At 46.1% G+C, this 57,671-nt stretch carries 47 protein-coding genes (2 of these 47 only partly in view); 21 read left to right on the top strand and 26 right to left on the bottom strand.

The annotated features are described in order from the left end of the window. The 6 genes in view from VL525_RS05185 to VL525_RS05160 are tightly spaced (at most 19 nt apart) and all read left to right on the top strand, a layout consistent with a single transcriptional unit that may run on beyond the window. Positions 1 to 1,414, top strand: the 3' portion of a protein-coding gene (locus VL525_RS05185; RefSeq protein ID WP_325384073.1) for a hypothetical protein. It extends 236 nt beyond the left edge of the window; 1,414 of the gene's 1,650 nt are visible here — the last part of the coding sequence; its start codon lies off the left edge, out of view; it ends in the stop codon at positions 1,412 to 1,414. Next, positions 1,404 to 2,366, top strand: a complete 963-nt coding sequence (locus tag VL525_RS05180; RefSeq protein ID WP_325384071.1) for a glycosyltransferase — start codon at positions 1,404 to 1,406, stop codon at positions 2,364 to 2,366. The genes VL525_RS05185 and VL525_RS05180 overlap by 11 nt, the downstream gene beginning before the upstream one ends. Continuing rightward, positions 2,366 to 3,454 (top strand): glycosyltransferase family 4 protein, encoded by a 1,089-nt coding sequence (locus VL525_RS05175; protein WP_325384069.1) that lies wholly within the window; start codon positions 2,366 to 2,368, stop codon positions 3,452 to 3,454. Before VL525_RS05180 ends, VL525_RS05175 begins: the two co-directional genes overlap by 1 nt. After that, on the top strand, positions 3,451 to 4,587 hold the full coding sequence (locus tag VL525_RS05170) for a DUF1972 domain-containing protein (RefSeq protein ID WP_325384067.1): 1,137 nt from the start codon (positions 3,451 to 3,453) through the stop codon (positions 4,585 to 4,587). The genes VL525_RS05175 and VL525_RS05170 overlap by 4 nt, the downstream gene beginning before the upstream one ends. Continuing rightward, positions 4,559 to 5,875: an O-antigen ligase family protein gene (locus tag VL525_RS05165; RefSeq protein WP_325384066.1), complete on the top strand. Its 1,317-nt coding sequence runs from the start codon at positions 4,559 to 4,561 to the stop codon at positions 5,873 to 5,875. Before VL525_RS05170 ends, VL525_RS05165 begins: the two co-directional genes overlap by 29 nt. 19 nt (positions 5,876 to 5,894) lie before the next feature. Beyond that, positions 5,895 to 6,812 carry a nucleotidyltransferase domain-containing protein gene (locus VL525_RS05160; protein WP_325384064.1) on the top strand — a complete coding sequence of 306 codons (918 nt, stop codon included), beginning with the start codon at positions 5,895 to 5,897 and terminating at the stop codon, positions 6,810 to 6,812. Between the two features lie 51 nt (positions 6,813 to 6,863). Here VL525_RS05160 and VL525_RS05155 read toward each other — a convergent pair whose 3' ends face one another. From VL525_RS05155 to VL525_RS05135, 5 genes are all read right to left on the bottom strand, one after another. Next, positions 6,864 to 7,685, bottom strand: coding sequence for a class I SAM-dependent methyltransferase (locus tag VL525_RS05155; protein ID WP_325384062.1), 822 nt, complete (start codon positions 7,683 to 7,685; stop codon positions 6,864 to 6,866). Further along, the gene (locus VL525_RS05150) at positions 7,682 to 9,211 is read right to left on the bottom strand and encodes a B12-binding domain-containing radical SAM protein (protein ID WP_325384059.1); all 1,530 of its coding nucleotides are present in this window, start codon (positions 9,209 to 9,211) and stop codon (positions 7,682 to 7,684) included. Before VL525_RS05150 ends, VL525_RS05155 begins: the two co-directional genes overlap by 4 nt. Positions 9,212 to 9,286: 75 nt before the next feature. Further along, positions 9,287 to 10,339, bottom strand: a complete 1,053-nt coding sequence (locus VL525_RS05145) for a radical SAM protein (RefSeq protein WP_325384057.1) — start codon at positions 10,337 to 10,339, stop codon at positions 9,287 to 9,289. Between the two features lie 2 nt (positions 10,340 to 10,341). Further along, positions 10,342 to 11,064 (bottom strand): class I SAM-dependent methyltransferase, encoded by a 723-nt coding sequence (locus VL525_RS05140; RefSeq protein ID WP_325384055.1) that lies wholly within the window; start codon positions 11,062 to 11,064, stop codon positions 10,342 to 10,344. 26 nt (positions 11,065 to 11,090) lie between these two features. Further along, positions 11,091 to 12,593, bottom strand: a complete 1,503-nt coding sequence (locus VL525_RS05135) for a B12-binding domain-containing radical SAM protein (RefSeq protein ID WP_325384053.1) — start codon at positions 12,591 to 12,593, stop codon at positions 11,091 to 11,093. 210 nt (positions 12,594 to 12,803) lie between these two features. On the opposite strand from VL525_RS05135, the gene VL525_RS05130 reads away from it, so the two are divergent. The 4 genes from VL525_RS05130 to VL525_RS05115 all read left to right on the top strand — a co-directional run bounded on the left by VL525_RS05130 (position 12,804) and on the right by VL525_RS05115 (position 17,182). Then, positions 12,804 to 13,556 carry a class I SAM-dependent methyltransferase gene (locus VL525_RS05130; protein WP_325384051.1) on the top strand — a complete coding sequence of 251 codons (753 nt, stop codon included), beginning with the start codon at positions 12,804 to 12,806 and terminating at the stop codon, positions 13,554 to 13,556. 7 nt (positions 13,557 to 13,563) lie between these two features. After that, positions 13,564 to 14,691, top strand: a complete 1,128-nt coding sequence (locus tag VL525_RS05125; RefSeq protein ID WP_325384049.1) for an amidohydrolase family protein — start codon at positions 13,564 to 13,566, stop codon at positions 14,689 to 14,691. A gap of 421 nt (positions 14,692 to 15,112) precedes the next feature. Continuing rightward, on the top strand, positions 15,113 to 16,063 hold the full coding sequence (locus VL525_RS05120; protein ID WP_325384047.1) for a GNAT family N-acetyltransferase: 951 nt from the start codon (positions 15,113 to 15,115) through the stop codon (positions 16,061 to 16,063). A 21-nt stretch (positions 16,064 to 16,084) separates the two neighbouring features. Then, entirely contained in the window at positions 16,085 to 17,182 is a 1,098-nt protein-coding gene (locus tag VL525_RS05115) for a glycosyltransferase family 4 protein (protein ID WP_325384045.1), read from the top strand. Here VL525_RS05115 and VL525_RS05110 read toward each other — a convergent pair. From VL525_RS05110 to fucP, 13 genes are all read right to left on the bottom strand, one after another. Beyond that, positions 17,161 to 18,231, bottom strand: a complete 1,071-nt coding sequence (locus VL525_RS05110) for a glycosyltransferase (RefSeq protein ID WP_325384043.1) — start codon at positions 18,229 to 18,231, stop codon at positions 17,161 to 17,163. The genes VL525_RS05115 and VL525_RS05110 overlap by 22 nt on opposite strands. Continuing rightward, the gene (locus tag VL525_RS05105; protein WP_325384041.1) at positions 18,224 to 19,882 is read right to left on the bottom strand and encodes an ABC transporter ATP-binding protein; all 1,659 of its coding nucleotides are present in this window, start codon (positions 19,880 to 19,882) and stop codon (positions 18,224 to 18,226) included. The genes VL525_RS05110 and VL525_RS05105 overlap by 8 nt, the downstream gene beginning before the upstream one ends. A 158-nt stretch (positions 19,883 to 20,040) precedes the next feature. Next, positions 20,041 to 20,805 (bottom strand): SDR family oxidoreductase, encoded by a 765-nt coding sequence (locus VL525_RS05100; RefSeq protein WP_325384039.1) that lies wholly within the window; start codon positions 20,803 to 20,805, stop codon positions 20,041 to 20,043. Positions 20,806 to 20,940: 135 nt separating this feature from the next. After that, a complete protein-coding gene (locus VL525_RS05095; RefSeq protein ID WP_325384037.1) occupies positions 20,941 to 22,656 on the bottom strand; it encodes an IlvD/Edd family dehydratase in 1,716 nt (571 codons plus the stop codon). 364 nt (positions 22,657 to 23,020) lie between these two features. After that, on the bottom strand, positions 23,021 to 23,803 hold the full coding sequence (locus VL525_RS05090) for an SDR family oxidoreductase (protein WP_325384035.1): 783 nt from the start codon (positions 23,801 to 23,803) through the stop codon (positions 23,021 to 23,023). Positions 23,804 to 24,127: 324 nt separating this feature from the next. Beyond that, complete coding sequence (locus VL525_RS05085; RefSeq protein WP_325384033.1) at positions 24,128 to 24,961, bottom strand: amidohydrolase family protein; 834 nt, start codon at positions 24,959 to 24,961, stop codon at positions 24,128 to 24,130. Then, positions 24,948 to 25,799 carry a fumarylacetoacetate hydrolase family protein gene (locus VL525_RS05080; protein ID WP_325384031.1) on the bottom strand — a complete coding sequence of 284 codons (852 nt, stop codon included), beginning with the start codon at positions 25,797 to 25,799 and terminating at the stop codon, positions 24,948 to 24,950. Before VL525_RS05080 ends, VL525_RS05085 begins: the two co-directional genes overlap by 14 nt. 126 nt (positions 25,800 to 25,925) lie before the next feature. Then, a complete protein-coding gene (locus tag VL525_RS05075) occupies positions 25,926 to 27,245 on the bottom strand; it encodes an alpha-L-fucosidase (RefSeq protein WP_325384029.1) in 1,320 nt (439 codons plus the stop codon). A gap of 3 nt (positions 27,246 to 27,248) precedes the next feature. Further along, positions 27,249 to 28,004 carry an SDR family oxidoreductase gene (locus VL525_RS05070; RefSeq protein ID WP_325384027.1) on the bottom strand — a complete coding sequence of 252 codons (756 nt, stop codon included), beginning with the start codon at positions 28,002 to 28,004 and terminating at the stop codon, positions 27,249 to 27,251. 83 nt (positions 28,005 to 28,087) lie between these two features. After that, entirely contained in the window at positions 28,088 to 29,737 is a 1,650-nt protein-coding gene (locus tag VL525_RS05065) for an altronate dehydratase family protein (RefSeq protein ID WP_325384025.1), read from the bottom strand. 127 nt (positions 29,738 to 29,864) lie between these two features. Further along, positions 29,865 to 30,206 carry an L-rhamnose mutarotase gene (locus tag VL525_RS05060; protein ID WP_325384023.1) on the bottom strand — a complete coding sequence of 114 codons (342 nt, stop codon included), beginning with the start codon at positions 30,204 to 30,206 and terminating at the stop codon, positions 29,865 to 29,867. 3 nt (positions 30,207 to 30,209) lie between these two features. Continuing rightward, positions 30,210 to 31,565: an alpha-L-fucosidase gene (locus tag VL525_RS05055; RefSeq protein ID WP_325384021.1), complete on the bottom strand. Its 1,356-nt coding sequence runs from the start codon at positions 31,563 to 31,565 to the stop codon at positions 30,210 to 30,212. 10 nt (positions 31,566 to 31,575) lie between these two features. Further along, positions 31,576 to 32,823: an L-fucose:H+ symporter permease gene (gene fucP / locus VL525_RS05050; RefSeq protein ID WP_325384019.1), complete on the bottom strand. Its 1,248-nt coding sequence runs from the start codon at positions 32,821 to 32,823 to the stop codon at positions 31,576 to 31,578. A gap of 191 nt (positions 32,824 to 33,014) precedes the next feature. Here fucP and VL525_RS05045 point away from each other — a divergent pair, with 191 nt between their 5' ends. After that, positions 33,015 to 33,884 carry an AraC family transcriptional regulator gene (locus VL525_RS05045; RefSeq protein WP_325384017.1) on the top strand — a complete coding sequence of 290 codons (870 nt, stop codon included), beginning with the start codon at positions 33,015 to 33,017 and terminating at the stop codon, positions 33,882 to 33,884. 499 nt (positions 33,885 to 34,383) lie between these two features. On the opposite strand, the gene VL525_RS05040 is transcribed toward VL525_RS05045, so the two are convergent. After that, complete coding sequence (locus tag VL525_RS05040) at positions 34,384 to 35,271, bottom strand: AraC family transcriptional regulator (RefSeq protein WP_325384015.1); 888 nt, start codon at positions 35,269 to 35,271, stop codon at positions 34,384 to 34,386. A gap of 541 nt (positions 35,272 to 35,812) precedes the next feature. Here VL525_RS05040 and VL525_RS05035 point away from each other — a divergent pair. Both VL525_RS05035 and VL525_RS05030 read left to right on the top strand, forming a co-directional pair. Next, a complete protein-coding gene (locus tag VL525_RS05035; protein WP_325384013.1) occupies positions 35,813 to 38,212 on the top strand; it encodes a glycoside hydrolase family 127 protein in 2,400 nt (799 codons plus the stop codon). A gap of 217 nt (positions 38,213 to 38,429) precedes the next feature. After that, entirely contained in the window at positions 38,430 to 38,621 is a 192-nt protein-coding gene (locus tag VL525_RS05030) for a YtxH domain-containing protein (RefSeq protein ID WP_325384011.1), read from the top strand. Between the two features lie 112 nt (positions 38,622 to 38,733). Here VL525_RS05030 and nhaA read toward each other — a convergent pair whose 3' ends face one another. From nhaA to VL525_RS05010, 4 genes are all read right to left on the bottom strand, one after another. Next, a complete protein-coding gene (gene nhaA, locus VL525_RS05025) occupies positions 38,734 to 39,969 on the bottom strand; it encodes a Na+/H+ antiporter NhaA (RefSeq protein WP_325384009.1) in 1,236 nt (411 codons plus the stop codon). Positions 39,970 to 40,054: 85 nt separating this feature from the next. Further along, on the bottom strand, positions 40,055 to 41,584 hold the full coding sequence (locus VL525_RS05020; protein WP_325384005.1) for an ammonium transporter: 1,530 nt from the start codon (positions 41,582 to 41,584) through the stop codon (positions 40,055 to 40,057). Positions 41,585 to 42,317: 733 nt separating this feature from the next. Next, a complete protein-coding gene (locus tag VL525_RS05015; RefSeq protein ID WP_325384003.1) occupies positions 42,318 to 42,887 on the bottom strand; it encodes a YceI family protein in 570 nt (189 codons plus the stop codon). A gap of 52 nt (positions 42,888 to 42,939) precedes the next feature. Continuing rightward, complete coding sequence (locus VL525_RS05010; protein WP_325384001.1) at positions 42,940 to 45,774, bottom strand: outer membrane beta-barrel protein; 2,835 nt, start codon at positions 45,772 to 45,774, stop codon at positions 42,940 to 42,942. Positions 45,775 to 45,788: 14 nt separating this feature from the next. On the opposite strand from VL525_RS05010, the gene VL525_RS05005 reads away from it, so the two are divergent. The 8 genes from VL525_RS05005 (at position 45,789) to VL525_RS04970 (ending at position 54,018) form a co-directional block, all read left to right on the top strand. Next, positions 45,789 to 45,959, top strand: coding sequence for a hypothetical protein (locus tag VL525_RS05005; protein WP_325383999.1), 171 nt, complete (start codon positions 45,789 to 45,791; stop codon positions 45,957 to 45,959). Between the two features lie 95 nt (positions 45,960 to 46,054). Further along, positions 46,055 to 47,158 carry a sensor histidine kinase gene (locus VL525_RS05000; RefSeq protein WP_325383997.1) on the top strand — a complete coding sequence of 368 codons (1,104 nt, stop codon included), beginning with the start codon at positions 46,055 to 46,057 and terminating at the stop codon, positions 47,156 to 47,158. Beyond that, on the top strand, positions 47,155 to 47,898 hold the full coding sequence (locus tag VL525_RS04995; RefSeq protein WP_325383995.1) for a LytTR family DNA-binding domain-containing protein: 744 nt from the start codon (positions 47,155 to 47,157) through the stop codon (positions 47,896 to 47,898). Before VL525_RS05000 ends, VL525_RS04995 begins: the two co-directional genes overlap by 4 nt. Positions 47,899 to 48,098: 200 nt before the next feature. Then, the gene (locus VL525_RS04990; RefSeq protein ID WP_325383993.1) at positions 48,099 to 48,299 is read left to right on the top strand and encodes a hypothetical protein; all 201 of its coding nucleotides are present in this window, start codon (positions 48,099 to 48,101) and stop codon (positions 48,297 to 48,299) included. Between the two features lie 581 nt (positions 48,300 to 48,880). Further along, positions 48,881 to 49,792, top strand: a complete 912-nt coding sequence (locus VL525_RS04985; protein ID WP_325383991.1) for a sugar phosphate isomerase/epimerase — start codon at positions 48,881 to 48,883, stop codon at positions 49,790 to 49,792. A 166-nt stretch (positions 49,793 to 49,958) separates the two neighbouring features. Continuing rightward, positions 49,959 to 50,645, top strand: a complete 687-nt coding sequence (locus VL525_RS04980) for an ABC transporter ATP-binding protein (protein WP_325383989.1) — start codon at positions 49,959 to 49,961, stop codon at positions 50,643 to 50,645. Between the two features lie 5 nt (positions 50,646 to 50,650). After that, entirely contained in the window at positions 50,651 to 53,206 is a 2,556-nt protein-coding gene (locus VL525_RS04975; RefSeq protein WP_325383987.1) for an ABC transporter permease, read from the top strand. A 71-nt stretch (positions 53,207 to 53,277) separates the two neighbouring features. Further along, entirely contained in the window at positions 53,278 to 54,018 is a 741-nt protein-coding gene (locus VL525_RS04970) for an arylesterase (protein ID WP_325383985.1), read from the top strand. A 288-nt stretch (positions 54,019 to 54,306) separates the two neighbouring features. Here VL525_RS04970 and VL525_RS04965 read toward each other — a convergent pair whose 3' ends face one another. The 3 genes from VL525_RS04965 to VL525_RS04955 all read right to left on the bottom strand — a co-directional run. Continuing rightward, on the bottom strand, positions 54,307 to 54,828 hold the full coding sequence (locus VL525_RS04965) for an REP-associated tyrosine transposase (protein ID WP_325383983.1): 522 nt from the start codon (positions 54,826 to 54,828) through the stop codon (positions 54,307 to 54,309). A 527-nt stretch (positions 54,829 to 55,355) separates the two neighbouring features. Beyond that, positions 55,356 to 55,838, bottom strand: coding sequence for a hypothetical protein (locus tag VL525_RS04960; RefSeq protein WP_325383981.1), 483 nt, complete (start codon positions 55,836 to 55,838; stop codon positions 55,356 to 55,358). Between the two features lie 32 nt (positions 55,839 to 55,870). Beyond that, positions 55,871 to 57,671, bottom strand: partial view of a penicillin acylase family protein gene (locus VL525_RS04955; RefSeq protein WP_325383979.1) — the 3' portion only. The gene runs 377 nt beyond the window's last position; 1,801 of the gene's 2,178 nt are visible here — the last part of the coding sequence; the start codon falls outside the window, past its right edge — the gene reads right to left on this strand; its stop codon occupies positions 55,871 to 55,873.

Raw genomic sequence — 57,671 nt, 5'->3', positions numbered from 1 at the left:
CGGAAACCACAGCCTTAATTACAGCCTGGTTTTAGTTACCGGCATCGGCTTTTGGCTGCTGTGCATCCTGGCTATGCACCAGGTAAAGCTTTCGGTAGATAACCACGATACAGAAACCATCCACCGCACCCTTATCTTATTTTTTATCCTGAATGCGTTGTTATCGTTTATCAACATCGCGGCTATCGTATATGAAACAGGCTATCTCAATCCCTACACCTACCAGGGCCAACACCAGAAATATTTCATTGGCACCGGCGATTACATCAGGGGGCTCACATTTGATACCTCGACCACAAACGCGGTTTTAAGTGCTTTTGGCGTTATTTACTTTCTAAGCAAAAAAAACACCGCCATGCTACTATTATGCATGGCTGTTTTGTTGCTTACCGGCAGCAACTTTATCAATATTTTGCTTTCGGCCGTCCTGCTGGCGATACTGATTATCAAAAGCAGTAGAGACCAAAAAAGCCTGGTATCAATATGTTTTATGTTCCTCGTATTATTCGCGGTCAAAATATCACCGCAAAGTTATGTCTATGTGCACGAAACCATTAAGAACAACTTTTTTCCACAACCAATAGTAAAAAAATCACCGGTAAAGCCACTACCCTATATTACCCTTAGACCAGATAGTACTCTAACACCTGAAGAAAGAAGGGAAAAAACAGCTCGTGGTTACCTTGACAGCGTATTCCTTGCGGTTTACCCCAACCCCATGCCCCAACCACCCAGATACCCGATAAGGACATCAGGCGGGCGGATAATTGTGCCGGGCGTGAATATTCTTTTGAGCCCTTACCAGCATGCGGCCGAAACAACAGCCTATCAAAGACAATTGCTTGGATATATTGACCGGCATAAGGCTGTATTGCCACTTTCGGGAGATGGAGGCGAGGCTCCCCGAAAGATGGGTAAGATGATCGCCTCCAACCAGACCATTAATTTTTTGAAGGCTCACCCGATCAAATTGATCGCCGGCAATGGTGTAGGAAATTTCTCATCTAAACTCGCTTTCAGGGCGAGTGGCATCGGGCTGGCCGGTGGTTATCCTCATCAGTATACTTACGTCAATACTGATTTTCTTACTAACCATCTTGATCTGTATCTAAGTTTCTTCAGCAAAAAATCAGATTACCAGTCACTAACCAATTATCCCGGGTCGGTATACGATCAGTTATTAGCCGAATATGGCCTTCTTGGGGTATTGTGTTTTTCAGTATGTTACTTGTGGTACTTTGCCCAACACTATAAAAAACTCACGTACGGCATCCCCATGTTCATCATGCTGCTTGCTGTATTGACCACAGATTACTGGTTCGAACAATTGTCGGTGATCCTGTTGTTCGAATTGCTGATGCTGCTAAATATCAAGGAAAGTTACACTAAATTAAACCCCAGTCATGCAAACTGAACGCCCCGAAATAACGGTGCTGATGCCTGCATACAACGCGGCTAAATACTTGCGCGAGGCGGTAGATTCGATGTTGCAACAAACCTTCACCAATTTCGAACTGCTTATTATAAACGATGGTTCGACGGATGACACTGCAGAAATAGCACTATCGTTTACTGACCCACGGGTCGCCTTTGTAAACTGCGAACATAAAGGTGTTGCTGATTCCCTCAATACCGGTTTGAAGCTGGCTAATGCACCATTAATTGCCCGGTTTGATGCTGATGATATTTGCGACCCAACAAGATTGGAAACCCAATTCAACTTTCTGTATGATCATCCCGAATATGTGTTGGTAGGCAGCGATGCTGATTACATTTTGGAGCATGGCGAATTCCTGTTCTGCTTTAAATGTATTGCACACTCCGATGACGAAGTGCGGGATAACCTGTATGTATACTGCCCGTTCATCCATTCAGCTGTCATGTATCGCAGGGAAGCCGTGATCAGGGCAGGTGGTTATAATATTCACGCTCACAATTTTGAGGATTACTTACTTTGGACCAACCTGGCCAAGGTGGGAAAGATGCAAAATTTGCGTGAACCGCTTATCAAAGTGCGACTTAATGCGTCGTCCGCAACGATTGACGAGAAGTGGCGCGGCGAGCGTTTCAGGCAGTTAAAGCGACAGGCCACTACACGTGGTTCTATCACCGAGGAAGAAGGGAATGAACTGCTTGAGATCATCAAACGACAGGATGTACGAAAAATAAAGGAAGGCGCTTACCACGCCCTTTGCGGTAAGAAATTCCTGGCCAATAACTATCAGCCAAAAAAAGCGCGTGTGCATGTTAGACAAGCCATCAGCATAAGGCCGTTACGTTTCGACAATTACCTGCTTTATGCTGCAAGCTATTTGCCCGAGTCGTTTATTGCCTGGCTGCACAAATTAAGCCCAAATCGTTTGTGATGAAAAGATTGGATATCAAGGTGGCCTTTATTACGCGGTCGACACTCTATCGTGTTCCCGGCGGTGATACTGTGCAGGTAAAAGAAACTGCACGGCACCTTCAAAATATGGGTATCTCAGCGGAAATAAAACTGGCAGATGAAGATATTGACTATGACAGGTACAACCTGCTGCATTTTTTTAATCTAACCAGGCCCGCAGATATTTTGCGCCACAGCAAAAAAGGGCAAAAACCGTTTGTGATATCTACCATACTATGTAATTACAGCGAGTATGATAAGCAATACCGTAAAGGCATAAGCGTGCTATTTAACCTGATGCCGGGCGACGGTATCGAATATGTTAAAGCGATAGCACGCTGGCTTAAAGGGAATGATTACCTGCCAGGGCCTGAATATTTATGGCGCGGGCAACGGAACAGCATTATCCGGGTATTAAAAAATTCGGCGATGATATTGCCAAATTCAGTATCAGAATACGAACGTATAACGCAAACTTACCCTTGCAAGGTTAAATACGCCATCGTACCAAATGGTATAGACAATACCCTGTTCCGAAGGGATAGTTCTGTACAAAAAGACGGCAAAATGGTGCTGTGCGTGGCCCGGATAGAAGGCATAAAAAATCAGCTGAATTTGATCAGGGCGCTTAATAATACGCATTTCAAACTTGTGCTTATTGGCTCACACGCACCAAATCAAAAAGCCTACTACGACGAATGCCGACGCATAGCCGCCGCCAATATCACCTTTGTTGATCATATACCCCAGGCGGGATTAGTGACATACTATCAAAAGGCTAAAGTGCACATACTGCCAAGCTGGTTCGAAACTACGGGCCTCAGTTCGTTGGAAGCAGCTGCAATGGGCTGCAATGTTGTGATAACCGGCAAAGGTGATGCAAAGGAATACTTCGGCAATAACGCATGGTATTGCGATCCTGCCGATCCGCAAAATATACGCTCGGCAGTAGAACAGGCAAGCCTTAGCGATTATAATGACACCCTGCACGAAGCGATACTAAAAAAGTACACCTGGCAACAGGCTGCCCTGGAAACTTATAAAGCTTATCAAAATATTAACTTATGAAGAACTTAAAAATTGCCATTTTAGGAACGCGCGGTATCCCGAATCATTACGGGGGGTTTGAGCATATATCTGAATATGTATCGGCGGGCCTGGTAAAACGCGGGCATTCGGTAACAGTTTATAATTCGCATAATCACCCTTATAATGCCAACACATGGAACGGTGTCAATATTCGCCATTGCTACGACCCGGAATACGTGATAGGGACGGCCGGCCAATTTATTTATGACCTGAATTGCCTGATAGACGCCCGCAGGCAAAAGTTTGATGTCGTGCTCCTTATGGGCTATACAAGTTGTTCGGTATGGGGTAAGCTATACCCGCCAAATAGCACTATCATTACCAATATGGACGGGCTCGAATGGAAACGTTCCAAGTATTCAAAACCTGTACAGCGTTTCCTTAAATACGCCGAAAAACTGGCGGTAAAACACAGCCAGTTTTATATTTCCGATTCGAGGGTGATCAAAGAGTACCTGGAAAACAAGTACCGCATTCACAGTGAATATATTCCCTACGGCGCGGATGTCTATTCAGAAAAGGAGCGCGAGCAGGTAAGCAAAAATGATGCATTAAGAGAGGACTACTTTTTGCTGATGGCACGAATGGAACCCGAAAATAATATAGAGACGATACTGGAGGGTTTTAACAACAGCAATTCGCGGCGAAAATTTATGGTTTTGGGCGACACAAGCAACCGTTTTGGACAATTCATCAGCCATCGTTTTAAAAATGATGAGCGCATTAGTTTCAAAGGAGCCATATTCGATAATGGAAAAGTGCGGGCCTTACAAAATAATTCCTACCTGTATTTCCACGGACATAGTGTGGGTGGAACCAATCCATCCTTGCTGGAGGCTATGGCGAGCGAGGCGTTGATAGCCGCGCATAACAATCCTTTCAATAAGTCGGTGCTGAACGCCGATGCATTTTATTTTTCAAATGCTCATGAAGTACGTGAAATAGTGGAAACCGTGCAGCGCACAGGAAACGAGCAATTAATGGTGCGGAACAACCTTAACAAAATAGCCTTCCAGTTTAACTGGGGAAAGATCGTAGATGAATATGAGTCGTTTATTGTGGAATGTTACGAACGGAAGAACCATGAAGGAATTGTTGCTACCCGGGGGTAGCCTGGCAAACAAGATCAGTTATTATCACCTGGCGCTTTTGCTGGTCAGCCTGCCTTTTGATCGCTTTTACAGTCATTTGATCCTCGGCAGCTTTGCAATACACACCTTTATACATTTTAACAGGGTGACATTAAAACCGGCATTTACATGGCGAACACTCGTTTTGCAGTCGGTATTTTTTGTTACGGCTATCAGCACTATTTATACAGCGGATAAAAATTCAGCTTTCAGGGAATGGGAGCTTGACATAACTATTTTTATAATACCTATCCTCTTTTGCATCAATCCAATCGACCTGAAAAAATATGGACGGCGCTTACTGCTCATTTTTTCACTGGGTATTGCCGCCACTATTATTTACCTGTATATAAATGCCGTAATAACATTAAAATTTTACCATTTACCCGTATCGACGATATTTTCGGCTGCATTCACTAACCATAACTTTTCGGAGCCGATAAATATACATGCCACGTATTTGTCGCTGCAGGTGGCGCTGGCGCTGGTATTTATGCTTTCATTGTTTATTAAGGAAAGGAGTCGTGCATATAAAATTTTTTACAGCATCATCTCCATGATATTACTTGTCGGGATCATCCAGTTGGGGTCAAAATCTATATTTATAGCCCTTTTTCTTATTATAAATATCGCTTTCCCATTGTTTATTTTAACAGGAACCGCCAGGAAACGATTTATCTTAACGTCTGCTGCTGTAACGGTATTAATTGCCGGGGTGATATACAATTCAGCCACCTTCAGGGAGCGTTACCTGACAGAGTTTCAGGCAGACTTCTCGGCCTCAAAAAATGATTTGAGTGTGGAGTCCCGTGTTTTAAGATGGGGAGCCGCCGTCGACCTGATCAAACAGGCGCCGGTCACGGGGCATGGCGCGGGTTCGGAAATACCCTTGCTGAAGGAAAAATATTTTGAGCAGAAGTATTATACGTCGTTCCTGTACGGGCTAAATGCCCACGATCAGTATCTAAGCCTGCTTATCAAGTCAGGGATATGGGGGCTGCTGGCCTATCTTACAACGTTATTCTATGGCTTCAGGCTGTCCGTCAGAAAAAAGGATATCATGTTGTTCAGCTTGATGCTGCTGGTCGCCGTTGTATCCGTTTCCGAAAACTTGCTCGACATGGATAAAGGGGTAATATTTTACAGCTTGTTCTTTCCATTCCTTGTATTCAGGTGTACACAGCAGGAAGATTCGGTTTTAGCTGTAAAAAAGCATCGAAATCCGGATAAGGTGGCAACCAATCAAGTGCTTGTCACGTCATCATTATAGTAATCCAATTGATACTGTCTTGTCAGATCTCAGGAGAAATATATTAGCCACGCTCGCTTACTTCGACCTGTTCAGTTACCCGCTGACGATGGATGAGATCTATTTGTTTTTGCCTGTAAAATGCGCCGTTGAAGATTTTGAATACGCATGCCGCGGCCTTGTGATTGACAGGCACGTGCACAAATTCGACAAGTTTTATACGTTGCGTAACGATTATTTTTTGATCGAACGCCGCGAAAAAGGCAATTTTAAGGCTGCTAAATTAATTGCAACCGCAAAAAAAGTAGGTGATTTGCTCATACGATTCCCTTATGTGCGGGGTATCGCTATATCGGGCTCGCTTTCCAAAAACTTCGCTGATAATGATTCGGACATCGACCTGTTCATTATCACGGCTAAAAACAGGTTATGGATAGCGCGTACCATGATGCATTTGTTTAAGAAACTGACTTTCCTGGTAAAAAGGGAGCATTATTTCTGCATGAATTATTACATAGATGAGCAGGATCTTCTTATCCACGAAAAAAACATATATACCGCTACGGAGGTTGCCACATTGATCCCACTGAACGGTGACACAATGTTTGAGCAATTTTTTAACGCGAACACCTGGACAAGAGAATATCTGCCAAATAAACACCTTCGCATCGCAAGTGCAAAACCGGTGAAGGATTCCCTGCTTAAAAAAATTGCCGAATTTATTTTTAACAATCCCGCAGGCGATGTTTTGGATAATTTGCTGCTGCGGATCACTGCAAATCGCTGGCGCAAAAAAATGCTGTTAAAGAAAAAGAACAACCGGGGAATCATACTTGCGATGGATGCCGGCAAACATTACACTAAGCCGGATCCGGCCAATTTTCAAATGAAGCTGTTAGCGCATTACCGGAACAAAGTGTCGCAGGTACTGGAGCGGTGTGAGCGTATCGTCGTCTAATAGAAAAAGTAGTACTTTGTCATTAAACATAGACTGTAACTGCGCCAGCAACTATTTCTTCCTTAACGAAATAATGTAATAATCCCCCACCACTCGCCAGGGCCACTTAGTTTTCAGCTTGTTTTCCCATTTTTTAAGGAACCGGAAGGCTTTAGGGTATTTTTCGGCAAAACCTTCGATATACGATGGGGGAACTATGGTGCATAGCCCTTCCAGTCCAACCAGGTCGAATTCCTTTTTCAATTTCCGGGTAATGTAAGAGGGGTTGTAATACCAGCATTTAAAAAATGTTCCCTCTACTCTCGCCTTTCGCCCCCGCCGGCTGAAGAATCGCCGGAAAGCTGTACGAAACTTGCCCTTGAATATAAGCGAGGTCTCCCACAGGCAAAATTTGGGAAGGACAACAAACGTTATTATACCACCAGGATGAAGTAATTGAGGCAAAGACGCCAGCACCCTATCAAGTTCTCCGGTGCAATTAAGGCCGGCAAAATTGGAAAATATGAGGTCGAACGGGCCTTTATTTTTCAGGTCGGCCAAATTAGTGTATGAGCAAAGCTCGAAACTGACCTTTTTGTTCATTTTATGTTTACCAATCTTTTGCACCAGCTGGTAAAGCATACCTGCCGAGATATCTGTTGCATGTACTTTGTACCCCTTGCCCGCAAAAAAAACAGCGTCCTCCCCGGTACCGCAATTTAGCTCGAGGATAGAACCACCGGGGTTAATACGTTTTAATACGTGCCGGCGAACACGCTCTCTTTTGTAAGCGATGATAGTATCGTCGCCATAAATTTCGTCGAACACGGCGGACTGGCCGCCAAATGCTTCGGCGGCTTTTTGTTCGTTAATATAGTCTACCGCCGAACTCATGCAAGCGCTTTCTCAAGCCGGTTTAGTTTGAATTTCTCTATCAGCGTAGCCGGCATGTGATAAAATACCGACAGCGCTTTTCTAAGTCTTTTCATATTAAAACTTAACGGATCTTTCAGCAACTGTACTGCGCTGTTGCGGGCCAGGTGCTGATGGTAATTCTGGTGCACGTAGCGGTGAAGCTGCTTATAAAAGGTGGGCGGAAAAGTATTGCTAAACATCAAAGCCATCTCGTCCGAATCGGTCCAGTTAGTTTTGGTTTTAAGCTGTTCTTTTACCCTTTCGTAAAACACCGTACCCGGCAAAGGATATGATACCGATATACCGATCTCAAAAGGCAGGAGCGCATTGATCATATCGATGGTTTTGCTGATATCTTCTTTCATCTCGCCCGGATAGCCAAACTGGATAAAAAATGACGGTTTGATACCGGCATCTTTCATCAGCCGGGTAGCGGTAAATATCTGCTGAACGGTAATGCCCTTGTCCATGGCATCCAGTATTTTTTGCGAACCGCTTTCCGCGCCTATCCATGCATTTTCACACCCTGACGCCGCCAGGGCATGCACCAATTCTTCCTCCAGCAGCAGATCGGCACGCGATTGGATCTTGAACCTGATATTGATCTTTTCTTTTTCCATCAGCCTGGCAAACTCCAATACCCAGCCGGGTTTAAGGCCGAAAATATCGTCGCAAAACCAAATGTGGTCCATATCAAACCTGTTTTTCAGCATTTTTATCTCTTCCACTACATTCTGCGGGCTGCGCGAATTATAACGGTTGCCGTAAATGGGCTTTGCGCACCAGTTACATTTGAAAGGGCAGCCGCGTGTGGTACTCATGTTCAATGAAAAATAACCCGCGTGCTTCAGCCAGCTTTGCCGATATTGCTGCATGTTCACTAAGTCCCAGGCGGGAAATGGCAGGGCATCCAGGTCTTTCAATACAGGGCGTTGAGGGGTTTTAACAACACAACCTTTATACATATAAGCCAGGCCCATCACTTGCGATAAATCGGGTATTTCACTTTTCAATGCTTCTGCAAGCTCTAATAAGGTGTGTTCCCCTTCGCCGAGGATGACAAAATCCGCTCCTTCACTCAAATAATTCTCATAACGATCGGTAGAATCAGAGCTGCAAACAATGACCTTGCAGCCACGTGACCTGGCCACTTTGCACATACCAAATGCGGCCACGCGCATATTGGTGAGGCACATTTTGGTGAGGTAGTTAAAGCCATCGTCATACACTACGAAAAAACCGGGTTGATGCTCATCAAGCGCAGCTATCACTTCTTCCGGGCCATTAGCAAACATCACATCGAAAAGGGACACGTTATAGCCGTTCTGACGCATTAAGGCCGCAGCATAAAGCGTGCCTAAGGGCGGATAAGGTTGCCCCAGCGACCATTGTTTTGGATCGAAACGCAGGAAATAGGAATGTGAAAACAGGATGCTGTTTTGCGGCTTCATTATAGGCACTACGCCAGTGGTTGATAATGGGTTGCCTAAGTTTTGGGTGTGCAAAAAATAATTAAAAAAATGGCAACGGAGCTGCACCGCGCCGGGCGGCGGCCCTTCCAAACAGAAAGGTAAAATGAATTAAACAATAGGGTTCATTCGGGGCGGAAGGTTTAGCGAGCAAACACACTTTACACATATTTCGTTCTTATCCATATCCAGCGTTTTGCGGAAATTTACCGCGTTTTCGCTGTTAAGAATGTGGGTAAGTGAATTTTGCCTGATGTTCCCGATGGGATCATGAAAGAAACAGGGGCGTACCGCGCCGTCGGCCTCGATAACCGCCGACACCCAGGGGGCGTTGCAGTGTTTATAAGGAAAAGCGTTCAGCCCGTAAAAAGCAGCGTAGTACGCATATATCTGCTGTATCTTCTCCGGCGATTCAGCAATAAAACGGGTGTAGAAATCCGTACTGTTTTCTTTCAGCATTTTACTGATCACGCTTTGCAGTTCGGGCAACTCCTTTTCTGATAGCAATATTTCGTGCTGTCGCGGCTCTTCCCAGGCCATCTGCCGGTTAAAGGCGTGGCTGCTTACGTCGGCAGGTAAAAAGCTGACCTGGTCCAGGCCCATGGCTTTTGCTTCATGAATAACAGAAAGCCAGTTCCAAAAGTTGAGACGATGGATCACCGTCCGTGCTGTGATCCTGTAATTGGGGTTTAATTTATGGATATACTGTACACCATCTTTCAGCTTTTGAAAAGCGCCCGGGATATTTCTGATCGCATCATGCAGTTGTTGATCGCCATCGAGTGATACGATGATATCGTTCACCCATTTAAGCAGTTGATCCCCATGGTGCTTTATCGTCAGGCCGGTGGTAAGCAGGGACACTTTGATGCCCACTTTATTCAGTATTTCGCATAAACGAAAAAAGTTTTGGTTAAGCAGCGCCTCACCACCTGACATTACTACTTGCTTTGTACCTAACTCAACCAGCGACAAAAGTAAACCTGCCACGTCCTCCTCGGTAAGCTGCTGCAGGTTTTTGTTATCCTTCCATATATCGCACATTACGCATCGGCAATTGCAGGCGCTATGCGGCATCAGGATAACGATGGGCAGCGCGGTGACGCGGTGTGTGCGCAGGGTTTTATAGCGATGATAGGTATGACGAAGGGAAAATGCCGCCATTTTTATTGATTAATAGTGATCCAATGAAACGGTCCGCGTTTATCCAGCAGGCGCATTATGCTGTTCGGGTTCAGCAAAATATGGTGCTGCATACCCGAAAGCTCCTCGATAGAGTGATGAAAATATTGCCCGGCCATTTCAGGAAACCCAAGTGAGTTATAATAATTGCGGCTTCGGGCATTTGCCCTTTCCACTTCTTCAGGCTTGTAAAAATGAGTATCCATTATGTGTACTTCGCCGTCCGGGTTCAACATGGAAAGCGCCTGGTCCATAATGGATTTGACAGAAGGAAAATATTGAATTGACGCGGCGAACACGATCACGTCGAACTTAAAATCAGCAAAGGTATCATCGTTAAAAACGTCGTAAACAAATTCAAGGTTATCTTTTACAAACACCCTGCTGGCCTGGCTAATCTCGGCCTGGTTGATATCCAGCCCGATAACATCAGCACCGGCAATTTCAGCCAGTTTGGCTGATAACCAGCCATTGCCGCAACCCACTTCCAATATCCGCAGCGACCGCCCTTTTTTCCGCAGGTAACTTATCAGCCGCCGGGATGAGCGCTTGCGTATATCCCATTCAGCGGCATGTACATGCAACGGGGCGATATCCGGCAGCGTGCGTAACTGCTCATCAGTATATACCCTTTTTTCAAGTTTCCTTACAGCAAGGTAAAGGTCCTCGAAATCGGTTTTAACTATCGGCTGCGTTTTAGTTAACATTTATCGGCTTTACAAATACGCTTTTTTTAAAAACCCTGTATCTCCGGCTGGCGGTATTTCCACATCCGTTGCAACAATTTTATCTCGTAGGGGTATTTATACATATTTACCTTGTAACGCACGCCGGCCACCAGTTTAATGGCCCTGCGTTTAAGATCATTAAGGCGTATATCGGTTACGGTTGGATATACGCCGTTCAGAACCGTTTCGAAGTTCCTGATCTTATCTATCATTTCCGGGGTGAGCCATGGTGTCAAAGGGTTTTTGCGCATGTCGAAATTCTCCCAGGCCGGGCTTATCCAATCTTCCAAAGCCTGCGGGTATTTGAATCCCTGTTGCTGCACCTGTTTGAAAAGCGCCGATCCTTCAGTCGGCACCGGGCTATAGGTGTACAGCACAATTTCGGTGCGCGGGTTTACCGCCTTAACCTTTTTTATAAAATCTATCTCAAAATCAATCTGTTCCTCAACCTGTTTAGCGGTTGGCGCGGGTGTGCCCAGTACAAAGGAATATTCGGGAATAATGTCGAATTTCTTTAACCGTTCCGCAAAGCGAATGATCTGGTCGCCGGTTTGGGTACCGCCTTTATCCAATTGTTCCAGGATCAGGTTGTTCCCGCTTTCGGCACCGAAGAAGATGATCTTGCAACCGCCTTCGCGAACGGCGGCAAGCGACACATCGCTGAACTTATCCATCGTGTCGATACGCGCCATTCCCCACCACGACATCTTTTCGGGTTTGATCAGTTTCGAAAATTCAACGGTACGCTTTTCGGAAACAAAGAAATTATTATCGTGAAACTCGATAGCATCAGCCCCCCATTTATCTTTGATGTATTTAACGTCGTTATATACATTCTTTGCCGATTTGGCTTTCCAGCGCGCTTCATATATCGGCACTACAGCACAAAACGAACAGGTAAACGGGCAGCCTATGCTGGAATGATAAGCCATGGTGCGTTCGCCCAAATAGGTGCGCCCCAGGTACCATTTATCTATCGCGTAAAAATTGTTCAGTTTATCGTAAGGTAATGGCGGCAGGGGGTCCTGTTCAAACAGGTCTTCCTTTGGGTTTTTGATGATATCGCCATTGGCATAATAGATCACATTTTTGATAAACTCGTATGGTGTACCTTTTTCCAGGGCATCTATAAGGGCCGGGAAGGCATGATCGCCGGGACCATTGATCACAAAATCGACATACCGTGATTCGAGGACGGCCTTTGGCTGGGTGGAAGGAAAATATCCTCCCCAGATCATAACTGTCCCCGGAAATTTTTCCTTTATAGCTTTAGCAAACGGAATGCCCTGTTTTAGCTGCGGCCCAGGCATAATGGTAAAGCCGATATATTTGAATTCGCCGGTTTCAAGGTAACTTTCCAATTTGGCTAAGGGATCAGCCTCGCAATTACCATCCACAATGGCCCATTCATATCTCCCCTCCACAGATGCAGCGATACTTAATATGGAATTTGGTATCCGGTGTTTGGCAACCGCGCTTTTTGGATTAAATAACAGGATCTTATTCATATAGGACCAATATTCTAAATAACGATGGGCCGAAACCCATCGTTACTAAACAGCTAATAAAACAGGAACAACCAAGCGATTAATTATGCTCCACGTCATAAATAGTTACGTTTTTGAAAATTGCCGGGTTGCCTGCTGAGCGAAATAAAAATCAAGCATGGCAACCCTTGCTAAAAAGCACCCGTAACCCAAATAATAAGCTAATAGCACTTGATCCCCGCAATTAAAAACTATATCAGCCGGCGCATTTTAAAGCCTGATGTTCCGGAGAAAGAATCGGCAGACGCATACGATCTGTGGTCGGCAAATTACGACAGGCAGCCCGGCAACCTGATGCTTGACCTTGACGAGGTGCTTTTCAGCAAACTCTTAAAATCGATTGAACTGGAAAATAAGAATGTCGCAGATATTGGTTGCGGTACGGGGAGGCATTGGAACAAAATATTAGCCAAAAACCCGGCCCTGCTTACCGGGTTCGACGTGTCGGACGGCATGCTGGCCAGGCTAAAGGAAAAATACCCGGCAGCGTACGCGTACAAGATCACGGACGACCTCTTCATGGAGGCGCGCAATGCCCCGTTTGATGTTATTCTATCCACTCTTACCGTAGCACACATCGGGAACCTGGAGCGGGCCCTGAACCGTTGGTGCGAGATACTGAAAGCCGATGCGGAGATCGTTATTACCGATTTTCATCCCAAGATGCTCGCTTTTGGTGGCAAAAGAACATTCAGATATAAAAATAAGAGCCTGGCTGTACGTAACTATGTATACCCGGTAGAAACCATTAAGGATGTTTTACAGGGCAATGGATTTAATATAGTGAAGGAGGAAGAATTCAAAATTGATGAAACAACCCGGAGCTATTACGCCGAACAAAATGCGTTGCCTGTTTATGAGCAATTTAAAGGGTTCCCGGTGATCTATGGCGTTCACTTGAAACGGGGTAATGATCCTGAATAATTTAAAAATGGCAATTACAGGCGCCCCGGTGAATATCCGGGTAGCAGACGGCCGGATCGCAAATATTTGGGCCTCGCCGCTGGGGCATGTACCGGGAGAGTTCAACCTGGAATTTAAAAATGCGATCGTTTTTCCGGGATTGATCAACTCGCACGACCACCTGGATTTTAACCTTTTCCCAGCGCTTGGCGACCGAACCTATAGAAACTATACGGAATGGGGAAGGTACATCCATAAAACCTATAAGGACAAGATAGAACGGGTGATGAAAGTACCAATTGGCTTGCGCGAACAGTGGGGTATTTATAAAAACTTGCTGAACGGTGTTACAACCGTGGTAAACCATGGTAAAAAAATCAAAAAACATGCAGGGCCCATTTCAGTGTTTGAGAATTGCCAGTGCATACATTCCGTACAATTTGAAAAAAAATGGTGGCTATCGCTGAACAACCCGCTTAAAATGAATCTACCGGTAGCTATTCATACCGGCGAAGGTATTGATGAGGCGTCTGCAAAAGAGATCGACAAGCTAATCGGGCGCAATGTTTTAAAAAGGGACATTATTGGCATACACGGCGTTGCGATGAACGAGGAACAGGCACAATCGTTAAAGGCCCTGGTTTGGTGTCCCGAGTCAAATTATTTTTTACTTGGTAAAACAGCACCCGTGGCACAGTTGAAAGAGAATGTACCTATCATGTTCGGTACGGATTCGACCTTAACGGGTAACTGGAACCTGTGGGAGCATATCCGCAAGGCAAAGGCCACCAAACAATTAACAGATATTGAATTATTTGAAACCCTTACCACTAACGCGGCAAATACCTGGAAACTGCAGACCGGGAAAATTGCGGAAGGAAGGGACGCCGATATCGTTGTAGCAAGGGAAAGAAAAGGCGCATCAGCAACCGAAGCATTTTTTATGCTGAACCCGGAAGATATATTAATGGTTGTACACAAAGGACATATCGTCCTTTTTGATGAGGACCTCTATACCCAATTGAAAAGTATAGACCTGGATAATTATGGGCGCGTTTACATTAAAACGGCATGTAAGTATGTTTCGGGCAATTTACCACAACTGATGCACAGGATAAGTGAATTTTACCGCGGGGTAAGCTTCCCGGTTATCTAAGAAAATGTCGCTTGCTATCAAAAACAGCTGGATGAAAAGCGGGACAATAACTTTGGGAATAGTGACAAGTATGTATTATCTTTATTATAGGAAACGTCAGGTGATGTTAAAGCTGAGATGATGATGAACTTGTATCCGCTGGCCCCCTTCAGAGAGAACAAGCCCACTTACACCGGTTGCCGGGCAAAACAATTCCGGGAAAAGGTAGTTTATAAAACGATACATTGCCTCGCATTTCCCCGTCCCGTTTATACTCGCGAAACGGCCGGCGAGGTTAAGAAAAATGGTTATTCAGTGTTGCCAGCTCCCGGGCAGTTATCGTCAAAAGATCACAAAAGCATTGTAATAAAAACATATTTGACGATAGTTCTATTGCCGCTGCTCATCAGCCGGGTGCACGCTATTCTAACCGCCGCATGACATGAGCGATAATAACAAGGCACGGGAATATACGATCGAAAGGCTGAACAAAAATAACCTGTCCGACCTTGACCTGCTACACAGGGCCGTTTACCGGAAAAACCATGCACCCGGGTACTATGAAAAAAAATATGATACTGCCTACACCGGTGTTCAGCATATTGGGTATATCGCTTATGATATGCAGCATGCTCCAATCTCTTTTTACGGCGTTGTCCCTTGTTTTATCCGGTACGGTAACGAGCTGCATTTGGCTGCCCAATCGGCTGATACGATAACGCACCCAAGGTATAGTTTCAAAAACCTGTTTGTTCAATTGGCCAATTTGACCTTCGACCTGTGCCGCGACGAAGGTATAGTGCTTGTGTTTGGGTTCCCAAGCCAGAACTCGCTCCATGCTTTCCTGGTGAAACTTAAGCTGCAAATGACCGAAATGATGGATTGCTATATCATTCCGGTAAGTTTTATACCAGTAGAAAGGCTGGCAAAGAAAATCCCGTTTACACGCAGGTTTTACAAGCGTCATGAAGCCCGTGTGCTGAAACCTTACCTGGCGGCAGTCAACGGTGTCGAAAACTCTGTCATCAAAAATGGATTCGCCGGGGTAAACCGCAATGCCCATTATTTAAAATACAAAGCCTACCATCCAACACACGTAATTAAAATAGGAAATGCTTTGCTGTGGATAAAAATACGCAACGGGCTTATTGTAGGCGATATTAGCTGTGATGCCATAGAGTTTGACAGCATGATGGACGAGTTGCATAAGCTCGCCTTCCGGCTCGGCGTACAACGCATTCTGTTTCATACAAGCCATCAAACACAGCTTGCTTCGCTATTCGCAGAACGCTATGAAGCTATCCCGTCCTACTATGTCTTATTTAAAGATATGGGTTCGCACATACCGCTCGAAAAAATAAAGTTCACCTTTGCCGACATTGATATTTTCTAACCAAACGAGCTACATTCGCACATGAAATTTGTCTTTGCCAGCTACATTTCTACCAGGGGATTTACAGATCCGGGGGCATGGATAGAACGCATCGGGATTTATACCGGCATGCTGGAGGCCCTGGCTAAAAAAAACGATGTGACAAGCATCGAACAAATAGCGTACGAAGGCAAATACGAAAAGGCCGGGGTTAATTATATTTTTAAACAGTACTCCCGTGCCGGTTTGCTGTTCCCTATCAGGCTTAACAAGTTTATCCTGGCTCAAAATCCGGAAGTAGTTGTAATACAAAGCTTTCAATTCCCGCTACAGGTTATACAACTGCGACTGCTGGCAGGAAAAAAGATAAAGATCATCGTTCAGAACCATGCCGAAAGACCGATGAAAGGGCTTAAAAAATATGCGCAGCGCTTAGCGGACCGTTGCATCGACGCTTACCTGTTTGCCTCGCATGAATTAGGTGCCGAATGGGTGGTTAATGGTAATATTTCTTCGGCAACAAAAATATACGAGGTAATGGAAGTATCGTCTGTATTTTTGCCAACGAATAAGGATTTGGCAAGAAAGCGTACCGGGGCAAGCGGCGAGCCTATTTTCCTGTGGGTTGGCAGGCTGAATGCTAATAAAGACCCTATTACCGTGGTAAAAGCCTTTTTACGTTTTGCGAAAGTTAAATCTTCGGCTCGTTTATACATGCTTTATCACACCGAAGAGTTATTGGAGCAGTTGAAGGACTTGTTGGATACATCGCCGCAAAAGGACAATGTAGTTTTAGTGGGCCGACTGCCTCACTGTGAGCTGCAAGACTGGTTTAACAGTGCTGATGTGATCCTGTCCGGGTCGCATTATGAAGGCAGCGGAACTGCGGTGTGCGAAGCTATGTCGTGCGGTTGCATGCCTGTAGTTACGGATATTGCTTCTTTCAGAATGATCACCAACCGTGGCAAATGCGGTTTGTTGTATGAACCCGGAAACGAAGAAGCTTTGTTATCCGTGTTGAAGAAAACGACCGAAATAGATTTAGATGAAAAGCAAAAACTTTCCCTCGATCATTTTAAAACCACTTTGTCCTTCGGGGCTATCGCTTCTAAAATTCATCAAATAGCGGCCTCGTTATAACCAAACAAGTCCATTATAGCTTTACTGCTATCATCTGCAAGATAAGGTATTACCGGAGTATGGTCGATACCAGGATCATCCAGAAGACCCTTTACAATCTTTAGCATATCGTCCTGCATGTGAGCAAAATGCCAGTTCCTGATCTCCGCATCCATGGGTTTCACAAAACTTACCACTTGCGCGCCGGCGTATAACGCCTCAAGGCAAACTACGCCAAAGCCTTCATAGGCCGATGTATGTACAAATATTTTTGCACGCCCCATCATGTCCAGTACATCCTTATGTTCCAATTCGCCCATGAGGGTTACGTTACTTTCCAGGCCGAGGTTTCTCACCATCGTTCTTAACGATTCCATTTCCGGACCATCGCCGCAAATGATCGCCTTAATACCTGGACGTGTTTCGCGCAAAACGCCCACGATATTTACCAGCAGGAAATATTGCTTCAAAGGAATAAGCGACCCCGCGCCTAAAACATCTATATCCCGCTCAGTCGCAGGCAAATTAAACATTGCCGGGTCGATACCAACCGGTATAACGTGAGCTGGCTTAATATCGTAATTCCTGTTAAATTCAGCCGCGATGAAATCGGATAGCGCGATGAGCGATCCGGCCCGGGGTTTAATGCGATCGAAATATTTGTTCCACAACTTGGCGTCCTGCCCAAGTACCCAGCTAAAATGTTTCACTTTGTGCCACCTGGCAAAACGGGACGCTACCAGCGTACATTCGCCCATCCAGAAGCTAAGTAAGCCGACAAGGCGGTGCTTACGTTTTAATTTCCTCAATTTTAGCCAAACACGTATCCAAACAAGCAGGCGAAATACACCTCCCCTGTTTTTCCCGCCAAAGGAGAATACCGTTACGCCCCACCACCGGTAACGCGACGAAGCGAAGGGATACTGAAAGGCAAGCACGACTATGTTTAACGCGGGAAAGTTCTTTTTCAGGTTTCGGACGAAAACCTGTTGCGCAGGAATACAAGTACTATCTGCCTCATTTTCGGGGAAACCCGGGCTGAGGATCACCAGGGTATCCTGCTTAGTCATCAATAGTAATCAATTTGTTACAAAACAATAAACTCGCCTGATTGTGTGTGATAAATAAAATTATTTTTCCCTGATTAGCAAGGCTTTGCAGTTTTCCTAAAATTAAGTTCTCCGATTGTTGATCCATTTCACCGAATGGTTCATCCAAAATCAGGAAGTCGAATCCGTGATATAAGGCCCGTGCCAGCATGATGCGCTGCCTTTGCCCCCCGCTTAAGTTCTTACCATTTTCGGTGATGAGAAAATGTATCCCTTCAGGATAACAGCTCAACATACTGTCTAACCCGCAAAAGGCGATCACTTCATCCAGCTTCAATTCATCATAATTGTCAGCAAGCGTGATGTTTTTTGCGAGTGTATCGTGAATTAAAAACGGTTGTTGTTTAATATATGCAAAACGGCTCCTGTATCCTTTCCGTTCTTCCGCGCTTACGATCCTGTTGTTGACGCTGACAGTTCCCTCTTCCTGTTCAAGAAAACCAAGCAAAATGCTGAGCAGGGTGGTTTTACCCCGCCCCGACCCGGCGGAAATACCGGCAAAGTCGCCGGGCAGCAATTGGCCGCTAACGCCGGTTAATACAGGTTGGTGGTTATATTTAAATTGGATCTTTTCAAAACCGACGGAGCTAATGTTTTCCGCCGGGGGGCTGATCCGGTCTTTTTCGGTTTCGCCATGCAAAGCCAGGTCATTTAATATAAACCCGTAAGTTTTCATTTGGCCGGCACTGTTCAATATTTTCACTACACCGGGTATGATCTTATAAGCCGCTGCCATAAATATGCCCACGGTTAGCAAATCGATAGCAGCACTGCTCCCCAACCACCTGTTAATAACGATCAAAATAAACAAGCCGAAAATGGCAAATATCTCGATCAGCCGCGAAGGAAGGCCCTGCAATGTTTGTTGTAAGCGCATGTCGTTGTTCAATTGCGCCTGCCGCGTGTAATAGCGATCGGCAAAAAAATCATCCTTGTTATAAATATTGCTTTCGATATACCCGGCAAGCGCCTCTTTCAGATTTTTTAGGGTGTCGGCGCTTCTTCTTTTGATATTTTGCCGCAAACGTTTCAGGCGTTGTTTAAGTACCAGGCCAATAATAGCTACAGCGGGTATTAGAAGCAGTAACAGAAGAAAGAAAAGTACGGCGTTGTAACAAAGAATTGCCACGACACTAAAAAGTATAAGCACGCTTTGCGATATCACCTGCTGCAGGTTAGTGAGCATGTAGGTACTGAACTCGATAGGCTGGTGGCTTATCTTGTAGATATTAAGCGAGGAATCTATATTGATATAATTCAAATAATCGTCGCGAAGATACCTGTAGATGTTCCTTTTGGATAATCTTGAAGCTACAGCATAAATAAATTTGAACTGGTGGGTGGATATCCAATAAGCAAATATATTTTTTATACCGAATAGTACAAAAAATAAACTAATTAGTAGAATAGAATTTTGATCGGCTATTTGTTTTGGGAGGAATGAAAAGCGGGGCAGGCCGGCATTTTTAATATAGAAATTGATAACCAATACGCTAAAGGCAAGAAAAGCAATATCGAGTGCGCTGACGATAATATCCAAAAAGGCGAGCAGAAATAAACGAGCCCGCTCTTTTTGATCAAGTATGTTTAATACACCTGATAAAAATCGCACCGGTTATAAATAATTAGAGTAAACGCCGCAAACAGTTACAGCAAATACGAGGGGAAGGTGCGGGAGGGTTGCCTAAGACACGATTTTGGGATTTTATAGATTGTGCAGGATGGATGCCCGCGTAATCCTATCTATCTTTTCAATCCTATAATCGTGTCTTAATAGGGCGAGGGGCTTGTAGCCGCCCAGCCGCCGTCTACTATGATGGTTTGACCGGTAATATGACGTGAACGCGGGGAGACAAGGAACAGCACCGCATTGGCTACATCTTCTACCGTTCCGGGCCGGCCCATGGGGGTAATGCGCGACCAGGTTTTTTCGTAATCCTGGTCCTCCAGGGTGCGCTCCGTAGCAGTAGCGCCGGGGGCCACGGCGTTGACGGTAATATTTAATGGGGATAATTCGAGCACCAAACTTTTTGCAAGCATTTCGAGCGCGGCTTTGGTCATGCCGTAAGCGGCAAGGTTTTTATGCGCCTGGTGACCGGTTACGGATGACATTAGCAAAATACTCCCGGCGCCGCCCTGCTTTTTTATCTGGATAGCTGCTTTTTGCGCCAGGAAAAAGCTGCCGAACAGGTTAAGATCGATAACGCTTTTGAGGTTTTCGGGTTTAAAATCGAGGAATTCACCGTAGGATGTAATGCCTGCATTGGCTATTACGATAGTAACGAAGCCAAATTTCCGCACCGCTTCATCTACCATTTGCTGGATAAAATCAACATCGGAAGCATCGCCGGGAAAAGGATGGCATTTGCCGCCCATCGCGCTGATAACCGCCGCTGCGCGGGTTGCCATAGCTGCATCGATATCATTCAATAATACTGCGCCGCCCTGCATGGCTATCTGCCGGGCTATCTCAAAGCCTATGCCCTGCCCTGCGCCGGTGATGATGGCTGTTTGGTTGATGAATTGGTTTTCCATAGACTCCTAAATATTTTGTCATTTCGACGAGGAACGAGGAGAAATCTTATACGCCATGCTTGGCGTATAGGCCTGGCGTATAAGTTCTCTCTCCGCTATTCAGCGGATCGAGATGACATTGTTATTTATTTTCTTTTAATGCGAATCCTTATGTATCTCGCTGCCGCTGCCGCCTTTTAAAAAGTCGAGATCGGCACCGAGGTGTGCCTGCTCCACGTGCTGCTGGTAAAGATAAACATATCCGCGGGTAGCCCAATCGGTTGGTGCTGTTAGTTGCTTTTTGCGTTCGGCTATCTCGGTATCGGAAAGATCAACATTGAGGGTTCCTTTAAAAACATCCAGTGAGATCATGTCACCGTCCTTTAATATGGCTATCGTCCCGCCGGCTGATGCTTCGGGCGATACGTGCAGCACAACGGTACCAAAGCCGGTGCCGCTCATGCGACCATCGGACAGGCGGACCATATCGTGCACACCTTTTTCCAACAGCTTTTTAGGGATGTTCATGTTACCTACTTCCGGCATACCAGGATACCCTTTCGGGCCGACATGTTTAAGCACCATTACGCAAGTTTCATCGATATCCAGGTCGGGATCATCCAATCGTGATTTATAGTCATCTATATTTTCAAACACCACTGCCCTGCCGGTATGCTTCATCAAGCCCGGTGTAGCTGCCGATGGTTTGATAACCGCACCATGTTCGCAAATATTACCTTTTAGCACACTGATACCCGCCAATTGATTGACTGGGCGCTCTACAGAGGCTATCACATCGCGATTGTAGCATTCGGCAGTTTTATAGTTATCAGACATCGGTTTGCCGTTGACGGTTATCGTGTCGCGATAGAGGAATTTATCCAGTTCCTTCATCACGGCAGGGATACCACCTGCATAGTACAGGTCTTCCATAAAGTATTTGCCCGAGGGCTGCAGGTTTGCCAGCAATGGGATGCCAAGGGCGCTGGTATTAAAATCATCGATAGAAAGTTCCACGCCTATACGGCCCGCAATAGCCAGCAGGTGAATAATAAAATTGGTGGACCCACCGATAGCAGCGTTGGTAATGATGGCATTATCGAATGCCTGGCGGGTAAGTACATCAGATAATTTCAAATCTTCCTTCACCATATCCACGATCCGCATGCCCGACATATGCGCCAGTACTTTCCGGCGCGAGTCGGCGGCTGGGATGGCGGCGTTATCAGGAAGGGTTAGCCCCAAAGCTTCGGCCATGACGGCCATGGTAGAAGCCGTGCCCATTACGGCGCAATGTCCTCTGGAACGTGACATGCAGGCTTCGGCAATGTTCATTTCGTCTTCACTCATGCGCCCGGAGCGTTCTGCTTCCGAAAAGCGCCAAACGTCCGAGGTAGCAATATCGCGACCGTGATATTTGCCCGTCAGCATAGCGCCGCCGGATACCACGATGGTCGGGATATCCACGCTGCAGGCGCCCATGATAAGTGCCGGAGTAGTTTTATCACAGCCGCAAAGCAATACCACCCCGTCTAATGGGTTAGCGCGAATGGATTCCTCCACATCCATGCTCACCAGGTTGCGGTACAGCATGGCCGTAGGTTTGATCAGCGTTTCGCCTAAGGACATCACCGGGAACTCGACCGGGAAACCACCAGCTTCATATATGCCGTGTTTAACGGATTCGGCAAGCTCGCGGAAATGGGCGTTGCAGGGCGTCAGTTCCGACCAGGTATTGCAGATACCGATGACAGGTTTGCCCTTAAATTCATGCGCGGGTATGCCCTGGTTCTTCATCCATGAGCGATAGATAAAACCATCCTTGCCTGTGCGGCCAAACCATTCGGCGCTGCGGAGTTTTTTTTCTTTCATTATTCTTGCCATTTGTTATTTCGACGAGGGATGAGGAGAACTTTCTCTTAAGCGGTCCGTGTTAGGACTGTGCGAGCGAAAAAATCCTTTTGAACGTGCAACGCGTCGTGCATGGCGTTTAAGTTCTCTCACTACGTTTCGAGATGACATAGTTTATATTTTAGCGTTCGACCTGCCACAAGCCTTCTACCCTCTCTGTCTCCTTCTTCGACATCTCTCCCTAAATATAGGGAGACAAATTGTTATTCATAAAACTCCTCCCCTGGAATCAGGGGAGGCTGGGTGGGGTAAATCGCTGTTCATACCCTCTCTGTCTCCTTCGCTGACATCTCTCCCTAAATATAGAAGAGAAATTATGTTTTTTCTAACTTATCGCCCTATCCAAATGCGTGTACCCGCCATCCACATGGATCAATTGGCCGGTAGTGTGGCTTGACTTTTCCGATAACAGGAAAGCCGCCATATTGGCAATTTCTTCGGCGGTGGTCATGCGTTGTTCCAGCGGTATTTTGGAAATGATGGACTCTAACTTTTCATCCGGGTTGGGCAATGTTTTTATCCAGTTCTCATACAATGGTGTCCAGCATTCGGCTACGATGATGGCGTTCACCCTGATGCCGTAAGGCAAAAGCTCAACCGCCCACTCGCGGGTTAAGGCGTTCCGTCCGCCATTGGCAGCTGCGTAAGCCGATGTGTTTCCCTGTCCGGTTTCCGCAGTTTTGGAACCGATATTGACGATAGCGCCCTTGCTTTTCTTTAATTCGGGCAGGGCGTGGTGTGCGAGCAGATAATAATGCACCAGGTTTTTATGGATGGACGCTATGAACCGTTCATAGTCGCCTTTTTCCAGCCCAACGCCGTCATTTACACCGGCATTGTTCACCAGGCCATCTATCCGGCCGTATTTTTCTATCACTGCGTCGATGGCTTGTTTACACTCGTCCGGGACAGTCAGTTCGGCTATAAATTGTGACGCCTGGCCGCCGTCGGCTTCAACCTCGCGAACAACCTTTAAATTATCGTCCTCGTTACGACCAATTATAACCGGGATAGCGCCTTCTGTTGCCAGTACTTTGACAATACCTTCGCCGATGCCTTTGGCGCCGCCGCTAACGATGATCACCTTATCTTTTAATTGCAGATCCATGGTATTTTGTTTATTAGGTTCCGTACCTACGGCACGGGTTATCTATTCAATTTTTTTCTACCAACGTTTGACCCCGACGGGGTCTTATGTAAGGCGTTTATTTAGCTCGGCTATTGACTCACCCGGTCATTGCTTCGCTCGACCACCCTCTCTCCGCTTCGCGCAAAGAGGGTTATTTTTTATTTTTTCTCAAAGGCTCCCTCTTTCCGAAGGAGAAAGGGGCAGGGGGTGAGTCGACTAGCCGTTCGTCTATTTGACTCACCCGGTCGTTGCTTCGCTAGACTACCCTCTCTCCGCTTCGCGCAAAGAGGGTTATTTTATTTTCTACAAATTATAAAACTTAACCGCGTTTCCGCCGAAGAACAGATCCTGTTCATGTTGCGAAAAACGGGATAAATATATCTGTAATATTTCCAAGGCTCTGTTATAACCGCCAGCCAGCATACACACCGGCCAGTCGGAGCCGTACATTAGCCGCTGCGTGCCGAATGCATTGAAAATCGCATCAAAATAAGGTGTAAAATCTTCGGTTTTCCAGGCGTACCAGTCAGCTTCGGTCAGCATACCGGAGACTTTGCAATATACGTTCGGATGCGCAGCCAATTCCTCCATATCACGCTTCCACACGTCTATCATTTGCGCTTTAATATACGGCTTTGCCAGGTGATCGACCACAAATTTCTGGCTTGGAAATCCGGCCACCAATTGTGAGGCGTACTTAATATGGTTCGGATAGATAAGAATATCGTAGGTGAAACCATATTTCTGTAGTAACCCTATTCCGCGTTTAAAGCTATCCTTCAGCATAAACTGTTCGTCTGGTTCGGCCTGCAGAACATGCCGGAAACCTTTCATCTTCGGGTGGTTGTCCCGATAATATTTAAGCCTGTCTTCAACGTTCAAAGCCTGCAGGTCGACCCATCCTACTACACCTTTTATCCAGTCATTATCCTCCGCCAATTGCAGCATAAACCGATTGTCCGATTCGGCCTGGCAGGTTTGTACCAGTACGGCGCCGTCCATCTCATTCCGGTCGAGTATCGGCTTCAGATCGGCAGGTAAAAAATCACGCCGGATGACCGACATATCTTCGGTTATCCAGCTATCCCGTACCGGGTCGAACTGCCAGAAATGCTGGTGGGCGTCAATCCTTTGCATAAGCCACCAGTTTTTGTGCAGATATGCCCAAACCGTCGGCGCCTAATTCCACCACGTCGCCGGGTTTCAGGTATAAATTCGGTTTCATGCCTAAACCAACGCCTGCCGGGGTGCCGGTTGATATGATATCTCCTGGCAGCAGCGTCATGAATTTACTGGTGTAAGCTATCAAAAATGGAATATTGAAAATAAAATTCGATGTATTGCCATCCTGCATTACCTTGCCATTCAGCTTGAGCCAAAGGCGCATATTATGCGGATCAGCTATCTCATCGGCAGTCGCCATAAAAGGACCTATTGGCGCGAACGTGTCACACCCCTTTCCCTTGTCCCATGTGCCGCTACGCTCCAGTTGGAATTCGCGTTCGGAAACGTCGTTATGCAATACATAGCCTGCTACGTAGTCCATCGCTTCGGCTTCGTCTACATAACTTGCCTTTTTGCCAATAACAACTGCCAATTCTACTTCCCAATCGGTTTTTACTGAATCTTTGGGGATCATAATATTATCATTCGGACCAACAATAGCCGTGGTCGATTTCATAAAGATCACCGGTTCAGCCGGAGGCGTCGCGTTAGTTTCGCGGGCATGGTCGATATAATTCAGGCCGATACAAACGATTTTTGACGGGCGGCCCAAAGGGCAACCGAGGCGCACATCGTCGCTTACCTGCATCAGGTTGCTGGTTTTCACAAATTCCGACAGGCGGTTAAAGCCATCATTTTCAAAAAAGCGTTCGTCATAGTCTTCGCCAAAGGCGGAAGTATCGTAACGTTTGTCGTTGTGGATAATGCCTGTTTTCTCTTTGCCGGCTTCGCCGTATCGGATCAGTTTCATAGGGTAAAAATATGATGTCATTTCGACGAGGCAGGAGGAGAAATCTTATACAACTGGCATGGTGTATTATGCAGGTCGTATAAGATTTCTCTCTTCGTTCGAAATGACATGGAGGTTATTGGGTTTTTAATTAGTTGTTATCTTAATAATCGTATCGTACGGGTCCGTTGCCAGGCCTTTGGTGTATACAAAAACACCTTCGGGCTGCTGTTTAAATTTAAGCGGATCACCGTTACTTAGCGCTGTAATTTTAGTGATTTTTTTGGTAAGCGACGGGATAAGAATGTAGCCATCTGAAGGTGTATTTAATACGTGTGCATAAATGGTGTTCCCTTTTGAAGTTACCACGCCCCATTGCTGCGGCGCTATCAGATTACCGCGGGTTTCGTAAATGCTTTCACCATTCTTCTTCATCCAATCGCCTACTTTGGCCAGGGTGTCTACAAATTCCTTTTGAATTTTTCCGTTCGGCATTGGCCCGACGTTCAGCAGGAAATTAGCGTTCATGCCTGCGTCGGTCACCAGGTAATGGATAATCTGTTTAACCGATTTATAGCTACGGTCGGCAATGTTAAAACCCCAGCTGTTGTTAATGGTCTCGCAGGTTTCCAGTGGCAGTGCGCCAACTTTCGATTCGCCACTAAAGCCGGTACTATTACCGCCAGGCAGATCCTTTTCAAACATCTGGAAGTCCTCGCCTGTCAGCGGCGCTAAATGGTGGTTATTGCCGATGAGAATAGAAGAATTGAGCTTGTGTATCAACGGATATATCTCATCAAAATGCCAGTTAACCGAGCGGCGCTCCCATTCGCCGTCAAACCAGATGCCTTTTACTGCCGGATAATTGGTGATCAATTCGGTAAGTTGCGTTTTCATAAAGTTGATGTAGCTATCCCAATCTCCATCCACGGGTTTGCCATTGACGATAGGGCTGCCGAAAGCGTAATCAGGTCGGCCCCAATCCAATAAAGAATAATAGAAATGCAGCTCAATGCCTTCCTTTTTGCATTCTTCGGCCAGTTCCATCAGCGGATCCTTATGGTATGGCGTGGCATCCACAATATTATAAGGACTGGCTTTGGTTTTGAACATGCTGAAACCATCATGATGGCGGGAAGTGATGGTGATGTATTTCATCCCGGCAGCCTTTGCTATCGCAACCCATTCTTTTGCATTAAAATCTTCCGGGCGGAAAAAGCTGGCAAGGCGCTTATAATTATCGTAAGGTATCTTACGTTCGTGCATTACCCATTCCCCCGCACCCAGTTCGCTGTAAATACCCCAGTGGATAAACATACCAAACTTCATATCCTGGAATTGCTTGCGCGATTCGAGATTTTCCTGCGTTGGTGTGTAAGATTTTAACATCCCGAGGGCCTCGTTCTGCGCTTTGGCAGCGATGGTCGCCACCAGCCCTAAACCGATCAGTAAAAGTTTTCTTTTCATAGGTCAATTGTTAAGTCGTGTAAATCCGCCGTCGATCACATAATCGCAGCCAGTGACGAAAGCAGCTTCATCCGAACACAAGTAGAGCGCAAGCGACGCGATCTCGTCCGGTGTGCCCATGCGGCCTATCGGCTGACTTTTCGATAGCTTTTCAAATATCTCCTGCTCTTGTCCCGGATAATTTTTGGCTATAAAGCCATCCACAAATGGCGTATGCACACGCGCCGGGGAAATGCTATTGCAGCGAATATTGTCGTGCAGGTAATCCCGAGCCACGGATAGCGTCATCGTATAAATGGCGCCTTTGCTGGCCGAATAGGCAAACCTGTCTGTAATACCCACGGTTGCCGCAATGGAGGCAGTATTCAATATCACGCCGCCGCCTTTTGCCTTCATCAAAGGGATAGCGGCGAACAGGCAATTGTACACGCCTTTTACGTTAACGTTTATCACCCGGTCAAAGTCGGCCTCGCTAGTGGTATCAGCTTTGCCGATGTGGGCGATACCGGCGTTATTGATCAAAATATCGATCTGCCCAATGGTACTAAAAGTATCGATCACCTGCGCCTGATCAGTGACGTTGCAAATATGGTAGGATGCCGAAGCACCGATCTCTTTTACGGTATCCGTAGCCGCTTTTTCATCTAGTTCGACGATATGCACATTAGCGCCCTGCTTTGCGAAAAGCAAAGCCATGGCTTTGCCGATGCCGCTGCCGCCGCCCGTGATTACGGCTGTTTTATTTTGTAGACTAAACATAAGCCCCCTCTAAATCTCCCCCGGTAGGGGAGACTTTGTTTTACATTTATAAGCCCTCCCTACCGGAGAGGGTTGGGTGGGGCCTATAAAGATACTCCCCTCTTCCACGGTATAAAATCATCCTGTTCCAGCAGTACTGCCTTAGGCTGCACTTCGCCGCTGGCTACCTGTATCACATATTCTAAAATACGTTCGCCAGCCTGCGGAATAGTTTCTGTCCCTTCGATGATGGTGCCGCAGTTGATATCGATGATATCGGGCATGCGGTTGTAAATTACCGAATTGGTAGATAGCTTGATCACGGGGGCAACCGGGTTACCCGTTGGTGTACCGAGGCCGGTGGTGAACAATACAATATTCGCCCCGGACCCTACTTCGGCCGTGGTGCTTTCCACATCGCTGCCGGGGGTACACAGTAAATTAAGGCCGGGTTTGTTCGCCTTTTCCGGGTAATCCAGCACAGCGGTCACCGGTGATGTTCCACCCTTTTTTGCCGCGCCGGCAGATTTGATGGCGTCGGTTATCAAGCCGTCTTTAATATTGCCGAATGATGGATTGGCATAAAACCCGGAGCCGCCTTCCTCTGCCCTTTTGTTGTAGGTTATCATCAGGTCCATAAAGCGTTTGGCGGTATCTTCGTCTACGCAACGGTCGCTTAATTCCTGCTCAACGCCGCATAACTCCGGGAATTCGGATAGAATAACGGAGCCACCCATCGATACTAAAATGTCAGACACATAACCCAGGGCCGGGTTAGCAGATATCCCGGAAAATCCATCAGAACCGCCACATTCCAGGCCGATGCATAGTTTTGACAGCGGTGCGGGCCGGCGTTCGTTTTGATTGGCTTCCATCAAACCTGTGAAGGTTTGCTTAAGAGCGTGCTGCAAAAGGTTACGCTCGGTGCCCATTTTTTGTTGTTCCAGTATCACCATAGGCTTGCTGAAATTTGGGTCGCGTTTGGCTATTTCTGTTTGCAAAATATGGCCCTGCGCATGCTGGCATCCCAGGCTTAAAACGGTTGCTCCAGCCACGTTGGGATGGGTAATATAGCCCGCTAATAAACCGCATAAAGCCTGCGAATCCTGTTGGGTACCGCCGCAACCCAAATCATGGGTCAGGAATTTGATACCGTCGATATTTTTGAACAGTCGTTTGTTAGCTGTTTTTTCGGCAGAGGCCTGCATATCAGCCTGTAATATTTCCTGTGTCGATCTGCCTGCCTGGTAAAGGCTCATCAACTGGTCAACCTCGCTTTCGTAAGTTTTTGCTTTTTTGTAGCCAAGCTTATCCACCAATGCTTCTTTCATCACCTGTATGTTGCGGTTCTCGCAAAACACCAGGGGGATTACCAGCCAGTAATTAGCCGTACCAACCGAACCATCAGCACGGTGGTAACCCATAAAGGTGCGCCCCTCAAATTTTGAAGTATCGGGTTTGTGCCAGTCCAGTTTGCGTTTACCTAAATGGAATTCGCTGGAAGCGTGGTGTATATTTTCGGTGGAAACCAGTCCGCCTTTTGGAATACCTGTTGTCGCTTTGCCGACCAGTACGCCATACATATAAATGCTGTCGTCAGGGTGCAGATCGGTTAGCGAAAATTTATGCTTGGCGGCAACAGGGTCGATCAGCGGGAAACTTTGCCCCTCAAAATCTACCAGGGTACCAGCCTCCAGGTCGCGCAGGGCAACGAGGACGTTATCATCTTTATGTATTTTTAAATAGCTATGCATTTTGCCTCACCCTAAATCCCTCTCCAAAGAAGAGGGACCTTCTACTTTTTTTGTTTGAATCCTTTTAGTTTTCCCCCTCTCCTTTGGAGAGGGTGTGAACTTTTACTATTCTCTAATTAACTAGTCACTAATCTCCCGTACTTAACTTAAAAACCCTGTCCATCAATACCCATTTTTCGCCCGGCTTGGTATTGGGTAATGGCTGTTGGAACTTCCACATCAGTTTTTCCCACTCCTGTACTTTTGGGTTGGATGCGTCCATGGCAGCCTTTCTTTCGAAAGAAAAACTATCGTCGGTCTCCATGATCATGAACATTCGGTTGGCGAACCGGTATATCTCCATATCGGTAATTCCCGAATCGCTGATGCTTGCTTTTATCTCGGGCCATACATCCTCGTGGTAGGCCTCGTATTCAGCTATCAATAACGGGTCGTCCTGCAGGTCGAGTGCCAGGCAATATCTTTTCATATTTTATTGCAATACTAATTCAACAACAGGGATATCGTACCGTGGTTTGTTTTTTGGCAGCGCCAATGTCAGGTCATTATCACCCGAAGCCTCGTATTTCAACTCCGAATAATCATTCAAAAACTGCGCGTATTTTACTTTGCCTTTATACCCGGGCAACTCGAGTTTGCCGTTTGCCGGGTACTCATATAAATGAACATATAATCGTTTTGTCTTCGGATTATAAGTCAGTTTGGTATTATCCGGCACCTTGAAAGACTCAGGGGCGTAAGTGCAATCGTAGATCGCTTTGTTGTTGGCATGCATCCAGTACGCCATGCTATCAAGCGCGTTGGTGGCGCGGTAGTCAAACTCGCCGCGGGCGGTTGGGCCCACATTCAATATCAGGTTGCCGCCATTGCTGACCGACGTGATCAGCAGATCGAGCAGTTGGCGATGAGTTTTCCAGGTGTTCTCATCGCGGTAATAGCCCCACGAGCCGGAGAAGGTTTGGCAGGTTTCCCAGGTTTTACCTTTATATTTTTCAAGTTCTTTGGTGCTTACCTGTTCAGGGGTTACAAAATCGGCGCCATCGCTATAATCTTCAAGACCTAAACGGTTATTTACGATAATGCCGGGTTGTAACTGGCGCACCATCTTCAACAGGTTTACGGCGTCCCAATCCTTATCGCGCTTGCCGTGTTTGGCCCCCTTGTCCCACGACCAGTCCAGCCATAAGATGTCGATCTTTCCATAATTGGTCATCAGCTCCCGCACCTGGTTCTTCAGGTACTGGCGGTATTTGTTCATATCACGGCCCTTGTTCAACTTATCGTAATTGGCTTGGGTGGTATCCAGTTGGGTTAAGGGGTGGGCATCGTCCATAGTATAATCAGGATGGTGCCAGTCGAGCAGTGAGTAGTAGAAGCCAACTTTCAAACCTTCGGCGCGGAAAGCCTGTACGTATTCTTTCACCAGGTCGCGTTTGGCTTTGGTATTGGTGGCTTTATAGTCGGTGTATTTTGAATCGAACAGGCAGAAACCCTCGTGGTGCTTGGTAGTCAGCACGGCGTACTTCATCCCGGCCGCTTTGGCTTCGCGGGCCCATTTATGCGGATCGAAATGATCGGGATTATACATATCAAAATACTTTTGATATTGTTCGTTGGTCATGTGCTCGTTATGCTTCACCCATTCATGCCGGGCGGCCAACGAATACAAGCCCCAGTGGATAAACATGCCGAAGCGGGCGTCGGTCCACCATTCCATACGCTTCTTTTTTTGTTCGGGCGTTTCGCTGCCTATCCTTTTCTTTTGAGCGGTTACTGATGAGGTGATAACCGATGCAAGTAATACAATGAGTGTGAGCTTTTTTAACATAGGTTGATGATTAGTGGCCTGCGACCTGTTCTATATTTTTGACCCTGATATTGGTCAATGCGAAATAAAGTATATAAGCAAAACAAATGATGGGCACCAGGTAGGCTACACGGATGCTGGTAGCATCCGAAACGCGGCCCAGCACAAGCGGTATTACCGCACCACCTACAATGCCCATAATGAGCAGGGACGACCCTTTCTTGGTTTTTTCGCCGAGGCCCCGGATACTTAACGAGAATACCGTTGGGAACATGATGGACATAAAGAAAGGAACACCCATGATAGCGTAAACCGCCATGCGCCCATGCAGGGTAAACGCCAGTGCTAACAGTAAACAGTTGATTATACAATAGGTGATCAATATTTTAACAGGCGATATAAAGCGCATGGCCACGCTGCCGATAAATCGACCTGCCATAAAACCGCCCATGGCAAGGCTTAGCATGGCTGCGGCATCCTTATCGGTAATAGCGGCTGAATAATTTGAAAATCTTATGAAAAAGCTGGTTATAGCCGCCTGTGCACCTACATAAAAGAAAATACCGCCAACACCCAGCATCAGGTTTCTTTCTTTAAAAACCGAACCCCATGTTACGCGAACATCATCATTAGCGTTATGCTCTTTTATGTCCGGCAGATCGGTACGCCATATAAGTGCGGCAATTGACAGGACAAGCAGGCCTATCACAATATAAGGTATTTTCACAGCATCCGACTCGTGCTGTAATTGCTGTGGCGTTAATGCTGCAATTTGTACTTTGGTTAATGCTTTATCTGAAAGAATAAACAAGCCGCCGATTAGCGGCGCTATCGTAGCCGCCACGCCGTTAAATGACTGGGCGAGATTGATGCGAAATGTGGCTCCTGCGGGGTCGCCCAAATTATTGATATAAGGGTTGGCTGCCGTCTCCAGTGTGCCGCAGCCGCTCGCCATAATAAACAAGGCAAAAAGGAAGAATGCATAGGTGCGGCTGCCTGCTGCGGGATAGAAAAGAAACGCGCCAATAGCGAAAACCAGCAAACCAAATACGATACCTTTTTTATATCCATACTTGTGTATCAGCAAGCCCGCGGGTATGGCCACAACAAAATAGGCTAAATAAAACGCCGAATCAACAAAGGCCGACTGGAAATCAGTAAGCTGGCAGGCAATCTTAAGATGCGGAACCAGGATCGAATTGAGGTTAAGCGCAATTCCCCATAAAAAGAACAGCGACGTAACAAGCGCAACGGCGTAAATACCGGTTTTTTTGGTCATAATAGGTTTTAAATAAGTTCGCCCTTTTCGCCGCGCTTTAACTTCCCGTCACAAGGTTGATCTGTGAATAATTGGTTAATACAAAGAAATAAATATAGCGGGTTTAAACTTTTATTTTATTATCAAAATATTAAGCTATTTTGGCATAAAATAAGCTAAAAAATCTTTTTTAATGTATTTGGTTTATAATTATGAGGCCTCAGCTACTAAAAGTTCCGCATCAGCCTTTAACCTCGTTCAGCGTGAGGCAGGACAAGGTACCGTATATTAACAACAAATGGCATTATCATATCGAGGCCGAGCTGATCTATTTTAAAAAAGGGAGCGGCACACAATTTATTGGCGACCATATCGAGAATTTTAAAGAGGGCGATGTAGTGCTTGTGGGTTCGAACCTGCCGCATTACTGGCGTTTTGACGATGCATATTTTGAAGCGGGCAGCGACGCCCACGCCGACATACTGGTGGCACATTTCCGGGAAGATTTTTGGGGTTCGCATTTTTTGGGCTTGCCGGAGAATAAGGGCATCAGGGTGATGCTTGAGAAAGCAAAACGGGGGTTATGTATAACTGGTGAAACGGGGGGATTAGTAGCCAGGCTTCTGGGGCAAATGTTACAGGCCGAAGGAACACGCCGGATAATGCTGCTTGCTGAAGCGTTAACCATAATTGCAGAGGGAAACTTTGAGATGCTGGCCTCGTTAGGTTTTAATAATGATTTTAAGGAGGCAGAGAATGAACGCATCAACGCCATTTATGATTTTACACTGGCCAATTTTAAACGGCCGATAACAACGGAAGAGATAGCGGCGGTGGCTAATATTAGCCCGCATTCGTTTTGCCGGTATTTTAAATCAAGGACGGGGAAAACGTATTCACAGTTTATTAACGAGATTAAGGTGGGACATGCCTGCCGGCATTTAATAGAGGATAAGATAAGTGTGAAGCAGATATGTTTTGAAAGCGGCTTTCAAAATTTTGCGAGTTTTCATAAATATTTTAAAATGACGACGGGAAAAAGCCCGTTGCAGTATCAGAAGCAGTTTTTGGCTGCGGGGTGATGGGTTCTTATAACAAACTATATCACATTGATCGCAGCGAAATGTATTATACGCCGTTTCGGTAATGAATGTGCTTTTCGCTAAATACAAACATCACCCCGCTCAATTGGCGCGGAGCCTGTTACTTTTGGCTTGATCCAAAAGTAACCAAAAGATCAAGTCAGCGCTAATGGCTTCTTTGCCGCACGGGCCTTAAGCACACAATAAAACTGAACCTAAGGTTGGAAATTGCTGCCCATGGCTACCCTGTCAGTTCATCAACCGGCAGGGCAACATTTTCAAAACCTTTACAGCCGCACCGCCCTTATGTTCTGTTTTATTTTTGGCCGAAGCACAGAGCGCTGACCGATATACAAAAATATTTCTTATTTTAAATGGCGAAACTCCTCGAGCATCCGAAAACAACCAACTTCGAAATTCCGTAAATTCTGATTGAAACAATAACGTCCTTATATTCACCCTACCAACTAATCACAAATCTCTAATCACCGATCACAACCTAAAGCATACTTACCTTATTGGCATACCTATCAAGGTATTCGCGGGGCGAACTGCCCATGACGCTTTTGAATACGCGGTTGAAGTTGGTGATGCTGGAGAAACCGCATTTGTAGGCCACCACGGAGATGCTTTCGTATTTGTTGCCCGTGAGTTTTTTGCAGGCTTCGTTAATGCGCATTTCGTTGAGGAAGGATACGAAGGTATGACGGGTGTGTTTTTTAAAATAACGGCAAAATGCCTGGGGGGTCATGCAGGCTTCGCGGGCAACATCATCCAGCGTGATGGCACGGGCGTAGTGCTGCAGGATATAATTATAAATATTGCTGATACGTATGCCTTCCGCTTCGTTAATACTTTGAGACAGGCCAAAATCCGACAGGTGTCCTGGCTTTACCGGCATAGAGCTGAGGATACGCATCATCTGCAAAAACTGGATCAGCTGGTCGGACCCTTTTGAGCTTTTGATATCGAGCATTGCCCTGGATATCTTGGCAACATATTCCGGCGGCAGTTTAAACCCTAATTTATGCTGAAGGATGAAATCTTTAAAAGCCTTCATTTCGGGCAATTCAAACATTGGGGCCATTGCGCCGTTGGGGTCGAAAAATACCGTAAGCGCTTTGATGGAGAGTTTACTTTCAGTTTGAAAATATTCGGGGTTGCTTTTAAAAAGATGGGGCTGATCGGCACCGATAAAGTAGACCTCGCCAGCTTTAAAAGCATGCATATTATTGCCCGCTATCAGTGTGCCTTCGCCCTGCTGTATCCAGGTTACCTGCGCCTCCTTATGGCGATGCAGATGCGGGTAAAAATGCGGCATATCCTCTTCCTGTACGATGACGCTTTTGTCGTGGGCAACGGGAATAGTGAACTGCAATACCTTCATCAGGAAAAAATATTAAGCAAATATTAACAAACTAAAGATTACAATACGAATTTAAGGTTAATATATTGCATCCACGGGCAGTCTTTGTGTCCATTTGACACTGGCTATTGCCTAATAATCAATTATTTAACCTTTGTTATTGATGATCAGGGCAGTTACAACCGCTATTTAAAGAGTTTTAAAACGATGCACTACATTTGTCAAATAACCGTTACATTTACATTAGTATTCTACCGATACTAAAAACAGTCTGATACGGGGGGCATGATCTTACGGTGTGCCGGGGAGGTGATTCCCCTCAACTATATCTAAAAACGGAAGGCGCTTCGACCACTTAGGTCGGGCGCCTTTTTATTTGCCTCAACCTAAATCCCTCTCCAATGGAGAGGGACTTTCAATTTTGCCTGAATCACAGATAAGAACTAACTACCTTTTTATGGCGCACTATTACCAGGCGAAAATATGGTAAGCATTGGTAAAAATTAACGAAAGGCAATCATCCGAATTAATCTATTTTTACATTCAGATACAATATACCCGGATGAAGAATTATACAAAATTAACGTTATTGCTATTTACCGTTGTTGCATGCGGTTCCAACCTTTTGGCACAACAAAGGGATTACCCGATACAGCCAATACCTTTTACAAGTGTACATGTAAACGATAATTTCTGGGAGCCGAAAATGGAGGTGAATGCCTCGGTAACTATTCCGTATGTGCTGGCGCAGTGCAGAGCTCATGGCCGGGTGGACAATTTTTTACGGGCGGCAAAATTGCAAAGCGGCGATAGGCTGAGCGACTTTCCATTTGACGACACCGATATATATAAAGTAATAGAAGGCGCGTCGTACGCTATGCAGGTAAAAAAGAACCCTGCGTTGGAACGTTCTATCGATACACTGATCAGTATCATTGGGGCAGCGCAGGAAAAAGACGGATACCTGTATACTTTCCGTACCGTAAACGCAAAAAAACCGCATGAATGGATAGGCAGTAAACGCTGGGAAAATGTAGAAGTATTAAGCCATGAATTATACGATGCAGGCCATTTGTACGAAGCGGCCGTGGCGCATTACCAGGCTACCGGCAAACGCACACTGCTAAACATCGCCTTAAAAAATGCCGACCTGCTGGTGGCAACCTTTGGCTATGGCAAGGAGGAAAAATATCCGGGGCACCAGATAGTGGAAATAGGATTAGCGAAACTTTACCGGGTGACCGGAGACAAAAAATACCTGGACCTGGCAAAATTTTTCCTGGATATACGCGGGCCAAAAGGAGATGCTTACAACCAGGCTGATAAAAAAGTGGTTGACCAGCACGAAGCCGAAGGGCATGCCGTACGGGCCGGCTATATGTATACCGGTATGGCCGACGTGGCCGCCCTTACCGGGAATGAACAATACCTGCATGCCATTGACGATATATGGAATGACGTGGTTTCAAGCAAACTATATATAACCGGCGGCATCGGCGCTACCAATGCAGGCGAAGCGTTCGGCGAGCCTTACCAGCTGCCTAACATGTCGGCTTATGCCGAAACGTGTGCAGCCATTGCCAACGTGTACTGGAACAGCCGTATGTTTTTGCTGCACGGCGACTCGAAATATATCGATGTGCTGGAACGTACATTGTACAACGGCCTGCTTTCGGGGGTTTCGCTTAGCGGCGACCGTTTCTTTTACCCTAATCCGCTGGCTTCCATGAACCAGCATCAACGCAGCGCCTGGTTTAGCTGTGCCTGCTGCATAAGCAACATCACGCGGTTTTTGCCTTCGGTACCGGGTTATGTGTATGCGAAGGATAAGAATAACCTGTACCTGAACCTTTATATGAGCAATGCAAGCAATATTACGCTTGCAGGCGGCAGGCTAAGCCTGATAGAAACAACGGATTACCCATGGAACGGAAATATAGATATTATTGTAAACCCGGAAAGGAAATTTGATTTCATATTACGTCTGCGGATCCCCGGTTGGGCGCAGAATAAGCCGATAACCGGCAATCTTTACACGTTTGAGGATAAGCAAGCCCAACCGGTTGTGATACGCATTAATGGTAAGGCTATAAAATATACAACCGAAAAAGGGTACGCTGTTTTGGAACGCAATTGGAAAAAAGGCGATAGAGTAACGATGAACCTGCCCATGCCCACCCAAAAGGTAATGGCCAATGCACAGGTAAAAGACGACCGTAACCGCTTCGCCTTTGAGCGCGGGCCTATAGTTTATTGCCTTGAGGGCCCCGATAATAAAGATAGCCTGGTGCAAAACATCACCATCGATAAATCGGCGATAGTAAGTACAACTTTCAAACCTGGTATGCTGAAGGGTGTGGAAGTTATTACCGCCCAAGGGAAAAGTACCCGGCGGCAGCTGAACACCGATGTACTGCTTGAAACCGATCAAAAAGTGACGGCGATCCCCTACTATGCCTGGGCCAATCGCGGGCCAAGCGAAATGACCGTTTGGATACCTTATGAAGCATCGGCAGCAAGGCCGCAGCCTGCGCCAACCATTGCCAGCACAAGCAAAGTGACTGCATCGGTAAAAAACATGCGGATGTGGAAAGCGCTGAATGATCAGTACGATCCGGAAGATTCAAAAGACGCCAGCGCACCTTACCTGCATTGGTGGCCAAAGCAAAATACCACCGAGTTTGTGCAGTACGACTTTGACCAGGAGCACACAGTTTCCGAATCAAAAGTGTACTGGTTTGATGACGGCCCGTGGGGAGGATGCCGCATACCAGCTTCGTACAAAATTTATTACAAAAAGGGCGAAGAATGGATACCCGTAAAAAACACCATTCCTTATGAAATAGCAAAAGACAAGTATAACGTACTCACCTTTGAGCCGGTAACCACCACAGCGCTGAAGCTTGAAGTACAGCTTCCGGCGGATAACTCGGCGGGGATACATGAATGGGCGGTGAAGTAGGATGGTCAATGGTGAATAGTCAATGGTCAGTAGTCAAGGTCAGTAGTCAAGGTCAGTAGTCAATGGTCAGTAGTCAATGGTCATTAGTCATTAGTCATTGCCTCACCCCGGCCTTCTCCAAAGGAGAGGGGGGATTTTGATCGTTCTATAAATATTTTTTTCGTTTGTTATTTAAAGGCATCATTTTTGTAATTTTATACCTCATTAAAGTATCGTTATGCGCATTTTGAAATTTATGGCCATAGGCGCCGCTGTCGGTTATGGCATTTATTACCTTACTAAGGAAAAAGAAAACGGCAAATCAATACTGGAAGAGCTCATTGAAGATGGTCCGGATTACCTGGACCGCGCCAAGAAATACGTGGAATTTACGGTAGACCAGATAGCCGAACGTTTACATACTCATTGAACCGGGAGTATTGCAGTGATATAATATAAGCGCAAATTGCCTGTAAAACAAAAACCTCTCCAGTGGAGAGGTTTTTTTGACTGTTATTTTCTTTGGCAGATAATTATTCCGATCAGGCTTCGCTCAGGTTAAGGGCAAATTCACCGTCTGCGTCAGCCGGCTGCTTAACCACTTTTGCCGCTTCATGTTCATGCTGAACTTTAGGGCTTGTCAGGTAGAAATAGATCATACTGAATACCAGCGACACCAATACGCTCGAGAGGATGGCCACTTTTGCAATGTCGCGGAAAGCTTCCGTTTTGAAGGCAAGCATCGTGGTAAATATCGACATCGTAAAACCGATACCAGCCAAAGCTCCCATACCGAAGACCTGTTTCCAATTTACATTGCGCGGCAGGCTGGCTATTTTCAATGCAACAAGTACCCGGCTGAAAAGGAATATACCAATAGGCTTTCCTAATACCAATCCGACCATAATGCCTAAGCTAAGTGTCGAGCCGAATGAACCCATGATGTTTGAAGGTAAAAGAATTGCCGTATTGGCAAAAGCGAATAAAGGCAAGATCAGGAAGTTAACATACCGGTGAATGTATTTTTCGAATTCAGGCAGGATACCAACAGGCGTTGCAAATGCAATAAGCACACCCGCTATGCTGGCTTCGACACCGGAATTGAACAGGGCAAACCACAGGCCGAAACAAAGCACTATTTGCACGACGCCGAATTTCAATTTAAAATAAGTACAACCGATCAACCCAAGGTAAAGAGCCACGCTTATGCCGAGGAAAACCATATTAATATGGCCACCGTAAAATAAAGCGATAACTACTATGGCACCCAGGTCGTCGATGATCGCTAAGGCCATCAACAATATTTTAAGGCCAACCGGAACACGTTTTCCCAAAATTGAAGCTATGCCTACTGAAAATGCGATATCAGTTGCAGTAGGTATACCCCAGCCTTTGCTGTAATGGGTATGCAGGTTAAAGTAAGCAAAAATAAGTGCCGGTACTATCATACCGCCCAATGCGGCGCCGAACGGCAGAACCGCTTTTTTGAAAGAGGATAATTCGCCGGTCACCAATTCCCGTTTTATTTCCATACCGGCCATCAGGAAGAAAAAGGCCATCAGGTAATTATTGATCCAGCTTAAAAGGGTATCGGGTAAATGAAAATGAGCGGTAAACCATTCCATATCCCAAAGGTTTTTGTAGGCAGCGCCGAAACCGGAAAAATTGGCCAGAAATATGGAAAGCACTGTACAGACAATCAGCATAACACCTGTAAACCGGCTGTCATTAATTAAAATACGCAGCGGATCTATTGCTCTTTTAAGTATCCTTTCCATAGTGTCCTCTCTTTCTTTATAATCAGTATTAAATCAAAAAAGATTACCCGCCATTTTAGCGGCAGGTAATCTTGAATATTTTATGTTAGTCAACGTATCCATGTACACCCATTTCAGGCATATCCAGGCCGGCAATTTCGTCGGCCGCAGGCACCCTGATAGGCGTGATCTTGTTCGATAATTTGAAGAAGATGTACATTACCACGAATACGAATATGAAGCAGGTTAAAGTGCCTATACACTGCGCACCAAGCTGGCTTGCATCACCGTAGAATAATCCGGTCACGTTGCCTTTTACACCGTTCCAGCCATCGCCGTATGAACCGTCGGCAAACAGGCCCAGTGATAATACACCCCATGCGCCGTTTACACCGTGAACTGCGAAAGCGCCAACCGGATCGTCAATTTTCAATTTGTAATCCATTATATAGATGGTTAATACAACCAGGCCGCCTGCAATGGCGCCGATAATAACCGAGCCTAAAGAGTTAACAAAAGCGCAAGGAGCCGTTATTGCAACCAAACCAGCCAGTAAGCCGTTTGCCAACATACCCGGATCAGGTTTTTTACCCTGCATGTATAAAATGATCAGAACAGACAATGTGCCGGCGGTACCAGCCATCATGGTGTTAACTGCAACGATGCTTATACGAAAATCGGCGCCGGCCAATGTTGAACCCGGGTTGAAACCGAACCATCCGAAAGCAAGGATGAATGTACCAAGTAATGCCATTGGGATGTTATGACCCGGAATAGTATTAGGAGTGCCATCAGCATTGAATTTGCCAATACGCGGACCGATCACTATTGCACCTGCAAGCGCAGCAATGCCGCCCACCATGTGTACAACCGACGAACCTGCAAAATCGACATGACCGTGACCTAAACCGAAGTTAGCGCCAAGCTGAGAAAGCCATCCGCCCCCCCAAACCCAGTTACCAAACAATGGGTAAACGAACATCGATATAAAGAACCCGAATATCAGGAATGATTTGAACGACCATCTTTCTGCCATTGAACCGGTTGGGATAGTGGCAGTGGTGTCCATGAAAACCATTTGGAACAGGAACAGGGTAAATACGCCCACGTCATAAACCTTACTGTTAAGGAAATAACCTACTGTACCGATAATGCCGAAATCGTGGCCGAACATGTGTACAACATACTCATGCGGGATAACACCCGGCGCACCCCCAAGCGTGGCTGCGTTAAGTCCGCCGCCAAACATGAAAGCAAAACCGCATATCCAGAAACCGAACATACCTACCGCATATACCATAAAGTTCATGCCCATAGTGTGTGCGACATTCTTCTTTTGGGTAAAACCGGTTTCAACAAGAGCGAAACCAGCCTGCATAAACATTACAAGGAAGCCTGCCAGCAATGTCCACATGATGTTGGTAGCAATTCTGTTGTGGCCTACAGCATCCCCTAATTCAGCCGGGGTGGGTGCACCAGCCTTAGCAGCCGGCACATCTGTAACAGTACCTGTTTTTGCACCGGTGGGGTCTTGTGCATGAACAGCATGTGGGGCGAATACCACTAAAAGTAAAATCAATATCGCACCCATTAGCAGGAACGACGGGACCTTTTTTTGTAAGTTTTTAAATTTCATAATCATGATTAATAGTTAAAGTTGATTGATATGTGTTTGTTTTGAAGTTTGCAATGTAAAAACTTAATAAAAAATGTCAATTTTTGAAAATAATTCAAGAAATACACCTTTCGAATGCCAAGATAGAAAAATTTATTACATTTTTTCAAAAATTTCATGAAAAAAATTAATGATTTTTTAATTTTTTATTAATTTTATAAAAACAAAGCCAATTTTGCCGTTGTTTTTTCAATTTTTTCATAAAAAATAAATTCATAGAGTCTAAAATTCATTTTTTATAATAAACATCGTCAAATTCATGATTTTTTTAAATAATTCATACCGCATGCGGCAGTTTTATCCCAAAAAACAGCAATAACAAAGACAAATTGATCTATTTGACCCTGTTTTTAATCTAAAAAAACAAAAAAGCTGTAACAAAATTTCAAAATGCAGCTGTATCGAAGAAAATCCAATCCTAAAAAACCGGGATCTCACAATATCGGGAAATGTAACAGCTGAAAGCTTTACCACGCTTTATGAAACAAGCACAAGACCCGGGCAGGAATGAGCAAAAAAAAACGTTCCGGGATCTCACTCCGGAACGCGATCAACTAAATCAAGCAATCTCATGCTTAATTCTTCCATCTTTCTCAGGGACGGGAAGGTCTTGCCCTCTATAAATCTCGCCGGTAGGGGAGACTTTTTTTGACCTTAAATTAGAGCCCTCTCCACGGGATAGGGTTGTAGGGGTTTACTGCTGATGAAATTCGCCAAGGGCCCTGATCTCAACTTCATCACTTACCATTGCCGATGGCATGTGACCCACGCCAAAGTCGTTGCGGTTAATGGTACCGGTAACTTTAATTCCCGCTACGGGTTTCTGGCTGCGCATATCTTTTGTAAAACCGTTTACCACCATATCAAGCGCAACTGATTTGGTTACACCGTGCATGGTCAGGTCGCCGGTGATCTTGTAATGTTTATCATCAACTTTGCTTACACTTTTACTGATAAAATGCATCTGGGGGAATTTGGCCGCATCAAAGAAGTGGTCGCTTTTCAGATCATTATCGCGAAAATCATTATCTGTGTTTACGGAAGCAACATCGGCGGTCATCTCAAAAACAGCGTCTGTAAAATCTGCCTTAGGGGTGGTTATGCTTGCATCAAATTTCTTAAAGTTGCCATCAACATCCGATACCGAAAGATGCGTTACGGTAAAGCCAACTTTAGAGTGTGCCTTGTCGGCATCCCATTTACCTTGTGCGAATGCGGCAGCGCCAAAGGCAAGCGCCAGGGTTAGTAAACTGATCTTCTTCATTTTTAATTGTTTTATGTTTAAATAATTAGCGTTAAATAATCATCAGTTCCGATCAATCGGGTTCGCCCGGAGGACGACCGCCGCCGGGACCCCGGAAACCGCCAGGGCCACCCGGACCACGCGGGGCCTGGCCGGCAAACTTTTGCAGCCTTAAAGTAAAGGTAAGAAGATAATAACGACCAAGGCGATTCACATTACTTTGCGAAATGGAATAAGCTGTCTGGGTTGAAGTGAAACCTGTGTTCTCGTTAAACACGTCGAATACTGAGAAACGAAGTGTGCCAACATTACTCTTTAAAAAACGGCGCTCCACATAGGTATTCAATATATTCGGGTTGGTTGCCCCGGTATATCCCTGGTAAATCGTTTTTGTATAGTCGTAGCTCAATGTCCAGTCTTTCCACAAATAGTTTTTACCGTTCAAGCCTAAAGTAATGGTGCGGAAATTATTATTCACATTGGCCTGCGATATAGAATTGTCTGAATGGTTGATGCTATAGCTCGCATTGGCTTCCGCATCAATAATATCGGTTATATCAACCCTGAAGCGGGCGCCCTGTGTAAGCACCAGGTTTTTAGCGATGTTTTTTTGCGTGGTCTCATCAAAGTTTACCGAATCGATATTGCTTATATAAGATATATTATTGTTGTACGAGATGTTTCCATTGATAAACAAGGTATACTTACGTTTTTGCCATGGCTTGGCATAAAGATAAAATGCCGATGCCGAGTAATAGCCTGATGCATTGGTGTACTGCGTTAAAATGGTCCCGGCCAGTTTAGGGTCGGTATAATTACGCGGGAAGGTTACCGTATTGGCTACGATCTTGTTATTGGTCTGTGTGAAGTTCAGGTTCGAGAAAAACACATTGCCCGAAGCAAAATCGAACTTATTATACCGTAAGCTGAATGTATTGTTGTATTGCGGGCTAAGATTCGGATTGCCCTGAACCGGGTAGCTTGCGCTTGAATAATCGACCACAGGCTGCAATTCGGCATAAGTTGGCGACATCGGTGAACCGGTATAATTGATGGTTATTGCCTGGGTGCGCGAGAAATTGTAGATAAAACGTGCTACCGGCGAAAAATTAAAGGTACTGACATGGGTCGGCGCCGATATCGAGGACGAACCCTCCAAAATGCTCGGTACAGCGGCAACACCTAATGTGTAATTGTATTTTTTGTCGATATAACGAAAATTAAGGCCAACCCGGTTGGTTATGAAGTTGAAATTATAATCGTTGCTCAGCAGGTCGTACCGGTTGCTTTGGCCTGCATCGGTCAGCGTATCCGTAAGTTTATCTGCAGTTGTATGCGCGTTGTGATAGTTGTAATTAAGCTCGAGGTACGATAACTTGCCAATAGGTTCGATATATGAGAACGAAGCACCAACACTGTCCGTGCGGCTATCGGTGTTGATCATCTGGTTCACCGGCGCATTCGCCTTGCCTGCCAGGTAGTCGTAAACCGGATTTTGGTAATAATTACTGGTTGTGCTGCCGCCGGTTATAAAAACGCTGAAGTTGCGTCCGTGACTGTTAAAACGGTGGTTATACAACAAGCCACCGCCAAAATTAGGCGCCGAAGAATGTGATAACAGAGCCAGCTTATAAAATGAAGTGGTATCAGCATTCGACGTCAGCAAACTGGTCGCTGTTTCGTTGGTATGTACGCCACCGTACGAAAATGTCGGGCTAAACTTGATATAGTTAACCGTATCGGGCTTATATTCTATATTGAAATTGAGCCGATGATTGATATTTTCATCCTTTTCAACACTATTGGATGTATTGGTGCTGGGAAGTTGCAGCGAAATATTGTTCTGCAGGGATGAAGTGATCGTATTCACCGTATTATCGGCAAAGCTGTAGCTTCCGTAGGCGGTTATTTTTTTACCCCAGCTATCGCGGTAGTTAAATCCTAACGATCGTGCGGTGGTAATGCCATTTGTATTACCGCCGAATAATCCCGGAGGGCCTCCGCCCCTGCGGCCACCGCCGGGGCCGCCGCCGCCAAAGTTGAATAGATTTGTGTTGGTGTTATTCAAATTGCCCGATACCGCTATCTGGCGGTCGCCGCTAAACGAGAAAATATTAGTAGAAGCAATGTACCGGCCACCGTCTTTGGTCCCGTCCACCTGTGGTATTGCATCGCGGCCACCGCCTACAGTTCCCTGGCCAAAATAGCCGTAGTTTTTATCCTTCCGGATATTGATATTCAAAACCTTTTGCGGGTCGCCCGATTTTATGCCGGTTATATTGGCCTGGTCGCCGTAATCATCAACCACCTGCACACTTTGAACCAGGTCGGCAGGCAGGTTACGAGTAAGGCTGGTTACGTCACCCGCCATGTAATCCTTGCCGTTGAGACGCACTTTGCTAACACTTTTGCCCTGCGCGGTAATGTTACCATCCTTATCCACATCCAGCCCGGGCATCTTTTTTATAGCGTCCTCAACCACGGCGCCCTGGCGCACCTTATAAGCAGCGGCATTGTATTCAACCGTGTCTTCTTTTATTTTTACGGCATTCACGTCGACAATGTCCACCTGCTTCAGCGTCCGCGCTTCACTTTTCAATATGATGGGCGCCAGTTCCGCATCGGTATTGCCGGGTGCTAAATTATATTTCCGCTTTATGCCCTCGTATCCTATAGAATATACAACCAGGCTAAATTGATTTACCTTGACCGAAGAAAAAACAAAACGGCCGTTACCATCGGTTGCCACGGTAGAACTGTCCGTACCGGTCAGCAATTTTACACTCGTTCCCGGCAAGGTCATACCTGTCGAATCTTTTACCACACCGCTTACCTGCCGGCCGGTTTGTGCGTAAACATTGGCGGTTAGTATAAAAAGTATCGCCGCCAGTAAATATTTCAGTTTCATAGTATCGGTTAATTATGATGACACAAAAAAAACACATCCTTTTCATAGCGGAAAATACAATAGACCATAAGGAGCCTATCATAGACGGGAAGCTGATTTTATCCCATGAAACACTGTTTGCAGGCGACAAAGCCCGGCTTTGCCCTTTAAAAGATTGTGACGGGTTATTTGTCGGTAAAATATAGCCGCCGGGCGGTTTGAATTGTGTGCTAAATTGTTGATATGTAATATTGTACCGGGTTTGTTACATTTTGATACAAATCTTTTAACCCAATTAACAATGAAAGGACAGAGTTCTTATAGTAAGCTCATCGGCGTAATGATACAGATATTGGTGTGGGCTGTATTTGCGCTGGTGTTATTCTTCTATCAGCCATACCTGTCCAATATCGATGTGCCCTACCAGTTTTGGTTAAAGCAAGTGATCATATTAGGTATGCTGGTGGTGGCTTACTATATCAATTCCATTATCCTGGTGCCCCGTTTCCTGCTTAAAAATCTCACTGGTTATTACTTCCTGATCATCGCACTGCTATTTATCGTCATCATTTTCGTCACCGCCCAGGTGGATAAATCATTGCATGTGCACCAGCTAATGGACACGGCTTTTCATAAGCGGTGGGAAATTATGAACGAAGGCAAACACGGGCCGCCAAAACCGGGCAAAGGGGGCCGGGGCGGCCTGGATACTATCGGCATCGCCATTATAGCGCTGGTATTGGGTATCAGCACCAGTGTAACCACCATTCAGAAATGGCAGAAAGATAAACAGGAACGCGAGGAACTGGAAAAAGATAAGGTAACATCCGAATTGTCATTTCTTAAGGCGCAGATCAACCCCCACTTTTTCTTCAATACTTTAAATAATATCTATGCCCTTACGGTTGTAGACGCGGAAGTTGCCGGGAAAGCTATACACCAGCTATCGCGCATGATGCGCTATTTGCTTTACGATACGCAGGCAGGCCATACCATGCTGAGCCAGGAAATAGCTTTTGTAAAGGATTATATCAGCCTGATGCAACTGCGCCTTACCGATGTGGTAAAGGTAAATATTGATACGCCACCAGATCTGAAAGACGAGCCGATAGCGCCGATGATATTTTTACCCTTTGTTGAGAATGCGTTCAAACACGGCGTAAGCGCAACGCAGCACAGCCATGTGGATATTACTATCCGGCAGCGGGATAAAGTGCTCGACCTGACCGTGAAAAATTCGATAATGAACGATAATAGTATTAGCTTAGATACCAATAGCGGCATTGGCCTTGTAAATACCAAGCGCAGGCTCGACCTGCTGTACCCCGGTAAGTATAAACTGGATATCAGCGAGGCTAATGCCAGCAACGAGTATACCGTTCATTTGACCATCGATCTGTCATGACCATAAACTGTATTGCTGTAGATGATGAACCATTGGCGCTGGGCCTGGTTTGCAAATTTATAGAACAAACGCCTTTTCTCAATTTGGTGGGGCGCTTTCCGAGTGCTCTTGAAGCCTTGAAGGCCATACATACCCAAAAGATAGACCTGCTGTTCCTGGACATACAAATGCCAGACCTGAACGGGATAGAACTGGCGAGGGTACTGGGCAAAGGCCCCGAAACGCCGCGTGTTATTTTTACTACGGCTTATAACCAGTTTGCGCTTGAAGGTTATAAGGTTGATGCGCTGGACTACTTGCTGAAGCCTTTTAATTATGAGGAATTTTTGCGGGCAGCGCAAAAGGCATATAATTATGCTGAATTGCTTAATAAAACAACGGCTGCCCCGGTAGTGCTTGCCGAACCCGAACATGCTGATGACGAATACCTGTTTTTGAAAGTTGAATACCAACTGGTAAGGATAGCCCTGGATGATATATTATATATCGAAGGCTTAAAGGACTATGTAAAAGTGCATCTGAAAGGGGCCGACAAAGCCATATTATCACTTACGAGCTTAAAGGCGCTGGAGGAGAAATTGCCATCAAAACGTTTCATGCGGGTGCACCGCTCTTTTATTGTCGCGCTGGATAAGATAACCTCGATGACAAAAAACTCCCTTCAGATAGGCAAAATGATGATAGCCGTGGGCGACCAGTACAAAGAGGCCTTTGGGCAGTTTGTCGGGAAGTGGATATGAGCATTAGTCCGGAGTTCGGAAGATATGCACGTTCCCTTATTTAAAAGAATCTCATAAATAGCTACAAATGTGGAGTTTCTATATTCCCCAATTGGGTAATCTATTCTTATTTTGGGGAAATTTTTTCTAAGCAAATGCCTGTTTAAAGCGCTTTAACTACTGGCCTGAATTTTGTCTTTATAATGGCAAATAGATGTACAATGCTATACCTTTCACTATTTGTATTATTGGTTGCCGTGATAGCTGTTGTTACGCACAAGCTGAACCATAAGCCCCAATGCGACCATACCTGGGAAGAAAAGCACAATTCGTTCAAATGCAGCAAATGCGGTAAGAAAATCCCTGACTATACCGTTGAAAATAATGACGCTTACCGCCGCTCGCTTACCGACGCGGCATAAAAAAACAGCCATTACCTCGCGTAACGGCTGATTATCCACTAAACTAAACTAACTATTAACCATCAATCCCGCATACCTTTTTACAGGCTGCCCGGGCAGGCGCGGGTCAATGATATTGAGAGGCTAATAAATTCAAATCAAGTACCCTTTTTGATAAAATATGGTAGCGGCCATTGCATACGCAAGGGCCGGCTACCAGACAAGCAGGAATTTTAGACCCTAACTATTATCCTGTTGTTTATCATAGGAGTATAAACGGCACAACTGCTTACACACCCGTCATGCACCGGTTATCCTGTATAAAAGCTCGGCAAAGGCATAATCAAAATAGACTAACGACTTCCGGCCGGCTAACAGCAAAACAGTGATGACAATCATATTTATTTAATTTACCCAAGACAAAATTGTGGAATGTCAAAAAGAAAACCAGCAGTGCTAACACGGTAATTGATACGTGTTTTTACGCAAATGTGCCCGCGCAAATCACCCTAACGCTTCTTTTTTAAAAAATTTTGTTTATTGTGTTGCTTTGACGCAATGATTGATTATCTTTCAGAAATCAATTTGTAAAACCAAAAAATATGCTCAACAGAAGAAAATTCCTGGCCGGTACCGGAGCCGCTGCGCTGGGCGCATTAGTACTGCCAAAAGCGGCGTCCGCATTTTTAATGGAAGCCGGCCGGCACCCGCTTGGCGTGCAGCTTTTCACCCTATTTGGCGTTATAGAGGCCGATGTAAAAGGCAACCTGAAAAAGATAGCCGATATAGGCTATACCGAAATTGAATCGGCCTTCAGCAAACTACCGCATTACTATAGCATGTCGCCAAAGGAATTTGCTGTTACCTGCAAAGATCTTGGGCTGTCGTGGAAATCGCACCATGTCCTGGGCGCGCCGTTCAAACTGCCCAAAGGCACCAAATTACCTAAAGGCATGACCTTGCCCCCGCACATGGCTAACCTGAAGGACGACATGCAGCAGCTGGTGGATGAAGCAGCGGAAGGCGGCATACCCTATTTGGTTTGTGCCAATATACCAACGGAAACATTGGACGAGATCAAAGAATCGATAGAGATATTGAACAAGGCAGGTGAAGCCTGTAAAAAAGCGAAAATGCAGCTTTGCTACCATAACCATGATATGGAGTTTAAAGAGGTAGAAGGCAAAGTTCCCTATCACCTGATGCTGGATGGTATGGATGCCAACCTTGTAAAAATGGAACTCGACCTGTGTTGGGTAACTAAAGCCGGTGTAAACCCGGTAGACCTGTTTAAAGCTCACCCCGGTCGCTTCCCTTTATTGCACGTGAAAGATCTGGATAAAGAACGCAAAGGTCCGGCGCCGGTTGGCGATGGCGTGGTCGATTTCAAAAACATCTTTGCCCATGTAAAAGAGGCCGGCGCAAAGCATTATTTTGTGGAACACGATATGCCGCCTGATGCCTTTGTCAGTTTAGCGACAAGCTATAAAAATTTAAGGGCTATGGGCGTATAAGGAGGTCAGAGTCCGGAAGTCCGACATCGGACCTCTGATTTCTTTTTTATTTTAATAGGGTATTGATAGTCATTATACTGTCAATACCCTATTTTTATTTCGGCGCCGGTCGATATAGCCGGTAACAAATACTGCCTGTATCTATCCAACATAAAAATAAAAGATTTTGGACACTATTCTTGATATCTCCGGCCTGGGCAAAACTTATCAAAGCGCAGGCAAAACTTTAACTGTACTCGATAATATCAATTTTTCTGTTGAAGCCGGTTCAACCAACGCCATTGTGGGCCCCTCGGGCAGCGGCAAAACAACGCTGCTGGGTTTGTGCGCCGGACTCGACCGTTCGACAACAGGAACCGTGACGCTGAGCGGGATCAGCCTTGGCGAACTGAGCGAAGATAAGCGTGCGCAGGTACGCAATCAATATGTAGGCTTTATATTCCAGAACTTTCAGTTGCTGCCAACGCTTACAGCGCTGGAAAATGTGATGGTGCCGCTTGAGCTGCGCGGTGAAAAAAATATCCGGGCGCGCTCGCTTGACCTGCTGGATAAAGTTGGGCTTGCAGATCGTGGTCATCACTACCCTGCCCAGCTATCGGGCGGCGAGCAGCAACGGGTGTCGCTGGCGCGCGCATTCAGCAATCAGCCTAAAATATTATTTGCCGACGAACCTACAGGCAACCTTGACGCTGAAACGAGTGAAAAAGTAGTGAAGCTGATATTTGACCTGAACAGGGAAGCGGGCACCACGCTTGTGCTGGTAACGCACGATCTGGAACTGGCCTCCAAAACGCAGCGCATACTGCGTATTAAGGGCGGCAAGCTGGTGTCTGACGATAAAACAAACGCATAACAGCCATGGCAGAACTTCCATTTAATAAACGGAAAACAAGTGTCCGCTGGCTATTTGAAATGGCCTGGCGCGACAGCCGCAAGAGCCGTTCGCGCTTGTTCCTGTTCGTATCGTCTATCATATTCGGCATTGCCGCGCTGGTGGCTATTTACACTTTTGGCTTTAACCTTAAAAAAGATATCGATGCCCAGGCAGCAACCCTGATCGGTGCGGACATGGCCGTTCATTCAGGCAAGCTGCCCGATGCGAAGACGCAAAAATTCCTCGATTCGCTGGGCGACCGCCGTTCGCAGGAGCGCAGCTTTGCCTCGATGGTTTATTTCCCCAAAAGCCAAAACACAAGGCTGGCGCAGGTAAAGGCGCTGCAGGGCCAATTCCCTTACTACGGCAAACTGGAAACCATACCCGAAAATGCCGGCACCGATTTCAGAAACGGAAAAAAAGCTTTGGTTGATCAAACTTTAATGCTGCAATACAATGCAAAGGTTGGCGACTCTATCAAAGTAGGCTATGTTACCTTCCTCATCGAAGGTACGCTCACCAAGGCCCCGGGCCAGGCCGGCATTGCTTCGGGCATAGCGCCCATGGTGTACATCCCGATGCAATACCTGGAGCAAACCGGGCTTATGCAAAAAGGCAGCCGCATCAACTACACCTTCTACTATAAATACGACCACGCGATAGATATGGCGAAGCTGACCAAAAGCCTCGATCCAAAAATGGAGAAGTTGGAACTTGGGTATGAGACCATTGAAACGCGGAAGCAAAATACCGGCAGGGCCTTTGCCAACCTGACCGATTTCCTGGCGCTGGTGGGTTTTATTGCACTGCTGCTGGGCTGCGTGGGTGTGGCCAGCGCTATTCATATTTACGTGCGCGAAAAAATAGCTTCTATTGCTATTATGCGTTGTTTGGGGGTAAAGGCCTATGAGGCCTTCCTGATCTACCTGATACAGATCATCGGCATCGGGCTCATCGGGTCCATTGCGGGGGCGGCGCTGGGTACTATTGTTCAGCATTTGCTGCCTGTGGTTTTCAAAGATTTTTTGCCTCTTTCGGTCACTACCGATATTTCATGGGCAGCAGTTGGGCAAGGCGTAATTTTAGGGATAACTATATCTGTCCTTTTCGCACTGCTGCCGCTGATCGCTATCCGCAGGATATCGCCGTTGAACACGCTGCGCATGTCGTACGAAAACATCAACCTGCTGCGCGACCCTTTCCGCTGGCTGGTTTATGCGGTGATACTTGCTTTTATTGCGGTATTCACCCACAGCCAGATAGATGGCTGGCAAGCCTGCACGTTCTTTACCATCGGCATTGTGGTGGCGTACTATATCCTGGTGGGTATAGCCCGGCTGCTAATGTATCTTACCCGCCTGTTTATTAAAAGCAGCTGGAGCTACGTATGGCGGCAGGGTTTTGCCAACCTTTACAGGCCCAATAATCAAACCATCGTCCTTGTTGTATCCATCGGCCTCAGCGCCGCTTTCATCTGTACACTGTTATTCACACAGGGTATTCTCATTAAACAGGTTTCGCTTTCCTCAAGCGGCAACCAGGCCAATATGATCCTGTTCGACATACAGGTGAAACAAAAGGACGCACTGGCTGCATTAACCAGGAAGGAACACCTGCCCGTATTGGAGCAGGTGCCTGTTATAAGTGTACGCATCGACAAGTTTAAAGGGAAGAACGAAGCCGAAACAAAAAAGGACAGCTCGATGAACCACAGCATGTGGCTATTCAGCAACGAGTTCCGGGTTACTTACCGCGACAGTCTGACGCCTAACGAGCGGATAATTGATGGCGAATGGATAGGTAAAGCGCCGGCCGGTAGCGATATACCCGTTTCAGTAGAGGACCGGTTTGCCAAAGGCATGAAGCTGAAGATAGGCGACAAGCTTACCTTTAATGTACAGGGCACCCCCGTGAACGCGCACGTTGCCAGCACACGCGAAGTGAACTGGAACCGGATGCAAACCAATTTCATTTTCGTGTTCCCGAAAGGTGTTTTGGACGATGCGCCGCAGTTTTATGCTTTTGCCACGCATGTGCCTTCAAAACAGGCATCGGCACTGTACCAGCAGCACGTGGTAAGGGCCTTTCCAAACGTATCGATGATAGACCTGGGTTTTATACTGAGCGTGCTGGAGGAGTTAATGGACAAAGTGGGCGGCATTATCCGTTTTATGGCAATGTTCAGCATTGTAACGGCTATTGTAGTATTGATAGCATCTGTCCGTATCAGTAAATACCAGCGCATACAGGAAAGCGTATTATTGCGCACAATGGGTGCCAGCCGAAGGCAAATATTTGCGATCACGACCATAGAATATCTTTTTTTGGGCGGGCTTTCAGCTTTTACAGGCATCCTGATAGCCCTGGCCGGAAGCTGGCTTTTAGCAAAATACAATTTCCAGGTGCCATTTACGGCAGACCCAACTCAGCCATTGCTGTTATTTTTGACGATAGTGGTGCTCACCATCGTTATCGGATTGTTGAATAGCCGCGGCACTTTGAATAAGCCGCCGTTAGAAGTTTTGAGGAGGGACGTTTAAGCAATCCCGGTAGAGAAGACTTTCATTATATTTGATCGTATGAATTTGAACATAAAACAAAAAAAGGCGTCATGCTGAGGCTCCCGAAGCATGGTGCGAAGACCTTTGCCCTCACCCTTCGACGGGCCCAGGGTGACAATCCTTTTTTTGTCTTCCTTATATTAGTCATACTAATACTCCCGGCTTGCGGCAATAACAACACACCTGCAAATGATACCCCACAGGCATCAGCCCAAACCAATAGTGCGGCCGCATCCACCAAAAAGAACATTCTTTTTTTTGGCGATAGCCTTACTGCCGGCTATGGGTTGGACGATGAGCAGGATGCCTTCCCGGGGGTGATACAGCGCAGGATCGATTCCCTGAAGCTGCCTTATAACGTGATCAATGCGGGGGTAAGCGGCGAAACTACTGCCGGCGGACTTGGGCGTATCGACTGGACGCTGAAACAGAAGGTTGACATATTCATTCTCGAACTTGGCGCCAATGACGGTCTGCGTGGTGTGCCCGTAAGCGAGACGAAAAAAAACCTGCATACCATCGTCATCAAAGTAAAAGCCAAATACCCTGACGCCAGGATAATTCTTGCAGGCATGATGGTACCGCCAAGCATGGGCGCCGACTATGCCAACAGCTTTAAAGCAGTTTTCCCGGCTATTGCCGAACAGGATAAAGTAACGCTGGTCCCCTTCCTACTCGACCATGTGGCCGGTATTGCCAAACTAAACCAGGGAGATGGCATACACCCAACTGCCGAAGGCGCTAAAATTGTGGCGGATAATGTTTGGAGGGTGTTGAAAGGGGATCTTTGATCTTATTTCGCAAGCGTGGACGCTTGCAATTGTCTTTCGTTCAAGCGTGGACGCTTGAACGGGCGGGTCTTATTTCGCAAGCGCGGCTCGCAAGCGCGGACGCTTGCTATTGTTATTTCGTTCAAGCGTGGACGCTTGAACGGGCGGGAGGCGGGGGCGTCTGAATGGCGTAGAGCCGTCGCTAAAATAACGCCAATACCGCCGGTTCAAGCGTCCACGCTTGAACCCAAAAGATTGTAAGCGTCCACGCTTGAACCCAAAAGATTGTAAGCGTCCACGCTTACAACATCAATCAAAAATCTTCAGCGGGCTTTCAGGGTTAGCGCTGCTATACCAAAACTCATGAGCCGACCCTACAAACCCTGCCTTAACCGGGTTATCGTGTATATAGTCGATCTTTTGTTGTATCACCGCAGCCGAATATAACAACACGGGGTAATTTCCGTTCTGCCAAAACTGGTGGTCTTTATTCAGCGGATTATATTTACCGGCTTTTTCAAAAGCGTTGATCATCCAATTCCGGCGGCTTTCCTGCTCATTCGCCCGGATCATCTTTACTAGTTCTTTTGAAGTATAAGTTTTAAAATCGCGCAGTACGTCACCCAACGATCCGCTTTCCACATTCGCCACCAGGTGTATATGATTGGTCATGATCACATAGGCGTAAATATTCAGCTTTTTATTCCGGCGGCACCAATCGAGGTTTTCTACCAGGAAATCTTTATACATGCGCCGGGTAAAAACATCGATCCAATCCGTAACGGTTAGCGTAACAAAATAAAGTTCGTCGGTTGAGGCATTGCGTGACATAGCATAAATATGCGGAATTGCCGGGTTGTTCGCAAGCGTGGACGCTTGCTATGGTTGTTTCGTTCAAGCGTGGACGCTTGAACGGGCGGAGTAGCCGCTATATTGCTAATTATTTGTTGTTCAATTATTTACATGAAATGTGAGTCGGGGTTAAAAAAACATCCCTAAAACCTGGTTGTCAGCTATATTAAGCAACTGATAGCCAAATACTTAAATATTCAACCTATTGTCAAATCCTAAAAACACCTAACGTACTGGCCGTCAATAACAAACAGTTAAGTGTTCACGAAAATGTTAAAAATGGGCCACTTTTTTGGAGATTGGCCTGCAACTGCCTGGTTATCAACGAACTAAATAGGACAAAAACGACAGAACCTGAAAGCAGTCAAACAGCTAACAGTCAGCTATTTACAAGGTTTTTCAAATTGTTTTATGCGCGTTTTTCGTGTTATTGATTTGTATCAAGTTGATTAATAACACATTAAGATTGCCCGTTTTTGACTGGAACAGTCCGCGGCGTGAACATGCTAATTTCCGGCATTTTCTTTCTGCGAGACATCTACTGCACCCGATTTTTTGTCGAAAGCGACTGATATAGTGGCGCGGAACAGAGAATTATCAAAACGGAAAATATTTTTGTTCACATCGGCGCCCTGAAAGATGAGGGTTAGGGTTGATTTTTTGGCCTGCGCCAGCAGGTTATCCAGGTCGGCATTTTGGATAGTGGTGTAGGATACATCGCGTTTTGTATTGCCATTGGGGGTTTTGGAGCCCTGGCCTACATACATCATTTCTGTTTTATCGGGCGTACGGCCGCTTTTATACTGGTCGAATACCTTTCCGCCGAAGCTTTGTGTCCCGTCCTGCTTAAAACCTTTTGATATCATAAAATCGTGCGCCTGCGTGTTGCTCATGCTGGTCAGGTTCAGCAGATCAGTAAACGACACACTTTGGGCGTTCGCAATTTTCACAGCAAAACAGGTTATTGCGACAAGCAGGAGTTTTTTCATTCGTATCAAATATAATTGTAATACAGCCGGTTTTATTCACCGGGATGATACGTTCTTTCCACATGTTTCAGCACGTCTTCACGGTAAAAAAGTACATCTTTAAATTTACCATTGATGTACCCTTCGGCCTGGTCGGTAAAGTGCTTCGAGGCGGGGTCGAACGAGACGCCGCCGGTGATGATGCTCTTCGCCTTTATGCGCGGACCAAATTCGACCGCTGCAATAAAGCTGTTGCCGCTGTAACCATACCGTTTTTGCGTATTTACGGTACGGCTTTGGAACGAGGGCAACTGTCCGAACTGCGAGCCAACCATCCCCACCGGGGTGCCGGGCATTTTATCATCAAATGTGATGCCATCAGCGGGCCGCTGGTACCGGTTAATGTCGCCCCACTCAATTTTCCACGTTCCGTAGCGTTTTTCGAGGCTTTTTATGGCTTCTGCAAGTAGCGCAGTTTGTTTGGCGGGAGGCATATTCCTGAGCATGGCGGCCATACGTGTGGTCTGGGCGGTAGACTCTTCCACAGTTTGGGCACGGGGCAGAGCCATCAGCATACGCGTCCCCCACTCCACTGCAAGCGTGGTGGCTACCGAATGTACAGCCGAACGGCGGTCCCAATCCTGCAATACTTTGATGGGTCCGGCGAGAGATTGCCTGGTGGAATCTGCGGCCGAAGTATAAGCCATAAACAGGGCCGGCAGCAGCACATCAAACGCGGGAAGGTAATGATCATATCCTTTGGCGATGAGGCTGTCGAGCGTCAAGTTATTCGCATCTTTCAATAGCCGGATGGCATTCACGCCGCGGTAATTTTCTCCGTCAGGCGACATATAAGCAGGGTATTTACTTTTATCCGGGCTGGCAGTTCCCGAACAGGTGAAGGGTGTGGAATTACAATTTTCTATCCATCCGGTGGAAGGGTTGTAAACATGAACGATCTCATCCAGCTTGTGAATGCCCCGCCATTCGGTAGCCGATGTGCTGCCATCTACGGGTAGGGTCCAGTCAAGTTTAGGATCGCGTTTGGGCATATAGTTGCCATACCAGAAAGCAATGTTTCCCTGGTCGTCGGCATACACTGTATTGTTTGAGTTATTAGACAGCAGGTCCATTGCCTTTTTATATTCCGCGAAAGTGCCTGCCTTAGTGATGAGCCATGATTCGAGCAGGGCCTCGTACGAGCGGTTATTCGCTTTTAACGACAGCCACTTGCCATCGCGGCTACCCAACACCGGGCCGTGATGGGTATAGAAACCGGTGATGGTGCGTTGTTCGGTTTTGTTGCCGTTTGTTATTTGCAATACCAATTGGCGGGTCGTAACCGGTTTCAATTGACCATCGTATTCGTAATACCATTTACCATCTTTTTTGGTCACCTTCTCTGCGTACAGGTCGGCTACATCAGCGTAACTCGATGTGTGCATCCAGCCGCAATGCGGGTTAAAGCCCTGGTAAATAAAAAACTGCCCCCAGGTAACGGCACCATACACGTTCAGCCCCTCATCGCTGACGATCTGCACCTCATCACGAAAATAAAACGGCACGTGCGGGTTGATATATAGCAATGCATGCCCGGTTGCCGTTTTTGAGGGCGCAATAGCAAAGCCATTGGAACCTGTTTCTTTTTCCTGTATGGTATTTTCAATTTTCGGCCGATCAAAAACGGCACCCATATTATCGGGACCTTTACTGTAAAAACGCTCAGTTTCTTTCAGGCTGATGCCACCTGTTTCGGTAGCCGCTACACTACCGTCTGTGAACATGAGTGCGTACCATGGCTGAAAATGGTGAAATACCTGCGGTTTAACTTCGGGATGTTTATAAAGATAGTAA

Origin of the sequence: Mucilaginibacter sp., assembly GCF_035492695.1 — a bacterium.
Lineage (GTDB): Bacteria > Bacteroidota > Bacteroidia > Sphingobacteriales > Sphingobacteriaceae > Mucilaginibacter.
The sequence above is the reverse complement of the archived record's forward strand: the minus strand, read 5'-3'. Positions and strand labels throughout refer to the sequence as shown.

Bases quoted from the DNA above. Each gene is read 5' to 3' on its own strand.
- VL525_RS05180 (WP_325384071.1), top strand. From the start codon at position 1,404: ATGCAAACTGAACGCCCCGAAATAACGGTGCTGATGCCTGCATACAAC.
- VL525_RS05175 (WP_325384069.1), top strand. From the start codon at position 2,366: ATGAAAAGATTGGATATCAAGGTGGCCTTTATTACGCGGTCGACACTC.
- VL525_RS05170 (WP_325384067.1), top strand. From the start codon at position 3,451: ATGAAGAACTTAAAAATTGCCATTTTAGGAACGCGCGGTATCCCGAAT.
- VL525_RS05165 (WP_325384066.1), top strand. From the start codon at position 4,559: ATGAAGGAATTGTTGCTACCCGGGGGTAGCCTGGCAAACAAGATCAGT.
- VL525_RS05155 (WP_325384062.1), bottom strand. From the start codon at position 7,685: ATGAGTTCGGCGGTAGACTATATTAACGAACAAAAAGCCGCCGAAGCA.
- VL525_RS05145 (WP_325384057.1), bottom strand. From the start codon at position 10,339: ATGGCGGCATTTTCCCTTCGTCATACCTATCATCGCTATAAAACCCTG.
- VL525_RS05140 (WP_325384055.1), bottom strand. From the start codon at position 11,064: ATGTTAACTAAAACGCAGCCGATAGTTAAAACCGATTTCGAGGACCTT.
- VL525_RS05135 (WP_325384053.1), bottom strand. From the start codon at position 12,593: ATGAATAAGATCCTGTTATTTAATCCAAAAAGCGCGGTTGCCAAACAC.
- VL525_RS05125 (WP_325384049.1), top strand. From the start codon at position 13,564: ATGGCAATTACAGGCGCCCCGGTGAATATCCGGGTAGCAGACGGCCGG.
- VL525_RS05120 (WP_325384047.1), top strand. From the start codon at position 15,113: ATGAGCGATAATAACAAGGCACGGGAATATACGATCGAAAGGCTGAAC.
- VL525_RS05115 (WP_325384045.1), top strand. From the start codon at position 16,085: ATGAAATTTGTCTTTGCCAGCTACATTTCTACCAGGGGATTTACAGAT.
- VL525_RS05110 (WP_325384043.1), bottom strand. From the start codon at position 18,231: ATGACTAAGCAGGATACCCTGGTGATCCTCAGCCCGGGTTTCCCCGAA.
- VL525_RS05100 (WP_325384039.1), bottom strand. From the start codon at position 20,805: ATGGAAAACCAATTCATCAACCAAACAGCCATCATCACCGGCGCAGGG.
- VL525_RS05095 (WP_325384037.1), bottom strand. From the start codon at position 22,656: ATGAAAGAAAAAAAACTCCGCAGCGCCGAATGGTTTGGCCGCACAGGC.
- VL525_RS05090 (WP_325384035.1), bottom strand. From the start codon at position 23,803: ATGGATCTGCAATTAAAAGATAAGGTGATCATCGTTAGCGGCGGCGCC.
- VL525_RS05085 (WP_325384033.1), bottom strand. From the start codon at position 24,961: ATGCAAAGGATTGACGCCCACCAGCATTTCTGGCAGTTCGACCCGGTA.
- VL525_RS05080 (WP_325384031.1), bottom strand. From the start codon at position 25,799: ATGAAACTGATCCGATACGGCGAAGCCGGCAAAGAGAAAACAGGCATT.
- VL525_RS05075 (WP_325384029.1), bottom strand. From the start codon at position 27,245: ATGAAAAGAAAACTTTTACTGATCGGTTTAGGGCTGGTGGCGACCATC.
- VL525_RS05070 (WP_325384027.1), bottom strand. From the start codon at position 28,004: ATGTTTAGTCTACAAAATAAAACAGCCGTAATCACGGGCGGCGGCAGC.
- VL525_RS05065 (WP_325384025.1), bottom strand. From the start codon at position 29,737: ATGCATAGCTATTTAAAAATACATAAAGATGATAACGTCCTCGTTGCC.
- VL525_RS05060 (WP_325384023.1), bottom strand. From the start codon at position 30,206: ATGAAAAGATATTGCCTGGCACTCGACCTGCAGGACGACCCGTTATTG.
- VL525_RS05055 (WP_325384021.1), bottom strand. From the start codon at position 31,565: ATGTTAAAAAAGCTCACACTCATTGTATTACTTGCATCGGTTATCACC.
- fucP (WP_325384019.1), bottom strand. From the start codon at position 32,823: ATGACCAAAAAAACCGGTATTTACGCCGTTGCGCTTGTTACGTCGCTG.
- VL525_RS05045 (WP_325384017.1), top strand. From the start codon at position 33,015: ATGAGGCCTCAGCTACTAAAAGTTCCGCATCAGCCTTTAACCTCGTTC.
- VL525_RS05040 (WP_325384015.1), bottom strand. From the start codon at position 35,271: ATGAAGGTATTGCAGTTCACTATTCCCGTTGCCCACGACAAAAGCGTC.
- VL525_RS05035 (WP_325384013.1), top strand. From the start codon at position 35,813: ATGAAGAATTATACAAAATTAACGTTATTGCTATTTACCGTTGTTGCA.
- VL525_RS05030 (WP_325384011.1), top strand. From the start codon at position 38,430: ATGCGCATTTTGAAATTTATGGCCATAGGCGCCGCTGTCGGTTATGGC.
- nhaA (WP_325384009.1), bottom strand. From the start codon at position 39,969: ATGGAAAGGATACTTAAAAGAGCAATAGATCCGCTGCGTATTTTAATT.
- VL525_RS05020 (WP_325384005.1), bottom strand. From the start codon at position 41,584: ATGAAATTTAAAAACTTACAAAAAAAGGTCCCGTCGTTCCTGCTAATG.
- VL525_RS05015 (WP_325384003.1), bottom strand. From the start codon at position 42,887: ATGAAGAAGATCAGTTTACTAACCCTGGCGCTTGCCTTTGGCGCTGCC.
- VL525_RS05010 (WP_325384001.1), bottom strand. From the start codon at position 45,774: ATGAAACTGAAATATTTACTGGCGGCGATACTTTTTATACTAACCGCC.
- VL525_RS05005 (WP_325383999.1), top strand. From the start codon at position 45,789: ATGATGACACAAAAAAAACACATCCTTTTCATAGCGGAAAATACAATA.
- VL525_RS05000 (WP_325383997.1), top strand. From the start codon at position 46,055: ATGAAAGGACAGAGTTCTTATAGTAAGCTCATCGGCGTAATGATACAG.
- VL525_RS04995 (WP_325383995.1), top strand. From the start codon at position 47,155: ATGACCATAAACTGTATTGCTGTAGATGATGAACCATTGGCGCTGGGC.
- VL525_RS04990 (WP_325383993.1), top strand. From the start codon at position 48,099: ATGCTATACCTTTCACTATTTGTATTATTGGTTGCCGTGATAGCTGTT.
- VL525_RS04985 (WP_325383991.1), top strand. From the start codon at position 48,881: ATGCTCAACAGAAGAAAATTCCTGGCCGGTACCGGAGCCGCTGCGCTG.
- VL525_RS04975 (WP_325383987.1), top strand. From the start codon at position 50,651: ATGGCAGAACTTCCATTTAATAAACGGAAAACAAGTGTCCGCTGGCTA.
- VL525_RS04970 (WP_325383985.1), top strand. From the start codon at position 53,278: ATGCTGAGGCTCCCGAAGCATGGTGCGAAGACCTTTGCCCTCACCCTT.
- VL525_RS04965 (WP_325383983.1), bottom strand. From the start codon at position 54,828: ATGTCACGCAATGCCTCAACCGACGAACTTTATTTTGTTACGCTAACC.
- VL525_RS04960 (WP_325383981.1), bottom strand. From the start codon at position 55,838: ATGAAAAAACTCCTGCTTGTCGCAATAACCTGTTTTGCTGTGAAAATT.